Below are 56,027 nucleotides of genomic sequence, written 5' to 3'. Positions count from 1 at the left end.
CTGGTGGGCCTGTGGGTCAAGCTCTTGAAGATCCCCAAGCCGCAGCTGTACGCCGGCATCCTGATCTTCTCGACCGTGGGCGCCTACGGCATGCGGCAAAGCGCGTTCGACCTGTTCCTGCTGTTCGGCATCGGCCTCTTGGGCGTGGTGATGCGGCGCTATGCCTTCCCGACCGCGCCGGTGGTGGTCGGCATGATCCTGGGCCCGCTGGCCGAGGCGCAGCTGCGCAACGCCGTGTCCATCGGCGAAGGCAGCGCCATGGTGTTCCTGCAGCGGCCCATGTCGCTGGCGCTGCTGGTCGTCGTGCTGGCCGTGCTGGTGCTGCCGCGCGCGGTGCAGTGGATGGGGCGGCGCAAGGCGGGCTGAATCCCCGCCACCGCTGCGGGAAAGCCGGCACGGAGCCCCCTCGCGGGCGTACGCTGCCGGCTTTTCCTTTTGCCAAGGAGCATGCGATGGAGACCAACGAACTGCACCGGGGCCGGCTGATCGACCACATCCAGCTGGTGGTGCGCGATCTCGAAGCCAGCCGCGCGTTCTACACCGCCGTGTTCGCGACGCTGGAGATCCCGCTGGGCGGCGCGGGCGACGACTACTTCTGGGCCGACGAGCTGTTCATCTCGACCGCCAGCAGCGAAGCCGCGCAGGGCCAGCTGACGGGCCGCCACCACCTGGCCTTCCAGGCCAAGGACCGCGCCACCGTGGACGCGTTCCACCAGACCGCGCTGGCCCATGGCGGCCGCGACAACGGCGCACCGGGCGAGCGGCCCTACCACCCGGGCTACTACGGGGCCTTCGTGATCGACCCGGACGGCAACAACATCGAGGCCGTGTTCCACGGCGAGGCGACGCGCAGCGCGCCCTCGGTGCGCGTCACGTTCTAGACAGCCGGCGCGGGTTCACACCTACTTGCATACCGTACCTCAGCGCTGACACTCGCAGGCCGCTGGCGCCGTGCCAGTGCACTGCCGAGGTTTCATGATCCACATCCCTGGGGCGCCCGCGCGGCGCCATCTGCTGCTCGGCCTGGCCTGCAGCGCCGGCCTTTGCCTCGCCATCCCGGCCCTGGCGCAGGACTACCCGAACAAGCCCGTCGAACTCGTGGTCTCGGCCGCCGCCGGGGGCGGCACCGACGCCGTGGCGCGCACCTTCGGCGAGGCCGCACGCACGCACTTCGCGCAGCCCATCGTCGTCGTCAACAAGCCCGGCGCGGCCAGCTCCATCGGCTTCACCGACGTGGCCCAGGCCAAGAAGGACGGCTACAAGATGGGCGTGGTCAGCGTGAACCTGGCGATCCTGCCCGCGCTGAACCTGACCAAGGTGGTTGTGGAGGACTACACCTTCATCGCACGGCTCAACAACGATCCCTCGGCCGTCACGGTCGCGGCCGACGCGCCCTGGAAGAGCATCGAGGAGTTCCTCGCCGCGGCGAAGCAGGCGCCCGAGAAAATCCGCGTGGGCAATGCCGGCACCGGCGACGCCTGGCACGTGGCGGCGCTGGCCCTCGAGGAGAAGACCGGCGCGCGCTTCACGCACATCCCCTACCAGGGCGGCAATCCGGCCGTGCTGAGCCTGCTGGGCGGCCACCTCGACGCGGTGACCGTGAGCCCCGGCGAGGTGGCGCAGCACGTGGCGGCCGGCAAGCTGCGCGTGCTGGCCGTGATGGCCGATGCGCGCATGCCAGGCCTGTTCGCCAACACACCCACGCTCAAGGAGCGCGGCGTGGACCTCACGGTCGGCGCCTGGCGCGGCCTGGCCGTGCCCAAGGGCACGCCCGACGAGGTGGTGGGCAAGCTGCGCACCATGGCGCGGCAGGCGGCCGCCGAGCCGGCCTTCCGCGAGACGTTGGAGCGCAGCAACCTGGGCTATTCGTATGCCGAGGGCGACGTGTTCCTCAAGCAGATCCTGGCCGACCGCGAGATGTTCAAGGGCATCCTGGCCAAGATCGACGTGAAGAAGTAAGGCCCGTCACAACAGCGCCGGGTTGCGTTGCCACAGGTCCCAGTTCAACGCGGCCGCGAACGTGACCCAGGCCAGGTAAGGCACCAGCAGCAGGCCGGCGCTGCGGCGGATGCGCCAGAAGCCGGCCAGCGTGGCGGCCAGCAGCGCCCACAGCAGCAGCACGTCGGCAAACGCCGGCCCGCCCAGGTGCCAGCCGAAGAAGAGCCAGCTCCACAGGCTGTTGGCGGCGAGCTGCGCGAGGAACAGGGCCAGCGGCGCAGACCAGCCGCGCAGGCGCCAGACCTGCCAGGCCGCCACCGCCATCAGGACGAACAGCACGGTCCAGACCGGCCCGAACACGCTGGCGGGCGGCGCCCAGGCCGGCTGGTCGAGCTGCGCATAGAACGATGGCGCGCCGCGCGAGGCGAAAGAACCCAGGGCGGCCACGGCAAAGCACAGCAGCAGCCAGCCCAGCAGTCCCAGCCAGGGGTGCCGGGTGCGCGTCAAGGGAATGAAGGTCGGGGGTGGGGGCAGGGGCATGCCCACATGCTGCCCTGCGCGCACGTGTGCGTCTGTAGGCCGCGCGCGCACGAGGGCGCATGCCGCCGACGCGACAGCGCCTGCCCCGCCGGGTAGCCAAGGTGACACGGCCGCCGAGAAGCGCTGCGCTAGGCTCGCGCCTCACTGTCCAACCCCCGAACGCCCCCATGGATTTCAGCCTCTCCCCCGCCCAGCAGGACCTGCAGGAGCGCACCCGCCGCTTCATCGCCGAAGAGGTCATCCCGCTGGAGAAGGATCCGCGCCAGGACCACCACGGCCCGCACGAGGCGCTGCGCGACGAGCTGGTCGCGCGCGCCAAGCGCGCCGGCCTGCTGACGCCGCATGCGTCGAAAGAGCACGGCGGCCTGGGCCTGTCGCACGTGGACAAGGCCATCGTGTTCGAGGAAGCCGGCTACTCGCCGCTGGGCCCGGTGGCGCTCAACATCCACGCGCCCGACGAAGGCAACGTGCACCTGATGGAAGTGGTGGCCACCGACGCACAGAAGAAGCGCTGGCTGCAGCCGCTGATCGACGGCCACGTGCGCTCGTGCTTCTGCATGACCGAGCCGCCCCCGGGCGCGGGCTCCGACCCGTCGATGATGCAGACCCTGGCCGTGCGCGACGGCGACGACTACGTGATCACCGGCACCAAGTGGTTCATCACGGGCGCCACGGGCGCGGGCTTCGCCATCGTCATGGCGCGCATGGAAGACGGCAGCGCCACCATGTTCCTGGCCGACATGGCCCAGAAAGAGATCGTCATCGAGCGCCAGATCGACGCGCTGGACAGCTGCTTCACGGGCGGCCACGGCGTGGTGCGCTTCGACGGCCTGCGCGTGCCGGCCACCGACGTGCTGGGCGAGCTGGGCCAGGGCTTCCGCTATGCCCAGATCCGCCTGGCGCCCGCACGCCTCACGCACTGCATGCGCTGGCTGGGCCAGGCGCGCCGCGCGCACGATGTGGCCAGCGACTACGCCAAGACGCGCAAGGCCTTCGGCCAGCCGCTCGTGGAGCACGAGGGCGTGGGCTTCATGCTGGCCGACAACGAGATGGACCTGCACAGCGCGCGCCTGGCCATCTGGCACTGCGCCTGGGTGCTGGACCAGGGCCAGAAAGGCCGCCACGAATCCAGCGTGGCCAAGGTGCTGTGCTCGGAGGCCGAGTGGCGCGTGGTCGACCGTTCGGTGCAGATCCTGGGCGCCAGCGGCGTCAGCGACGAGACCATCGTCGCCCGCATCTTCCGCGACATGCGCGCCTTCCGCGTCTACGACGGCCCGAGCGAGGTGCACCGCTGGAGCATGGCCAAGACCATCGCGCGGCGCGGCATCGAGCGGCACTGAGCCGTCAAGGCTGGCGGAACGGCTCGCCCAGCGTCAGCATGAGCCGGTTGGCCCAGGAGAAGAAAGCTACAGCCCCCACCAGGTCCAGCAGCTCCAGCGTGGTCAGGCCGAGCGCCTGCAAGGGCGCCAGTTCGGCGACGCCCAGGCGCGACGGCGTGGCCGCCAGCTGCGCCGCGAAGCGGATCTGCGCCTGCCAGCGCGGCGACTGACCAGCCGCCAGGTCACCGCCCGGCGCCACGGCCAGCAGGGCATCGGCGGCAGCCACCTCGCCCGACAGCTGCGCCGCCTTGCGCGCGTGCACCGAGGCGCAGTAGATGCAGCCATTGACCTTGCTCGTGACGGTGGCCGCCAGCTCGCGCTCAGCGCGCGACAGGCCGCCGTGCGTGTAGAAGATGCCTTTGTCGGTGCGCGTCCGGTGGTCCAGCACCGGCGTGTCCCGCGCCAGCAGCATGAAGTAGTCCGACTGCAGGTGGCCGGCCTTTTGCAACTGTTCGGTCTCGGCCGGCGACAGCGTGGCCGCCGCACGCGGTGCAAGCCAGGGTTCCCAGCCGAGTTCGTCGCGTGTGAATGCGGTGGGCGCGGGCCGGCCGCTCAGCGCGGTCGGCTGTGTGTGCCACACGCCGGCCGGCACAGGCGGCTCGCCGCCGGCCGCGGCGGCCGTATCGGCCAACAGCGCCAAGCCCGCCACGAAACGGCTCTGGAAGCTCACGTACGCGACCACCTGCGACAGCGTCAGGATGGCATCGGCCGACCAGCCGGCCGTCTCGAGTGCGCGCAAGTCGGTGGCCGCGGCGCGCACGGGCTCCACGACCAGCAGGCGCACGTGGCGCAGCGCGGCTGTCCAGCGCGCGTCCTCGGGCGGCGGGCCGCCGGCCTGCGCCAGGCGCTCGCCATAGTGCGCAGACAGCCGGATGTCCGCATGCAGGTCGGCCGTGGCCAGCGCGATGCCAAAGCGTTCCGCATGCGACAGGCGCTGCGTGTCGACACGCTCGAACAGAACCTGCGCGCTGGCCTCGGCGTGCAGGTTCGCGTCGGCGCGCATGGCCAGGGCCTCGGCCAGCGGGCTGCCGGCCGCCACGCCGGCCAGGCGCGCAGCCAGGGTTTCGTGGCTTGGCACGGTGGGATCGGGCATGCTGTTTCTCCTCAAATCGGCGGGGCCGGATGGTCCACGCGGATGCGCGCCCATTCGTCGCCCTGCACTTCCAGTTCGCCATAGGCCTGCACGGCCTGCAGTTGCCGGTCGAAATCGGCCGCGTAGAGCCGCGCCGCGATGCCGCGCGCGAGCCGCTCCGCACCATGGCCGATGCCCGGGATGTCGCCCGTGAGCTTGCCCTGGCTCATGAGCGCGGCGCCCGTGAACAGGTGCACGCGCGCGAGCACGGGGCAGGCCGCCGGATCGCGCGCGACGAGCGAGAAGTCGGCCGCGGTCTCGGGGAAACCGTCGAGCGCAAAGCTGGAGGCATGCACGGGCTGCCGCTCGCTCCACCAGCGCAGGTGCGGCGCGAGCGCGGCCAACTCGGGCCGCAGCGCCAGATCCGTGCGGTAGCCGGTGGCGAACACGAGGTGGTCGAGCGCGTAGGCCGCATGCGGCGTGCGCAGTGCGATGCTGCCGTCGGCCGCCACCGCCAGCGCGCGCACCGGGCTGTTGAAGTGCAGGCGCACGTTGTCGAAACCGGCCACGCGCCGCACCGTGCCCTGGGCCGGCGGCACCTTCTGCGCCTTGAGGAAATCCAGCATGGGCTGGCGCGACGCGGGCGCCAGCGCCGCGAAGCCGTGGTAGTGGCCGGCGTGCGCGAACGCCTTCCAGTAGTTGATGCGGGCGAAGTCCGCGCCGCGCACGAAGACATCCACCGCGGCCGCGCCGGCTTCGAGCGCAGTGGCCGCGGCGTCGAGCGCCGAATCGCCGCCGCCCACGATACCCACGCGCCGGCCGCGCCAGGCACGGAAGTCGATGCGCTCCGAACTGTGCTGCCAACGCGCGCGCGGCAGCGCATCGGCCAGGGCCGGCACGGCCGCGCCGCCCAGGCCGTCCATGCCGGTGGCCAGCACGAGGTGGCGGGCCAGCCGCGGGCGGCGCTCGCTGCCCGACACGGCCGCGAACGCCACGCCGTCGGTCCCGTCGGCTAGCACGGCGCCTTCGATGCCCTCCACCTGCACCCGGTTGGCCACGGGCAAGGCCAGCGCGGCGCGGAACCAATTCAGGTAGTCCTGCCACTGCGCGCGCGGAATGCGGCCCAGTGCCTCCCAGGCGCTTTGGCCGAACGCGGCCTCGTACCAGGCGCGGAAGGTCAGCGAGGGCAGGCCCAGCGCGGGGCCGACCAGGTGCTTGGGCGAGCGGAGCGTCTCCATGCGCGCATGCGCGACCCAGGGGCCTTCCTCGCCGGCCGGGTTGCGGTCGAACACCTGCACGCGCTGGATGCCCAGCAGGCGCAGCGCGGCCGCCGCGGCCAGGCCCGACATGCCGCCGCCGACGATGGCGACGTCGAGCACGGCATCGTCCTCGGCGCGGTGCAGCCAGTCCGGGGCCGGCAGGCAAAGCCGCTCCAGGTCTTCGTGCAGGCGTTGTTCCAGCGCGGCCAGGCCGTCCAGGCTGCGCGCGTTCATGCCGCAGCTCCCAAGGTTCCAACGGAAGGCCAGCCGAATGCAGGCACCGCGGCGCGCCCCGGCACCGCGTCGATCAGGCTGCGCGTGTAGGGGTGCTGCGGCGCGTCCCACAGCGCGTCGTGGCGGCCGCTCTCGACGATGCTGCCTTCGTTCAGCACCATCACGCGGTCGGCGATGTAGCGCACCACCGAGAGGTCGTGCGAGATGAACAGGTACGACAGCCCGAAGGCCTGGCGCAGGTCCACCAGCAGGTTCAGCACCTGGGCCTGCACCGACACGTCGAGCGCGGAGACCGGCTCGTCGCAGACCAGCAGCGCAGGCCGCAGCACCAGCGCGCGGGCGATGCCGATGCGCTGGCGCTGGCCGCCCGAGAACTCGTGCGGGTAACGCTGCAGGCTGTCGGCCGGCAGGCCCACCGCGTCGAGCATGGCCAGCGCGGCCTTGTGGCGTGCGGCGCGGTCCAGGTCGAGGTGCAGGCGCTGCACGGCGTCCAGCATCTCGCCCACAGTCTGGCGCGGGTTCAGCGAGCCATAGGGGTCCTGGAACACCATCTGCGCCTGGCGCCGGAAGGCCTTGAGCCGGCGCTCGGGCAATGCCGTGATGTCTTCGCCCCGGAAGCGCAGCGTGCCGGCGTCCTCGCGCAGCAGGCGCAGCACGATCTTGCCCAGCGTGGACTTGCCCGAACCCGACTGGCCGACCAGGCCCAGCGTCTCGCCCGCGTGCAGGTCGAAGCCCACGCCGCTCAGCGCTGCCACGGGCGCATCGCCGCGGTGGAAGCGCTTGTGCAGCTCGCGCACTTCGAGCAGCGGCGCACCCGTGGCCGCGGGCGGCGGTGCGGGCTGCGGTGCGCGCGCGGTACCGGTCAGCGCGAAGTCGTTGCCGCCGTCGGCGCGTGGCGTCACGCGGATCTCGGCCAGCCGCTCGCGGCTGTAATGGCGCGGCTGGTCCTTGCGCAGGGAGGCGCCCAGCAGGCCGCGCGTGTAGGCGTGCTGCGGCGTGGCGAACAGCGCATCGGCCGTGGCCGACTCCAGCACGCGGCCACCGTGCATGACCAGCACGCGGTCGGCGCGCTCGGCCACCACGCCCAGGTCGTGCGTGATCAGCAAGAGGCCCATGTCCAGCCCGCGCCGCAGCTCGTCGAGCAGCGACAGGATGGTGGCCTGCGTGGTCACGTCCAGCGCCGTGGTCGGCTCGTCGGCGATCAGCAGGCGCGGCCCGCAGGCGATCGCGATCGCGATCATCACGCGCTGGCGCTGGCCGCCCGACAGGTGGTGCGGGTAGTCGTCGAGCACGCGCGCCGTGCCGGGCAGGCGCACCTGGTCCAGCAGTTTCAGTGCGCGGGCGCGGGCCGCGCGGGCGCCCAGCGTCTGGTGTTCACGCAGCACCTCGGTGATCTGCTCGGCGATGGTCAGCACCGGGTTCAGGCTGGTCAGCGGCTCCTGGAACACCATGCCGATGCGGTTGCCCTGCAGGTGGCGCCGTGCGCGCGGCGCCATGGCCACGAGGTCCTGGCCCTCGAAGGTGATGCGGCCCGCGGCGCGTGCGTTCTCGGGCAGCAGCCCGGCCACGGCCAGTGCCGTGGTCGATTTGCCGCAGCCCGATTCGCCGACCAAGGCGACGGTCTCGCCGGCGGCGACCTCGAAGCCCACGCCGTGCAGCAGCGGCTGACCGTCGTAGCGCACCACGAGGTCCTGCACCGAAAGAATGGCGGTCATGCGGAACGCCTCCGCAGACGGGGGTTCAGCGCGTCGTTGAGCCCATCCCCCAGCAGGTTGAACGCCAGCACCACGGTGGCAATCGCCGCCCCCGGCAACGCCGTCAGGAACCAGGCCGAGCCGATGTGTTCGCGGTTGCCGCCAATCATGCCGCCCCAGCTCACGACGTTGGGGTCGCTCATGCCCAGGAAGGACAGGCCGGATTCGGCCAGGATCGCGCTGGCGATCAGGATGGAGGTGGTCACGATCAGCGGCGGCAGCGCGTTGGGCAACACCTCGTGCCAGATGATGTGCAGCGGGCCGAAGCCGCTGGCGCGCGCGGCGAGCACGAAGTCGCTGTCGCGCAGCACGCGGAACTCGGCGCGCACCAGCCGCGCGATCTCGGGCCAGGAGGCCAGGCCGATGGCGGCCTGGATCACGGGCAGCGTGGGCTGGTGGATGGCCACCAGCACGATCACGAGCAGGAAGGCCGGCACGGTCTGGAACAGCTCGGTCACGCGCACCAGAACGTTGTCGGTGCGCCCGCCGAAGTAGCCGCCGACGGCGCCCACCACCACGCCGATGGCCAGGCTGATGCTGGCGGCCGACAGGCCGACCATGAGCGAGGCGCGCGTGCCGTGCACCAGGCCGCTGAACACATCGCGGCCCAGCGAATCGGTGCCGAGCCGGTGCGCGGCGTCGTCGCCGGGCCACTGGAGCGGGATGCCGGCCATGTCGAGCGGGTCGCCGGGCGCGATCACGCCGGCCAGGGCCGCCACCACGGCCGTCAGCACGAGGATGGCGATGCCGGCCAGCGCCAGCGGGTTGCGCAGCAGCGCGGCGAACGCGCGTGCGCCGGGCGAGCGGCCATGCGGGCGCGACGGCACGGCCGCGTGCGGCGAAGAAGCAAGGGAGGACATGCGGGGATGGGAAAAGGGTTACGGTTTCAGCGCGCCTCGATGCGCGGGTCCAGCCACAGCTGCAGCAGGTCCACCAGCACGTTGACCAGCACCACCAGCAGCGAGGACAGCAGGAGGATGCCCAGCAACAGGTTGAAGTCGCGCGTCATCACGGCCTCCAGCGTGAGCCTGCCCAGGCCCGGCCAGCCGAACACGGTCTCGGTCACGGCCGCGCCGCCAAACAGCGCCGCGAAGTGCAGTCCGGCCACGGTGGTGATGGGCATCAGCGCGTTGCGCAGCACGTGGCGGAACACCACGCGCGCGGGCGACAGGCCCTTGGACCGCGCCGTGCGCACGAAGTCCTGCTGGCGCACTTCCAGCATGGCCGCGCGCGTGAGCCGGCCGTACACGGCGATGAAGAAGGTCGACAGCGTGGCCACGGGCAGCACCGCGTAGTGCAGCCGGTCCGCCAGCCAGGCCCAGCCGTGCAGTTCGACGCCGATGGTGGCGAAGCCGTTGGCCGGCAACCAGCCCAGCTTGACCGAGAACAGCAGGATCAGCATGAGGCCGATCCAGAAGCCCGGCGTGGAGTACAGCAGCAGGTTGGCCAGCGACAGCAGCCGGTCCGGCAGCCGCCCGGCCCAGGTGGCCATGGCCGCGCCGACCAGCACGCCCAGCGTGATCGCCAGCAGCAGGCCCGAGATGACGAGGAACAGCGTGTTGGGCAGCCGGCCCAGGATCAGCTCGGTCACGGGCACGTTGTAGCGCGGCGAGACGCCGAGGTTCAGCGTGAGCAGGTGGTGCAGGTGGGCCACGAGGCGCTCGCCGACCGAGCCGACCAGGCCGAACTGCTCGCGCAGCGCCGCCATGCTCTCCAGCGTGGCGCCGCCCGATTCGCCGGCCATCACGTCGACCACGTCGCCCGGCACCATCTGCAGCAGCACGAAGTTCAGCACCAGGATGCCGACCACGGTCGGCAACGCCTGCCACAGCGTGCGGCGCAGCGCGGGCCCGAAGCGGCCCGGCGGCGCCAGGGCGGCCGTGTGCTCAGACATCCTTGAACTGCACGTCGGCGATGTTGCCGCGCAGCCCGGCGGCCGTGAGGTTGAAGCCGTCCACGCGCTTGTTGTAGACCGTCACGTTCTGCGTCTGCACCAGCGCGATGCTCGGGATCTCCTTGACCACGATGGCCTGGAACTGCTTGAACAGATCGGCCCGGCGCGCCGCGTCGGTCTCGATGGCGGCAGCCTCCAGCAGCCGGTCCACCTCGGGGTTCTGGTACTTGTTGGCGTTGGACCATGGCACCTTGGTGTTGAAGCTCTTGGACCAGTAGATGCGCTGCAGGCCCACCGTGGGGTCGAACATGGTGGAGACGCCGCTGACCGTGAAGTCGAACTCGCGGTCGGTGTAGACGCTGCGCACGTAGCTGCCCGGGTCCTGCTCGCGCACGATCACGTTGATGCCCACGCGCGCCAGCGCAGAGCGCACGTAGTGGGCGGTGCGCTTGAAGCCCTCGCCGAAGGGGTTGGCGTGGATGGTCAGCTCGAAGCGGTGGGCACTGCCCTTGCGCGGGTAGCCGGCGGCGTCGAGCAGGCGGTTGGCCTTCTCCACGTCGTAGGGATAGGGGTCGGCCACGTCCAGGTGGAAGCGCGGAAAGCTCGACTTGGACACCGGCGCCACCGTCGGCACGGCATAGCCGTAGAAGGCGATGTTCCTGATCTGCTCGCGGCTGATGGCGTGGGCGATGGCCTGGCGCACCTCGGGCTTCTGGAACACCGGGCGTTCCAGGTTGAACTCGAGCATGGTGATGGTGGCGTTGTCCTCGTAGCCCACGGTGCTGGTGGCCAGGTGCGGGTAGGCACCGAGCTTGGGCACCTCGGACAGCGGGATGGGGCTGGATTCGCCCAGGTCGATGGACTTGTTCTGGAAGCCGTTCAGCCGCGCCGCGATGTCCGGGATGATGCGGAACACCAGCTGCTGCACCTTGGGCTTACCCGGCTGCCAGTAGTCGGGGTTGCGCTCGTAGATGATGTGGCTGCCGCGCTCCCACTGCTTGAAGCGGAACGGGCCGGTGCCGATGGGCGCGGCGTTGAGCGGGTTCTGCACGGCGGTCTCGGCGTCGTAGCGGTGCGAAGGCAGGATCGGCGTCTCGCCGGCCGACAGCGCCAGCAGCAGGTAGGGCGCGGGCTTGGACAGCTTGAGCCGCAGCGTGCGCGCATCCACGGCCTCGGCCGCGGCCAGGTTGGCGAAGGTGGCCGTGCCGCGCGGGTGGTAGCGCTTGGACAGCAGGATGGAGAACGCTGCATCGGCCGCCACGAAGGGCTTGCCGTCGTGCCATTTCACGCCCTCGCGCAGCTTGAACAGGTACTCCAGGCCGTCGGGGCTGACCGTCCAAGAGGTGGCCAGCTGCGGCCGTGGCGTGAGGTCGTGGCTGTATTCCAGCAGGCCTTCGAGCACCTTGGAGCTGACCGTCACGCTGGTGCCCGCGGTGTTGGAGAACGAGACCAGCACGGGCGGTTCGGGGTTCAGCACGGCGGTCAGCGTGCCGTCGGCGGTGCTGGTCTGGGCCATGGCAGAGGAAGCCTCGAGCAGGGCCCAGGCGGGCACGCCGGCCAGCACGGTGGCGGCGGAAGAGGAGCGCAGGAACGCGCGGCGGTTGGGTCTGGTCATGTTGTGGTTCCTGGAAAGGTGTTCTGGACGACCGGCAAAAAGGGTCGGAAAGGATGGCACCGGCGCTGGCTGCGCCCAAGTGCGGAAATCGGATATCGGTATGCGGCGGCCGTTGGTCGCGGCCCGCCTCGGTCACAGCTCAGTCGGGCCGGATGCCCGCCGTGCGCACCACGCCCTGGTAGCGTTCGACGTCGGCCGCCAGCAGGCGGCGCAGGCGCGGGCCCGTGACGGCGGACACCGTGATGCCCTGCGCCGCGAGCACGCTGTGCAGGCCGGGGTCGGCCAGCACGCGGCCGGTGTCGGCAGCTAGGCGTTCGGCCACCGCCGCCGGCGTGCCGGCTGGCGCGAACAGCACCAGGCCGGTGCCCGCGGCGAAGTCCTTGTAGCGGCTCGCCACCGTGGGCACGCCGGGCAGCAGCGGATGCTCGGCCTGGCCGCCCACGGCCAGCGCCACCAGGCGCCCGGCCTGGATCTGCGGGCGTGCCACGCCGATGGCGATGAACATCAGGTCTACATCGCCGGCCACCACGCCGGCCAAGCCGGCCGGCCCGCCGCCGTAGGGAATGTGCGTGAGGTGGATGCCGGCCTTCTGCTTGAGCAGCTCGGCGGCGAAATGCTGCGGGCTGCCGTTGCCGGCCGAGGCGTAGTTGTACCTGCCAGGGCTCTTGCGGGCGGCCTCGACCAGATCGGCCAGGGTCTTGAATCCGGTGCGCGGATGGGCGACGAGCACGAACTCGAGTTCGGCCAGCGCGGCGATCGGCAGCAGGTCGCGCTGCGGCGCGTAGGGCAGCGCCACGCCCAACGCCGGCAGGATGGAGATGGGGCCTTCGCCCGCAGCCAGCAGCGTGTAGCCGTCCGCAGGCGCGCGCGCCACCTGGTCGGCGCCGACGATGCCGCCGCCGCCGGGGCGGTTGTCGATCACGACGGGCTGCTTCCACGCGTCGGACAGACGCTGCGCCACCTGCCGCGCGATCACGTCCAGCGCGCTGCCCGGGTTGTTGTGCACCACCAGATGGACCGGCTTGGCCGGAAATCCCTGCGCAGCGGCGGCGACGGCGCCGGTGGCCAGGGCGATGGCGCACAGCGCGCGCGTCAGGACAGAAAACGACATGGAAGGGTGGGCGAAGACGAAGCGGACGCGCATTCTGGGCGCCCGGCCTCGCCGAACCAACGAACCAATCGCAGTTAGCTTATGCGGGGCCGCCAGCACGCGAAGCCGCCACCGCGCCGCACATGCGCCTGCGCCGGCGGCCGCATGGCCGGCCCTGCGCCCAGTCGGACAGCCGGGCCCGCCAACGTCGCGCCGCACAGCGCGCCCCGTCCTACAGCCGGAGCCTGCGCGATCGCCAGAATGAATCCATGGCGCGACAGCCCGCCGCGCACCACTGGAGGACACCATGCGAACCAACGCTTTTTTCCCCGTGCTGTTCGCGGCCATGGCCGGCCTGGGTGGCGCCGCGGTCCAGGCGCAGGATCTCGTCGTCAACGAAGGCCGCGATTCGATCCGCTTCACCGATGCCGCCTGCAACAGCGAGGCAGTGCTCCGGCGCATCGAGCCGGGCGAGCGCTCGCTGTTCCGCACCGCTTCGGCCACGCTGCAGGGCCAGCGCTACACCGCCTGCTGGAGCGTGGTGTCCACCGCCGTCTACCTGGTCTACGAAGACGGCGACCAGGGCCTGGTGCCGGTGGCCAAGCTCAAGGTGCCGGTCGACATCTGATGCCCGCCAGCGGAGGAAACATCCGCTTGCAAATAGGCTGCCCCGCCGTTCACGGCGTTGTCATGATGGCTGCGGAGACTCGCCCCCGCCCGACAACAAGGAACAACGATGCAGCCTGTGAACGCCCCTTTCATCCTGCGGCCGGTGGCGGCCATGCTGGCCGCCTGTGCGCTGCTCGCCGCATGCGGCGGCGACGGTGACGACTACCCCACCCTGAACGGCGAGCGGCCGCTGGTGGTGGGCCACCGCGGCGCCAGCGGCTACCGGCCCGAACACACGCTGGCCTCCTACCAGCTGGCCATCGACATGGGCGCGGACTTCATCGAGCCCGACCTCGTGGCCACCAAGGACGGCGTTCTCGTCGCGCGCCACGAGCCCAACATCACCAACACCACCGACGTTTCCACGCGCGCCGAGTTCGCCAACCGCAAGACCACCAAGGTGGTGGACGGCGTGTCCGAGGAAGGCTGGTTCGCCTCCGACTTCACGCTGGCAGAACTCAAGACCCTGTTCGCCAAGCAGGCCAACGCCGCGCGCGACCAGAGCTACAACCAGCAGTTCCGCATCCCGACGCTGCAGGAGGTGCTGGACCTCGCCAAGTCGGAAAGCACGCGGCTCGGCCGCACCATCGGCGTGATCCCCGAGACCAAGCACCCGACCTTCCACGTGAACCTGGGCCTGAAGCTGGAAGACCGCCTGCTCGACATCCTGGCCGGCTACGGCTACACGCAGAAGAGTTCGCCCGTGGTGGTGCAGTCCTTCGAGGTCTCCAACCTCAAGTACCTGCGCAGCAAGAGCCAGATCCGCCTGGTGCAGCTGATCGACGGCGACTCCGTGAACAAGGACGGCGTGATGCAGCTGGTCGCGCCCTACGACAAGCCCTATGACTTCGCCGTGGCCGGCGACCCGCGCACGTTCGCCAGCCTGCTGACGCCAGAGGGCCTGCGCGAGATCAAGACCTACGCCGACATCATCGGCCCCTGGAAGCCCTACCTGATCCCCACGAAGCAGGTCGACGCCAACAACGACGGGCAGCCCGACGACCTCAACGGCGACGGCAAGATCGACGAGCGCGACCGCGTGGTGATGCCGGCCACCAGCGTCATCAAGGACGCCCACGCGGCCGGCCTGATGGTGGTGCCCTACACCTTCCGCAACGAGCTGGCCGGCCTGCCCTCGGACGACAAGGGCGACCCCGTCAACGAGTACAAGCGCTTCTACGCCGCCGGCGTGGACGGCCTGTTCAGCGACTTCCCGGACACGGCCGTCAAGGCCCGCTGAGCGCGCGGCTTCAGCTTCGCCTCATCCGCAGGGTGTAGCCTCGCGCCTGTGCGCATCCTGCTCCTCGAAGACGACCCCTCGCTCGGCAGTTCGCTGCAGTCCTGGTTGCAGCTGGACGGCTACGCCGTGGACTGGCTGCAGCGCGGCGACCAGGCCGCCGCCGCGCTGGCCACGCACGACTACCAGTGCGTGCTGCTCGACCGCGGCCTGCCCGGCCTGGATGGCGACGCCGTGCTGGCCGCGCTGCGCCAGCGTGGCGCGCTGGTGCCGGTGATCGTGATCACCGCGCGCGACACCTTGCCGGACCGCGTGCAGGGCCTGGACCTGGGCGCCGACGACTACCTGGTCAAGCCCTTCGACCTGGAGGAACTCTCGGCGCGCATCCGCGCGCTGCTGCGCCGCGAGGCACGCCAGGGATCGACGGAACTGCGCCACGGCGCCGTGGTGCTGGACACCGCGGCCAAGCGCGTGCTGCTGGACGGCGCGCCGCTGGCGCTGACCGCACGCGAGTTCGCCGTGCTGCGCGCGCTGATGCGCCGGCCCGGCCAGATCCTCTCGCGCGCACAACTCGAAGAGGCGCTGTACGGCTGGGGCGAGGAGGTGGAGAGCAACACCATCGAGGTGCACATCTACAACCTGCGCAAGAAGCTGGGCAGCGGCTTCATCGCCACCGTGCGCAACCAGGGCTACGGGCTGGCCGCGCCGTGAGCGCCGCCCGGCCGCCCGCAGGCGCAGGCGGAGACACAACAGTGGCCACAGGCTACTCGCTGCGGCGCCGGCTGCTGGCCTGGGTGCTGGGCGCCAGCGTCGCGGCCTGGCTGGTCGGGCTGGCCATCGTGGTCGGCGTGGCCTGGCACGAGTCCAGCGAGGTGTTCGACGAAGCCATGGAGGAAACCGCCCGCCTGGCCCTGGCGCTGGGCGCCGACACGCAGGGCGCGGGCACGACCGCGCGCGCCGGTGCCGCGCTCGCGGGCGAGAGCCGGCTCAAGCTCTACCACCAGCTCGTCGGCGCCGACGGCCGCGTGCGCAGCCGCGCCGAAGACGCCCCCGCCCAGCCCTTCGTGCGCGGCGACGCGCGCCGCGATTTCCACGACAACGTCTGGATCGACGGGGCCTACTGGCGCGTCTACGTCGAGCGCGACGCGCGCAGCGGCCTCACGGCCCAGGTCGGCCAGCCCTGGAAGGAACGGCTGGACCTGCTGGAGGAAATGGCCGAGAAGCTGGCCTGGCCGGCACTGGCGCTGCTGCTGCTGCTGGGCACTGTCTGCTGGCTGGCGATCCGGCGCCAGCTGGCGCCGCTGGAGCGCACGGCCGCCGGCATCGCAGCCAAGTCGCCGCACGACCTCTCGCCCGTGGCCGATGCAGGCCAGCCGCGCGAACTGCGGCCCATGCTCGACGCACTGAATGCGCTGCTGGGCCGGCTGGGCACGGCCATGGAATCGGAGCGCCGCTTCACGGCCGACGCCGCGCACGAACTGCGCACGCCGCTGGCCGCGCTGCGCATGCGGGTGCAGTTGCTCGAACGCCAGCAGGCCGCCCCCGCAGAGCCGCTGCGCGCGCTGCGCGAGGACGTGGACCGCTGCACGGCGCTGGTGGAAAGCCTGCTCGCGCTGGCCCGGCTCGACCCCGACAACGCCGCGCCGGCGCGCCAGGCCGTGGACCTGGCGGCGCTGTTCGACGGGCTGGACCGCGGCGCCGCGCAGGCCCGTGGCATCACCGTCACGCAGGCCGTGGAGGCCGCCGCGCTGCAGGCCGAGCCGGCCCTGCTGGCCAGCGCACTGCGCGGCCTGCTCGACAACGCCGTGCGCTATGGCCGCCCTGGCGGGCGCGTGCACCTGAGCGCCGCACCACGGCCGGACGGCGGCGTGCGCCTGGGGGTGCAGGACGATGGCCCCGGCGTGGCCCCGGCCGACCGCGCACGCCTGGGCGAGCGCTTCTTCCGCGTGCTGGGCACGGGCCAGCAAGGCAACGGCCTGGGCCTGTCCATCGTCGCGCGCATCGCGGCGCTGCACGGCGCCAGGCTGCACTTCGGCGATGGGCTGGACGGACGCGGGCTCGGGGTGCTGCTGGACTTTCCGGCGGCTCAGGGCAACAACGCGTAGCGGTACCGCGCGGGTGCGTCCTCGGTCGCGGCGAAGCGGTAGGGCAGCACGAGATCCTGCGGCAGCGCCGGCAGGTCCGTCAGCTGCTCCACCCACAGCAGCGGACGCTCCGGCGGCAGGCCGGACACGCCGTCGTCGACCTCGACGTGCGCCCGCGGGAACTGCACCCGCAGCGCACCGGCCAGCGTGCGGTCGGCCGACAGGATGGTCCCGCCGCCCGCGTAGCCGCGCGAGCGCAGCGTCTGGGCCAGCTCGCGCACGGGCTGGTTCAGTTCGTCAGGCTTGTCGCGCAGCGCGTTGTAGGGCACGCGCGCCGTCAGCAGCACCAGCACCAGCACCGCCACCGTGGCCAGCACCCGGCGCAGGCGCGGCAGGCGGGCGTGCCGCGCCAGTTCCGGCGCGCAGCCGAAGAAGGCCACCGGCAGCAGGAACAGGAAGGGCATCATCCAGCGGTCCTTGAAGCGCGTGACCTCGCCCAAGACCATCATCGCCAGGAACAGCAGGCCCAGCACGGCGAAGTAGCGCCGCCACAGCGCCTGCAGGTGGATGCCGCCATCGGCCGGCGTGGCATCCGGCCGCCACCAGCGCGACCAGGCGCGCACGGCATCGCGGCCGAACAGCAGGCCCATCGCCAGGGCCCAGGGACCGGCGAAGGCCAGCACCGCCAGCACCAGGCTGGACAGGCCCAGCCACAGCCCGTGGACGAAGCCGACCGGCACCTTGCCCGTCAGCTTGCCGGCGGTGGATTCGACCGCCAGGCCCCAGTTCTGCAGCACCCACAGGCCGTGCGGCAGCACCATCAGCACCGCCAAGGCCACGGCCACCAGCGTCCAGCGGCTGAGCAGCACCGCACGCGTGTCGCGCCCGGCCAGCAGGGCCAGCAGCAGCACCGCCAGGAAGCCCGCATAGCTGTACTTGGACAGCAGGCCCAGGCCCGCGACCAGGCCCGTCAGCAGGTACAGCCCCGGCCGCGGTCGGCGCAGCAGCGCCAGCACCACCGCCAGCGTGGCCGCGGACATGGTGGTCAGCAGCACCGAGTGCGTGAGGTCGCGCGAGGCCTCCCAGCCGATCTGCGGCAGCAGCAGCATGGTGGCGGCGGCCAGCGCCGCCAGGCCCGCCGGCATCAGCATGCGGCCGGCCAGGAAGACGCAGACGTAGGCCGACGCCAGCAGCGCGTTCTTGAGCAGCGACAGCGTGAACACCGACACGCCCAGCAGCTGGAAGACCACCCATTGCAGCCAGGTGTACAGCGGGGGCTGGGCGCCGTAGCCCCACTGCAGGTGCTGCGTCCACAGCGCCTGCTCGGCCTCGTCGAGCTCGAGTGCCGGCGACACCAGCACGCGGCCCAGCACGTGCGCCGCGAAGTAAAGCAGCAGCCAGCCCCAGCCCGGCATGGCCGTTGCAGGGACAATGGGGGGGCGCGCAAGCGCAGTGGGTGTGGCGGCCATCGTGAGGGTTCGGATTCGCGCGCGATCATAGCGGCGATCCCCGGGCCCGCCGCTGCAGGTCCACGGTGCGGCCGGCCACGGCTTCGGCACCCGCCACGCCCTCCCCAGAATGCAGTCCCCCTCACCTATGCCCACCGCCATCCTTCCCGACCCCCTGCTCCTGCAACCGGCCGCCGCGCCACAGCCGCCGGAGGTCTCCGTCGTCGTGCCCATGTTCAACGAGGTCGAGAGCCTGGCGGACCTGGTGGCACGGGTGGGCGAGGCCATGCAGGCCAGCGGCCGCAGCTTCGAGCTGATCGCGGTCGACGACGGCTCGCGCGACGGCTCGCCCGCGCTGCTGCGCACGCTCGCGAAGGAGCGCCCCTGGCTGCGCCCCGTCTGCCTGGCACGCAACTACGGCCAGTCCTGCGCACTGCAGGCCGGCTTCGACCGCGTGCGTGGCCGCTATGTCGTGACCCTGGACGCAGACCTGCAGAACGACCCGCTCGACATTCCCGCGCTGCTGGACCGGCTGGACGCCGAGCCGGAGCTCGATGCGCTGTCCGGCTGGCGCCAGCAGCGCCAGGACAAGGCCCTGTCGCGCCGCCTGCCCTCCATGCTGGCCAACCGGCTGATCTCGCGCACCACCGGCCTGCAGCTGCACGACTACGGCTGCGCATTGAAGGCCTACCGCCGCCCCATCATCGACCGCATCCGGCTGTACGGCGAGCTGCACCGCTTCATGCCGCTGCTGGCGCACGACGCCGGCGCGCGCATCGCCGAAGTGCCGGTGCGCCACCATGCGCGCGCCAAGGGCCAGTCCAAGTACGGCATCGACCGCACCTTCCGCGTCGTGCTCGACCTCGTGCTGGTGCTGTTCTTCCTGCGATACCGCCAGCGTCCGCTGCACGCCTTCGGCGGCCTGGGCCTGTGGCTGGCCACGCCGGGCGTGCTGATCCTGGCCTGGCTGTTCGTGCAGAAGCTGGCCGGCGAAGCCATCGCCGGCCGGCCGCTGCTGCTGGCCGGCGTGATGCTGGTGCTGGTGGGCCTGCAGCTCATCGTGGCCGGGCTGATCGGCGAGGTCATGATGCGCATCTACTACGAAGGCGGGGGCGGCCGGCAGTACCACCTGCGCGAAGAACCCGAAGCGACCTGAGAAGCTGTGAACGGATCTCTCACGACCACGCGAGGCCCCATGAAGGCCCGCCTTGATGGCCAGCGTTGCGCCCAGGGCCTCGCCCTTCGGGCCGGGGTACGCCAGGCCAGACGCGGGCGTTGCAGTCCTTGCCCGGGCACCAGCCCGGGCGGCGGACTGCGCCTACGCCTGTGGCCCGGCGCACCCCGTCGTGGCCGCGATCGATTCATTCACAGCTTCTGAGCCGATGGCCTGGCTGCGCATTGCGCTCGCGCCCGTGCTGCTGCTGGGCGTGCTGTGGTTCGTGGACCTGAGCGACGTGCTGCGCCAGCTGCGCCAGGCCCACCCTGGCTGGCTGCTCGCGGCGCTGGCCAGCTCCGTGGCGTCCAACGCCGCTTCGGCCTGGCGCTGGCGTTCGCTGGTGCGCTGGCTCGGCCATGCGCTCGGCGTGGCGCGCGCCATGCGCCTGTACTTCCAGGGCATGGCGCTGGGCGCGCTGCTGCCGGGTGCCGTGGTTGGCGGCGACCTGTTCCGCGCCGTGGCGCTGCGCCGCGGGGGCATGGACACCTGGGCGGCCGGCCTGTCGGTGCTGCTCGACCGGCTCAGCGGCCTGTGGATGCTGTGGGTGCTGGCCGCCGGCGCGGCGGCCTGGGCCTGGCATGGCGGCGCGCAGGCGGCGCTGGCCACCTGGGGCATGCCGGCCGGCAGTGCGGCACTGCCCGCCGCTGCGGCTGTGCTGCTGCTGGCCCTGCCCGCCCTGGCGCTGTGGGCGGGCCTGCGCAGCCCGTGGCGCAGCCGCTTCGCCACGCTGGCCCAGCGCCCCGGCATCCGCCAGGAGTTCGGCCGGCAACTGCTGCAGTCGGCGCTGGTGCAGCTGCTGTCGGTCGGCGCGCTGGCCTGCGCTGGCCAGGCGCTGGGCCTGGCCATCCCGTTCTGGACCTACGCCATCGCCGCCGCGCCGACCTTCCTGATGGCCGCGCTGCCCGTCAGCTTCGGCGGCTGGGGCACGCGCGAGGCGGCCGCAGCACTGAGCCTGGCGCCCTTCGGCGTGGCGGCGCCGGCCGCGGTGGCGGTGTCGCTGCTGTACGGCCTCATCGCCTTGCCGCAGGCGCTGGCCGGGCTGTTGCTGCTGGTGGCGCAGCGCCGGCAGGCGACGGCCGCGTAGCCGAAGCTTTGCGCCGCGCGGGCTATGCGGCCCACTGCGCCACGATGCGCGTCGCCTGCGCGATCGGCGCGTCGAGCGCTGGCGCATCGGCGGCATGGCGCGTCGTGAACACCGCCAGCACCAGCGGTGCGCGCGCCGGCGGCCACACCACCGCCACGTCGATGGCCGAGCCATAGGAACCCTGGCCGCTGGTGCCGGTCTTGTTGCCCACGGCCCAGCCCGCCGGCATGCCGGCGCGGATGCGTTCGGCGCCGGTGGTCGTGCCGCGCAGCCAGGCCGCCAGCTGCGCGCGCTGCGCCGGTGCCAGCGCGTCGCCCACGGCGAGCCGGCGCAGGCTGGTCGCCATGGCGCGCGGCGTGGTGGTGTCGCGCGGATCGCCGGGCAGCGAACTGTTGAGCGCCAGCTCCCAGCGGTCCAGCCGGAACTGGTCGTCGCCGATGCTGCGCATGAACGCCGTCAGCCCGGCCGGGCCGCCGATGCGCTGCAGCAGCAGGTTGGCGGCGGCGTTGTCGCTGGTCTGCACGGTGGCCTCGCACAGCGCGGCCACGCTCATGCCGCGGTCCAGGTGCAGCGTGGTGACCGGCGAATGCGCCAGCAGGTCGCCGCGCCCATAGCGCACCTGCTGGGCCAGCAGGTCCGGTTCGGTGCTGCTGCGCGCCAGGATGGCGGCGGCCAGCATGGCCTTGAAGCTGCTGCACATCGGAAAGCGCTCGTCGGCGCGCTGGCCCAGCAGCGCGCCGTCGGCGGTGTCGAGCGCGCAGACGCCGATGCGGCCGGCAAAACCCTGCTCGAGCGCGGCGAGTGCAAGCTCGGCCTGCGCCTGTCCGGCGCGGCGCGGCGCGGCGGCGCAGGCGCCCAGGAGCGGCGTGGCGGCCGCGGCCAGCAGCAGCGCCCGGCGGCTGCGCGAGATGGAAGGATGCATGGGATGGGTCTCCGAATGGGGGTTGAAAGGCAGGAACGTGTCGCGACGCTGCGCATGCTAGGCAGGCCGGGCGCCGGCTCCAAGCGCCGGGCGTGGCCGCGGCGCCCGGGTGTAACCTGTGTCACATGACCGCCGCCACGATCGCCGTCGAACTGAGCACCCCGCAGGCCGTGGACGGCCGGCCCGCGACCTACCAATCGCTGTGGCTGCTGGTGCGCCTGCTGCATGCGCATGCCGTGGGCCAGCCGGTGCGCATCGACGACCTGCGCGGCCAGGTCTCGGCCGCGCGCACGCAGCGCATGCTGGTCAGCCGCGCCTTCCGCGATTTCAAGGCCTGGGGCCTGGCGGTCGGTTGGGGCGAGGACCGCTCGCGCGACCCGCGCTTCCTGAACGCCGAACGCCGCAGCCAGGGGCCGTTCTGGCTGCCCGACGCCACGGCGCGGCGGCTGCGCCTGGTGGTGGAGGGCCGCGCGGCCACACCGGCCGAGCACGCTGCCTTCCTGGGCCTGACGGCGCCGCTGGCCCGCGCCGGCGTGGGCACGGGCACGGACACATCGGCCCCCGACGCCGTGCACCTGCAGGATGCCGGTTTCTGGCAGCAGCTGGTCGCCGCGCAACAGGCCATGCGCCAGGGCCGCTGGGCCGCGCAGCTGACGGCCGGCGGCACGCCCGGCCCGGCCAGCGCGCTGCAGTCCATGCGCCGCGCCGCGCAGTTGGCCGGCAGCGACTTCCAGCGCGCGCTGGTCACGCTCAACGAGGCCTTGCTGTGGCGCCGCATCGGCGACGACGCCCAGGCTCGCCGCCGCGTGCAGGCGCTTGCGCGCCAGCGCCTGGCCCGCCACGTGGCCGGCCACGACTACCTGGGCGCCATGGCGGCCATCGTCTCGGCCTGGTGCGACTACACGGCGCGCGACCTGCCGGCCGCGCGTGCGCAGCTGCAGGCCATCGCACGCGACCCGGCCCAGGGCGCTCTGCTGGCGCACCACCCGCAGGTGCGCTTCGAATGGAGCAACCTGTGGGCGCTGGCCTGCCGCTCCCAGGCCTTGGGCAGCGCAGCCCTGGCGCCGGCCGCCGCGGCCGCGCAGGCCGAGGAATCGCTGCAGCATTTCGGCCGTGCGCTGGCCGCGGCCTTCGAGTCGCACTCCTTCGATGCGGCCCAGCACGTGGCCGCCAACATGGGCATGGCGGTCTGGCTGTTCGAGCGCGTGGGGTTGCACGCCGGCGTGGACGGCACCCGGCCGCGCGCCATCCAGTGGATCGCTTTCAGCGAGTGGCTCAGCGGCCAGGCCGAGCTGCAGGGCCGCTCGGCCTGGAACGCGATCTACCTGCTGCGCATCGCACGCGGCGGCTGCCAACCGCCGCCGCGCGCCACGCTGGCCCAGTTCCGTGCGCTGGAGCCGTTGACACCGGCCGCGCTGGCACGCGAGGCCGGCCCGCTGGCCGAGGTGTTCCGTGGCGCGGACTGGCCGGACGACTGGGTGCAGGTGGCCGGCCGGCGCCTGGCCGAACACCGCAGCGGCGCGCGGCGCTACCCAGGCCTGCAGTACTGCGGCCTGCTGCTGGAGCAGGCCTGGTTCGCCGCGCATGCGGGCGCGCTGGAACAGGCCGCGCAGGCGCTGGCCGCGCTGCGCGAGGCCATGCCCTCGCTGGTGGCCAGCGACCGGGCCTACTTCCGCGAGGTGTGGAACGACGGCCTGCCGGCCGAACTGCTGGCACTGGAACCACCACCGCGCCGTCCACGCGCGTCATGAGGGAGCGCTGAGGGCTGGACGACGGCCGGTGGCGGCTCGCTGTCAAGCGCGCAGCTGCGCATCTTCCGAACGGTCTCCACCCGTTGACGGAGATTGGCACGTGCAATGACGCGAGTCACTTGTATCCAAACGCGCGGTCTGTGACAAAACACGATAGCAACACAAGCGATGCACAGCACGCCTAAAGTTGCCGCCAACAAGGCGAACAAATGGGGCGGACACGCCCACAACGCGCGGGGATGAACAGGCATGCACGCAACCACCACGGCTTCTTCGCGACCCGACCCTGCGGCAATGCCGATGGCGATGGCAGACGCCGCGGCTGGCGCGGCCATCGGGATGGCGCAACCCCATGCGGCTGGCGACATGCCGCTGCTGCTCAGCGGCGTGCCCGGCCCAGGCCGCGACCTGGTGGCGCGGGCCGTGCATTACCTCGGTCCGCGCCGCCACCGGCCCTTCGTTCCCGTGCGCTGCGCCGCGCTGGACGGCACGCCGCTCGAGACCGCGCTGCCGGGCCTCGTGCGCCTGGCCGAGGGCGGCACGCTGTTCCTGGATGCCATCGAAAGCTTGTCGGCCCGCGGCCAGGAGATGCTGTGGAGCCTGGTGCAGGCGGGCAGCGAATCCAGGGTGCGCTGGATCGCCGCGACAGCCGTGGACCTGCATGCACGGGTCGCCGCCGGCGCGTTCCACGACGCGCTGCTGGACCGGTTCGCCAACGCCCGCATCCAGCTGCCACCGCGTCGGTGAGGCAGCGCCTGGCTCAGCCCAGATCGATGCGGTAGCCGGCCGCCAGCGCCGCGGTGTAGGCGGCGAACGGCCCTTCGCGCAGATGCCCGAGTGCCAGCTGCGCTGGCGGCTTAAGGTAGGCCTGCACGCGCAGCACGGCGGGCGGCGCGTCGACGGCCTCGATGGTGATCTGCGAGCGCACGTAGCCGCCAGGCAGGCCCACCTCTTCGAATGCGTCCATGGCGGCCAGCAGTGCGGCGTCCACCTCGAAGACTTCGCCCAGCACCTGGTGGCCCGCGCCGGGCTGGTCCATGAGCCAGGGCGCCCGGTCTTCGTTGGGCAGCTGCACCACGTACAGCGGGTAAGGCTGCTGCGTGCGGTAGGCGCCGCCGATGCGGCGGCCGGTGTTGCGCGCGAAGTTGGGAAAGCCCTGCTTGAGGGTGCCGTAGACGAAGCGCAGCGTGGTCATGGCGTCACGCGCCGCCGCGGCACACGCAGTGCGGTCGCGTGCGGCCCATCACGGCATCGTCGGAACAGGCGCGGCGGATCTGGAAACGGGCCATGCCGCAAGTGTGCCGCAGCGCCACCCGGGGTTCAGAACGGCGCGTCGGCGTCGTCGGCCGCCGCTGGCGCAGCGGCCTGGCCCGGCTTGCCCAGCAGCGCGAGCACCTGCTTGCGCAGCGCCGCGTTCTCCGACTCCAGCTCCTTGACGCGCTTGCGCAGCACGGCCACTTCGTCCTCGCCTTGCGCGGCGGCGGCGGCATCGGCCGGTTCGGCCTGCTCGTCCTTCTCCCGCGCGGGCTTGCGCTTGGCCTCGCGCACACGCTTGGCGGCCTGCTTGAGCTCGTCCTTGCCGGCGGCGGCGGCCGCGGCCTGCTCTTCCACGGGCAGGCTGGCCACGGCCGCGGCCGCGCTCAGCGTGATGTCGCCGGAGCGCACGGCCGCCACCACCTCGGGCGCGGCGCTCTGCTGGATCTTCTCGATCATCACCACCTGGTTGCTCTTCAGGCGCGCGGCGCGTGCCAGGGCCTCGCGGCTGTCCAGCGATTCGCCCGGCGGCAACGGCGTGGCGCCCGCTTCCGCCGCGGCGCTGCCAGAGGCTTCGGCCGGCACGGCCTTGGCGCGCTCGCGGCGCCCGGCCACGATCTCTCGCTTGCGCAGCGCCAGCACGCCGCGCTGGAAGTCCGATACGCTGCGCCGCCCCAGGTGCTGGTCGATCATCCACAGGTGCACGTCTTCCATGGATTGGAAGCGCGTGTTCTGCACGGTCTGGAACGGCAGGCCGTGCTTCTGGCAGATGCCATAGCGGTTGTGGCCGTCCACCAGCACGTCGCCCCACAGCACCAGCGCATCGCGGCAGCCCTCGGCCAGCAGGCTGCGCTCCAGCGCCTCGTATTCGTCCGGGGTCAGCGGATCGATGTAGGCCTTGAGTTCTTCGTTGACGACGATGTCCATGGGCGCTTGGGCAAAAAGCTGCGGATTCTAGAAGGCGTGGTCGTGTGTCCCTTGGAGTTCGATCGGCGCGGAATTCAAGCCATTGATTGTGAAGATTTACAAATTTCAGTAACGAAACATTGGGCACCATCGCCGGTCCGGCACGACGCGCCTGTGCACGCCGGCCGCCCACTTCGACACAACGACCAGAGAGCAAGGCCTTGACAACGACCGTTCATGGCTGGCCGCCACGCGCGCGGACCGCCAGCTTGTTTCCCCGCTTCCTCCAACTGTCTTTCTGCTGGCTACTGGCAGCGCTCATGGCCGCGTGCGGTGGGGGCGGTGGTGACGACAGCGCGGCAACAGAGATCGCGTTCACCGTGCAACCCGCCGATGTCCAGGCCGTCGACGGCAGCGCCGCGGTGTTCACCACAACGGTACGCGGCGAAGCCGACCTGCAGTGGCAGCGCATGGAGCCGGCCGGGTGGGTCAACATTGCAGGCGCGACGGGCGCCCGGTATTCACTGGTCGTGGTCAGCGCTGCCGACCAGGGGGCGCAGTTCCGGGTTCAGGCCACCAGCCGGGCAGATCGCGCCAACCAGGTGATGAGCTCGGTCGTGACGCTGACGGTCGCGACCGCCCCCGTGGCGCTGACCATCACCGTGCAGCCCAGCGACCAGTCGGTCATCGAAGGGCAGCAGGTCGCGCTGAACGTGACCGTCCTGGGCACCTCTCCCGCCTACCAGTGGCAGCGCAGCAACGACGGCGCGAACTGGGCCGATGTGGTCGGTGCGACAGCACCGACGCTGGTGTTTCCGTCCACGCCGGCTGACCACCAGCGGGCGTTCCGCGTCGTCGTCGTCAATGCCGTCGGTACAGTCACCAGCGCCACGGCACATGTCATGGTGACGGCTGCGGGTGCGCCGATCTTCGTCGCGAATCCGACGGCGATGTCCGCTTTCACGGGCCAGAGCGTCACGTTCAATGCCAGCGCGGCGGGCACACCGGCGCCGACGATCCGATGGCAGGTCAGCACGGATTCCGGGACCACCTGGGCGGACATCGCCGGCGCCAACGGCGACAGCGTCACCATCGCAGCGGCCACGGCGTCCGACGATGGCAGGTTGGTCCGCGCCGTGGCGACCAACACGCACGGCGATGTGTTCTCTGCAGCAGCACGGCTCTCTGTCCTGCCGGGCCTTACACCGGCGATACAGATCCAGCCCGAGGACCGCACGGTCGGCCAGGGCACGCAGGCCAGCTTCCATGTGTCCGCCCGCGGCGTCCCGACCCCCACTTACCAATGGCAGGTGAGCACCGACGGTGGCATCACGTTTGCCAACGTCAACGGCGCAACACAGGCATCGCTGTCCCTTGCCGCAGCGACTCCGGCTGACGATGGCAAGCGCTTGCGCGTCGTGGTCACCAACAGCGAAGGTTCTGTCACCAGCGCCGCAGCGCGGCTGCGCATCTACGACGCGCCCAGGATCACCCTGCAACCCATGTCGTCGACCTGGCGGCCTGGGCAGCGGGATGCACTGTTCACCACCGCGGCAAGCGGCAACAGCCCCCAGTACCAGTGGCAGCTCAGCTCCGACGCAGGCGTGTCCTGGGTTGACGCACCCGGCGCTACCGGCACGAGCTACGTCCACGGAGCGGCCGCATCGGCAGCCGTCAACTATGTCCGCGTGGTCGCCCGCAACGAACTCGGCGAGGCCATCAGCAATTCGGCGTACCTGGAGGCCTTGAAGTGGGAGACCGTTGCGCCGCGTCCCTTCGGAGGGACCTTGCTGGGCCTGGCCTGGCGTGACGCGACGACGGTCCTGGCCACCGGCACCCAGGGCAGCATTCTGCGCAGCACCGATGCCGGTGCGAGCTGGTCGATCGTCAGCGAAAGCAGCCCTGCATCCCGGTACCTGCCGGGCATCGCCTTCGACGGCAATGGCGTTGGCGTCACGGCAAGCTACGCCGGCAGCGGCAACGGCAACTATCCGATCAAGCGCAGCGTGGACGGCGGCCTGCATTGGGTGGAGGTGCTGATGCCGGTCACCACAGGGCTGAACACTGTGGCATTCAGCAACACCGGCGCATTCTGCGTGGCTGGCAACAACGGCACGATCCTGCGCAGCACCGACGCGGGCCAGACCTGGGTGGCCGCCGTCAGCGACGGCGGGCCGGTCGCACTGCACGGCATGGCCTTCAACGCCGACGGCGTCGGCCTGGCCGTCGGCGCCAGCGGCACGGTCCTGCGCACCATCAACGGCGGTGCCAACTGGACCCGTGTCGCCAGCGGCGCCGGCACGCTCGCGGCCGTGGCGTTCGCCACGCGCGACATCGCCTTCGCCGGCGGCAGCAACGGCACACTGCTGCGCAGCCGGGACGCGGGCCAGACCTGGCAAACCGTGGCGAGCGGAACGACGCAGGACATCAACAGCATCCATTTCGGCAGTGCGACCGCGGGCGCGTTGGGGCTGACCCAAGGCGGAGTGCGGATGACATTCGACGGCGGTACCAGTTGGGCCGCCGCCGCGCTCTCTCCGTCTGGCGTCACGGTCCATGCCGTGCGCTTCGGTGCCAATGGCCAGGCGGTGGCGGTCGGGGAGCTCGGCAGCATCTTTCGCAGCGCGGACAACGGGCAGGGCTGGAGCACGGTGTCGCCCGGTGGCAACTTCGGGCAGTCGCTGATGGGCGTGGCGTTCGCGACACCCACACATGGCGTCGCCGTCGGCATCGGGGGGCATCTGCTGCGCAGCACCGATGCCGGGCTGAACTGGACGGCCACCGCCAGCGGCACCACGGAGCAACTCAACGCGGTCGGTTTCTTCGACACCACGACCGGCGTGGCCATGGGCGCCAACGGAACGATCGTGCGCACGGCAGATGCTGGTGCCTCTTGGTCAGCAGTGTCCAGCGGCACCCCCAATACGTTCCAGGCGTTTGCGCCCGTGACTGGCACGACAGGCGTGGCGTCTTCCACATCCGGCCTGTGGCGCACGACAGACGCTGGCGCAAGCTGGACGCCGGCGGCCGGAGCTGCCTTCTCCGCGCGCAGCCTGGCCTTCAGTGCGCTGACCGGGCTGGCGGTCGGCGACGCTGGAGAGGTCCGGCGCAGCACGGACGGCGGACAGCTGTGGACGGCAGTGTCCAGCGGCACAACCGAATCCATCCGGGCCGTGACGTTCGTGACACCGAGCCGCGTGGTCGCCGTGGGGACCAATGGCATCGTGTTGCGCAGCGATGACGCCGGCGCCACTTGGCAGGTCGACCGGTTCCCAGTCTTTTGGGACTACGGGTTCTACGGCGTTTCCTTCACGTCGCCCACCACGGGCTTTGCGGTCGGCAACTACGGCACGGTCATGGCCACCCGCGATGGCGGCGCAAACTGGTTCGTCTCCTACTCTCCGCAGAGCGGCAATACGACCGCGATTGCACGCGCCGGCTCGCAGGCCGTCGTGACGGTGGGCGGAGGCGGCATCGTCATGCGCAACGACGCTCCCTGAGCGTCGCGACGGCCTGGCGCGCGCAGCGTGTGGCTCAGCCCGCTGTAGCGCAACAGCCCTGACGCGGACCTGGGTAGTTCAATCAATCGATTGATGTGCATGGTCTAATGCGCGCCGCATGCCGGACAAGACCGCCCCCACGCCGCCCGCCCGCCAGGCCGCCGTGCGCAGCGACGGCCAGGAGGCACGCGCGCAGCTGCTCTCCACCGCGCTCGCGCTGTTCGCCGAGCATGGCTTCGCCAAGACATCGACGCGCGCCATTGCCCAGGCTGCGGGCGTGAACCTGGCGGCCATCCGCTACTACTTCGGCGACAAGGCCGGGCTCTACGCGGCCTGCTTCGGCGAGCCGCTGGGCGGCAACGCGGGCGACCTGACCCACCTCTACGACGCGCCCGACCTGCCCGTGGACGAGGCGCTGCGGCGCTTCCTGACGGGCTACGTGGAGCCGCTCAAGCAGGGCGAGATCGTGCGCCAGTGCATGCGGCTGCACCTGCGCGAGATGCTGGAGCCCACGAGCCAATGGGCGCAAGAGGTCGAACGCGACATCAAGGGCCCGCACGGGGTGCTGGTGGCGATCCTCGCGCGCCACCTGGGCGTGCGCGCCGACGACGACCTGCACCGGCTGGCGTTCGCCATCAGCGGCCTGGCGATGCAGCTGTTTGTCATGCACGACATGGTCGACACGATCCAGCCCTCGCTGATGCGCGATGCCACGGCCATCGACCGTTGGGCCGAACGCCTGGTCGGCTATGCGCTGGCCCTGGTGGACGCCGAGCGACTGCGCCGCACGGCCCTGGCCGGCAAGACCCGCAAGAAAGCATGAACCTGCCTCCTTTCTCCTCCCCCATGCTGCGGCGCCTGGCCCTGGCCGGCATGCCCTTGCTGCTGGCCGCCTGTACGGTCACGCGGCCGCCGGCCGCCGTTTCGGCCCCCGCGCCAGCGCAGTGGCAGACCCCGCAGGCACCTCAGTCGGCCCTGCCGCACGCCGGCGCCGTGCCACAGCTGGCCGACTGGTGGCGCCAGTCCGGCGATGCGTTGCTGGTCGAGCTGATCGAGGCCGCGCAGGCCGCCAGCCCCGACCTGGCCAGCGCCGCCGCGCGCATCGCCGAGGCCCGCGCCACGCGCGTGCAGGCCGGCGCGGCGCTGGGGCCCACGCTTGACGGCAGCCTCTCGCTGAGCCGCGGCAACACGCTGTCCACGGGCAGCGGCGGCATCTCGGGCGGCACGGCCTCGTTGCCCAGCTTCACCAACGCGCAGGCCGGCCTGCAGGCGGGCTGGGAGATCGACCTGTTCGGTGGCCTGGCAGCCACGCGCGATGCCGCGGGCGCGCGCCTGTCGGCCAGCCAGGCGCAGTGGCACCAGGCACGCGTGGCGGTGGCGGCCGAGACCGCCAATGCCTACTTCGCCGAACGCGCCTGCGCGCGCCAGCTGGAGGTCAGCACGCTGGACGCCAACTCGCGCCGCGAGAGCGCGCGGCTGACGGAGCTGTCGGCGCAGGCCGGCTTCGCGGCGCCGGCCGATGCGGCGCTGACCCGCGCCAGCGCCGCGGACGCGTCGGCCCGGCTCACACAGCAGCGCACGCAATGCGCCCTGCAGCGCCAGGCCCTGGTGGCACTGACCGGCTGGGAATTGCCGGCGCTGGCGCAGCGGCTCGATGCCCGGCCCGCCGATCTCGCCCTGCCCGCACTGCAGGCCGTGGACAGCGTGCCCGCGCGCGCGCTGGCGCAGCGGCCCGATGTCTACGCGGCTGAACTGGGGGTGGCCGCGGCCAGCGCCGATGCCGGCGCGGCCCAGGCCCAGCGCTACCCGCGCTTGTCGCTGGCGGGCAGCATCTCGGCGCTGCACGTGCGCGGGGCCGGCGCCAGCGAGACGTTGAACAGCTGGAGCATCGGCCCGCTGCAGCTGACGCTGCCGATCTTCGACGGGGGCACGCGCGCGGCCAACGCGGAGTCCGCCCGCGCCCGCTACGACGAGGCCGTGGCGCTGTACCGCGCCAAGGTGCGCCAGGGCGTGCGCGAGGTCGAGGAGGCGCTGCTGCGGCTGCAGGACACCGACCGGCGCGCCGGCGACGCCGACACCGCCGTGGCCGGCTACCAGGCCTCGTTCGACGCCACGCAGGCGCGCTACGACGGCGGCCTGGCCAGCCTGTTCGAACTCGAGGATGCACGCCGCACGCTGTTCGCGGCGCAGACCGCACGCGTGGCGCTGCAGCGCGAACGCACCGAAGCCTGGGTCGCGCTGTACCGCGCGCTGGGCGGTGGCTGGACCCGGCCCGACGACGGCCAGGCCGTCGCTGAAACCTCTTCCCCCGCTCCCCAAGCGCAGACCCGTCGACCATGACCCGCACCCAACGCAACGTTCTCATCGCCACGTCCCTCGCGGTCGTGGTGGCCCTGGCTGGCTGGTGGTTCACGCGCCAACCCGCACCGGCCGCCGCGGCGTCGCCAGCCAAGGCCGAGGCCGCCTCGCCACGCCCCGCCCTGAGCGTGCGTGTGGCCACGCCCGAGCCGGCCGAACTGGCCATCACGCTGTCGGCCAACGGCAGCATCGCCGCCTGGCAGGAGGCCAGCGTGGGCTCCGAATCGGCCGGCCTGCGCCTGGCCGAAGTGCGCGTGAACGTGGGCGACGTGGTGCGCCGTGGCCAGGTGCTGGCGCGCTTCGCGCCCGAGACCATCGATGCCGACGTCGCCCAGGCCAAGGCGTCGCTGGCCGAGGCCCGTGCCACGGCCGCCGATGCGGCTGGCAACGCGGCCCGCGCCCGGACGCTGGAGAAGACCGGCGCGCTGAGCCAGCAGCAGATCACCCAGTACCAGACCACCGAGCAGACCGCCAGGGCCCGCGTGGAAGCGGCCGAGGCCGTGCTGGCCGCGCAGCAGGTGCGCGGGCGCAACACGCAGGTCCTGGCGCCGGACGACGGCATCATCTCCGCGCGCACCGCCACCGTGGGCAGCGTGGTCGGCTCGGGCACCGAGCTGTTCCGGCTGATCCGCCAGCGCCGGCTGGAATGGCGTGCCGAGGTCGGCGCGGCCGAGCTGGGCCGCCTGGCCGCGGGCATGCCCGTGCGCGTGACGGCGCCCGGCGGTGCCGAGGTGCAGGGCAAGGTGCGCAGCATCGCGCCGACCGTGGACGCGCAGACGCGCAACGGCCTGGTCTACGTGGACATCCCCTCCGTGCAGGCCAACAAGGGTACGAGCGCCGCACGGCGGCCCGAAGGCGCGAGCGCCCCCTCGGGCGGCAGCGCAGCACGCGGAGCGGCAAGCGTGGGGGCATTGCTTCCCGGCATGTTCGCGCGGGGCGAGTTCGCGCTGGGCAAGAGCGCCGCGCTGACCGTGCCGCAATCGGCCGTGGTGCCGCGCGATGGCTTCAACACCGTCATGGTGCTGCAGGCCGACAGCCGCGTGCAGATGCGCAAGGTGCAGGCCGGCCGGCGCATCGGCGAGCGCATCGAGATCACGGGCGAGTTGCCGGCCGGTGCGCGCGTCGTGACCGAGGGCGCGGGCTTCCTGAACGACGGCGACCTCGTGCGCGTGGTCGACGTGGCGCCGGCCACCACACCGGCCGAAACGCCGGCCGCGGCCAAGTGAGGCGGGACACCCCATGAACCTGTCCTCCTGGTCGATCAAGAACCCCATCCCGGCGGCGATGCTGTTCGTGCTGCTGACGCTGGGCGGGCTGTTCTCCTTCCATTCCATGAAGGTGCAGAACTTCCCGGACATGGACCTGCCGGTGGTCATCGTGACCGCCGTGCTGCCCGGGGCTTCGCCGGCGCAGCTGGAGAACGACGTGGCGCGCAAGATCGAGAACGCGATCGCCACGCTGCAGGGCCTGAAGCACGTCACGAGCACGCTGACCGACGGCTCAGCCACGATCGCGGCCGAGTTCGTGCTCGAGAAGCCGATCCAGGAAGCCGTGGACGATGTGCGCTCGGCCGTGAGCCGCGTGCGCTCGGACATGCCGACCGACCTGCGCGACCCCATCGTGACCAAGCTGGACCTGGCCTCGCAGCCGATCCTGGCGTTCGCGATCTCGTCCGACCGGCTCGACGACGAGGCGCTGTCATGGTTCGTCGACGACACCGTGGCGCGCCGCCTGCTGGCCGTGCGCGGCGTGGGCGCCGTGAACCGCGTGGGCGGCGTGAGCCGTGAGGTGCGCGTGGCACTCGATCCGGCCAAACTGCAGGCGCTGCGCGCCACCGCGGCCGACGTGTCGCGCCAGCTGCGCATGGTGCAGCAGGAAAGCGCGGGCGGCCGGGCCGACCTGGGCGGCAGCGAGCAGCCGGTGCGCACCATCGGCACCGTGCAGTCGGCCGACGAGTTGCGGCGCCTGCAGATCCCGCTGTCCGATGGGCGGCGCATCGTGCTGTCGGACGTGGCGACGGTGGAGGACACGGTGGCCGAGCAGCGCGCCACGGCCGTGCTCAACGGCAAGCAGGTGGTGGGCTTCGAGGTGGCGCGCTCGCGCGGCGCCAGCGAGGTGGAGGTGGGCGCGGGGGTCGAGCAGGCGCTGCGCAAGCTGCAGGCCGACCACCCGGACATCCACCTCACGCGCACACTGGACTTCGTGCAGATCGCCTCGGACGAGTACGACGCCTCGATGAAGCTGCTCTACGAGGGCGCCATCCTGGCGGTGCTGGTGGTCTGGCTGTTCCTGCGCGATTGGCGCGCCACCATCGTCTCGGCGGTGGCGCTGCCGCTGTCGGTCATCCCGGCCTTCATCGGCATGGCCCTGCTGGGCTTCTCGATCAACATCATCACGCTGCTGGCGCTGTCGCTGGTGGTCGGCATCCTGGTGGACGACGCCATCGTCGAGGTCGAGAACATCGTGCGCCATCTGCGCATGGGCAAGTCGCCCTACCAGGCCGCGATGGAGGCGGCCGAGGAGATCGGCCTGGCCGTGGTGGCCACCACCTTCTCGCTGATCGCGGTGTTCCTGCCCACGGCCTTCATGAGCGGCGTGGTGGGCAAGTTCTTCAAGCAGTTCGGCTGGACCGCCTCGCTCGCGGTGTTCGCCTCGCTGGTGGTGGCGCGGCTGCTCACGCCCATGATGGCGGCGTACATGCTCAAGCCACTGGTGGGGCAGGAGAAGGAGCCGGGCTGGCTGTCCTGGTACATGCGCGCCGCGCAGGCCTGCCTGCGGCACCGCTTCCTGACAATGGTGGGCGCCACGCTGTTCTTCATCGGCTCGCTGGCGCTGATCCCGCTGCTGCCCTCGGGCTTCATCCCGCCCGACGACAACACGCAGACCCAGGTGCGCGTGGAACTGCCGCCCGGCGCCAGGCTGGAGCAGACGCTGGCCATGGCCGAGCAGGTGCGCCAGCGCCTGATGAAGATCGACCATGTGGGCGACATCTACACCGCCATCGGGGCGGGCAGCGCGGGGGCCGATCCGTTCTCGGGCAACTTCGTCGAGGCGCGCAAGGCCACGCTCACGCTGCAGCTGGCGCCACGCGGCACGCGGCCCAGGAAGCAGGTGATCGAGCAGCAGATCCGCGAAGCGCTGGCCGACCTGCCCGGCGTGCGCACCGGCGTGGGCCTGGGCGGCTCCAACGACAAGTACGTGTTGGCGCTGTCCAGCCAGGACCCGCACGCGCTGCGGCAGGCGGCCACCGACGTGGAGCGCGAGCTGCGCACGATCCCCGGCATCGGCAACGTGACCTCGCTGGCCAGCCTGGTGCGGCCCGAGATCGTGGTGCGGCCCGACTTCGCGCGCGCCGCCGATCTGGGCGTCACCAGCGCCGCCATCGCCGACACGTTACGCGTGGCGACCATGGGCGACTACGACAACCAGCTCGCCAAGCTGAACCTGCCCGAGCGCCAGGTGCCCATCATGGTGAAGCTGCGCGACGACGCGCGGCAGGACCTGGCGCTGCTGGGGAGCCTGGCCGTGCCCGGCGCGCACGGGCCGGTGCGGCTGGGCGAGGTGGCCACGCTGGAGCTGGCCGGCGGGCCCGCGGTGATCAGCCGCTACGACCGCGCACGCAACATGAACTACGAGATCGAGCTGTCCACGCGCGGCCTGAACGACGTGACCGAGGCGGTCCGCCAGCTGCCGGCCGTGAAGAACCTGCCGGCCAGCGTGCACATCATCGACGTGGGCGACGCCGAGGCCATGGGCGAGCTGTTCACGGGCTTCGGCCTGGCGATGCTGACGGGCGTGGTCTGCATCTACATCGTGCTGGTGCTGCTGTTCAAGGACTTCCTGCAGCCGGCCACCATCCTGGCGGCCCTGCCGCTGTCGCTGGGCGGCGCCTTCGTGGCGCTGCTGATCGCCGGCAAGAGCTTCTCCATGCCCTCGCTGATCGGCCTCATCATGCTGATGGGCATCGCCACGAAGAACTCCATCCTGCTCGTGGAATACGCCATCGTGGCGCGGCGCGACCACGGAATGAACCGCTGGGAAGCCCTGCTGGACGCCTGCCACAAGCGCGCGCGGCCCATCATCATGACCACGCTGGCCATGGGCGCGGGCATGCTGCCGATCGCCATCGGCTGGGGCGCGGCCGACGCCAGCTTCCGCTCGCCCATGGCCACGGCCGTGATCGGCGGGCTGATCACCTCCACGGTGCTGAGCCTGCTGGTGGTGCCGGCGGTGTTCACCTACGTGGACGACTTCGAGCAGTGGCTGCGGCGCCGCGTGCGCCGGCTGCGCGGCCAGTCGGAGCCCGAAGCCCGGGCCGCACCCGTGCCACACTGATGGCGTGAACCGCAACGACGATTGGTCCTGGCCCGCGCTGTGTGTGCTGCTGGCCGCCGGCAGTGCGCTGGCGTGGTGGCTGGGCAGCCCGCTGGAATGGGAGTGGTGGCCCGACTTCTCGGGCGAAGCCATGACCTGGTGGGCCGCCGCACTCGTGCACCGCTCCGCCGCGCACTGGCTGGCCAACCTGCTCGCGCTGGCCGCCGTGGCCGTGCTGGGGCTGGCGCTGCAGGTGCCGCGCGCACAGGCCTGGGCCCTGTTCGCGGCCTGGCCCCTGTCGACCCTGGGCCTGCTGCTGTTTCCGCAGATCGAGCGCTACGCCGGCCTGTCCGGCGTACTGCACGCGGCCGTGGCGGTGCTGGTGGTGCATTGCGCCTTCACGCGTGGGCACCAGGCCTGGGCCGGCCTGCTGGGCGCAGGGCTGGCGGCCAAGCTGCTGGCCGAGGGCGCCTGGAGCCGGCCGCTGGTGTTCGAGCCGGAATGGGGTTTCGCGGTGGCCACGGGCGCCCACCTGACGGGCGCGCTGGCGGGCCTGCTCTGCGCGCTGGCCGCCTACGGCTTGTCGCGGATGCGGGCGACCAGCGCGGTCGTCGAGTAGCCGTCGACGAACGGGATCGCCAGCGCATCGCCGCCCCAGCTGCGCACCAGCGCGGTCTCGGGCAGCTTGTCCATGTCGTAGTCGCCGCCCTTGACGATGAGGTCGGGCCGCAGTTCGCCGATCAGGGCCTGCGGCGTGTCCTCGTCGAACCAGGTCACCAGGTCCACCGATGCCAGCGCGGCCAGCATGACGGCGCGGTCGGCCTCGGCATTTAGCGGGCGGTCCGGCCCCTTGCCCAAGCGGCGCGCAGACGCGTCGCTGTTGAGCCCCAGCACCAGGCTGCCGCCCTGCGCGCGGGCCTGCGCAAGGTAGCTGACATGGCCGCGGTGCAGGATGTCGAACACGCCGTTGGTGAAGACCCAGGGCTTGGGCAAGGCGGCCAGCAGTGCAGGCGCCTTCGCGCGCGCGCAGATCTTGGCCAGGAACTCCGGGGGGGCGAAAGCTGTCATGGGCGGCGATGCTAGCAGCGGAAATGCCGCGCCATCGGCCTGCATTTCCGGCCGTGCGGGCCACGACGCGGCTTCCATAATCGTGCAGACATGAACCTCGTCGAAGTCAACATCAGCTCGATCAAGCTCGGCCAGCCGCTTCCCTTCGAGCTGCGCACCGAGCGCGGCGTGCTGCTGGCGCACAAGGGCTACGTGATCCAGTCGCGCGGCGAGTTCATGCAATGGACGGCGCGCGGCATCACGGTCTGCGTCGACATGGACGCCAGCGACGACCGCCAGCGTGCCTACATGGGCAAGCTGCACGACATGGTGCGCTCGGAGCGCACGCTGGGTGAGATCCAGAACGTGAAGATCGCGCCCGATGACCTGTTCACCAGCAACGTGCGGCCCGAGAAGCCCGACCGGCCCGACTGGGTGGCACTGCAGTCGCGCGCCAACGGCCTGCTGCGCGATGTGCAGGGCGAGGACTTCCTGGGCCGGCTCGACAGGCTCTACCAGGAGCTGCGCGAGGCGCTGCAGCACCACCCGGACGCCACGCTGCTGGCGCTGAACCACCTGGCCGCCACCGAGACGCGCATGTACAGCGCCACGCATGCCATGGTGGTCTACGTGGTGTGCAGCCTGGCCGCCCGCGAGGTGCTGCAGTGGCCGCAGGAACTCGACGAGGCCCTGGGCAAGGCGGCGCTGACCATGAACATCAGCATGACGGCACTGCAGGACCAGCTGGCCCAGCAGACGCAGGCCCTGACGGCGGCGCAGATCGAGGCCATCGAGCTGCATGCGCAGCGCAGCTTCGCGCAGCTGCTGGCGCTGGGCGTGACCGACGAGAACTGGCTGCTGGCCGTGCGCCACCACCATGACCGCGCACCGGGGCCGCTGGCGGGCAAGACGCTGCCGCTGCGGCTGGCGCGCCTGCTCCAGCGCGCCGACATGTTCACGAGCCGGCTGGCGCCGCGCGTGTCGCGCGCGCCCATGTCCACCTCGGCCGCGATGCAGGGTTGCTACTTCGACGAGGAGCAGCAGGTGGACGAAGCCGGCGCGGCGCTCATCAAGGCCGTGGGCGTGTATTCGCCGGGCCTGTACGTGCGGCTGATCAGCAACGAGCTCGCGGTGGTGATCCAGCGGGGCAAGAACACCAGCACGCCGCGCGTGGCGGTGCTGGTCAACCGCGATGGGCTGCCGGCCGGCACGATGATGCTGCGCGACACGGCCCTGCCGCAATACAAGATCGCGGCCAGCGTGCCGCAGCGCGATGTGAAGGTCCAGGTTCCGCTGGACCGCCTGCTCACCCTCGTCTGACCCCGGAGGGATCAGGCAGCGCCGGGCGCCACCGCCGCAGCCTGCTCGCGCGTGATTTCCTTGCGGTAGCGGTTCAGCTCCTGCACGGTCTTGAAGCTGCGGTCCATCAGCAGGCTCAGGTTGTGCAGGATGCGGTCGACGACCTTGCCTTCCCAGACGGCGTCGAACTTGATCTGCTGGTCCAGCCAATGCTCCAGCCACTCGGGATTGGGCAGGCGCGACTGCACCGTGTCGCGCGGGAACAGGCTCTGGTTCACATGCAGGTTGGTCGGGTGCAGGGCCTGGGCCGTGCGCCGTGCGCTGGCCATGAGCACGCCGACCTTGGTGAAGGCCGCGCGCGCCTCGTTGCCCACGTTCTGGATGGCGCGCTTCATGTAGCGCAGGTAGGCGCCGCCGTGGCGGGCCTCGTCCTTGCTCAGCGTGTCGTAGATCTTCTTGATCACGGGCTCGGTGTGCCATTCGCTGGCGCGCCGGTACCAGTGGTTCAGGCGGATCTCGCCGCAGAAATGCAGCATGAGGGTTTCGAGCGCGGGCGCGGGGTCGAACTGGAAGCGCACCTCGTGCAGTTCGGCCTCGGTGGGCGCCAGTTCGGGCTTGAAGCGCCGCAGGTATTCCATGAGCACGAGCGAGTGCTTCTGCTCCTCGAAGAACCAGACGGACATGAAGGCCGAGAAATCGCTGTCGCCCTGGTTGTCACGCAGGAACATCTCGGTGGCCGGCAGTGCCGACCACTCGGTGATGGCGTTCATCTTGATGGTCTGCGCCTGCTCGTCCGTGAGCTTGGAGGCGTCGAACTGGTCCCAGGGGATGTCCTTCTCCATGTTCCAGCGCACGGCTTCGAGTTGTTTGAACAGTTCCGGGTAGAGCATGGCGGTCTTCATCACAGGCGGGGATTGTAGGCAGTTCGGCACAGATCACGACAATTACCAAGCAAGCGCTAGGGCCAGGGCCGGGACACTGCCTGCGCGAGCCCGTGCGTGTGAACATTTTTTTACGGACACGTGCGCTTGGCATGGGAACTTCCCCCCGGCACCGTGCCTCCATGCCAGGGTGACGTGCAGGGCAGCGCTTCCCGCCAGCCGCCCGCCACACCCTTTTTCGCTGCGAAGCCTTCCCTGCGCCTTGCGCTGGAAGCAATCCCGGAGTGGTTCTCCTCCTCCTCCCTCCCCCTCGTTCGCTCCGGGGCGCTTCGCAGCCTTTCGTACACCGCCAATGACGACAGGGCCCCAGGGGCCCTGTTCTGTATGTGCGCCGTGCTGTTCAGCGCGGCGTGGTGTCGGCGAAGCTGGCGCGCTGCATGAGCTTGTCCTGCAGCCGCGCCAGGTTGGGGTGGTTGTTGCGCCAGGCGATGTCGGGGAAGCGGAACTCCAGCCAGCCGAGCGCACAGCCCACCGCGATGTCGGACAGGCTCAGGTGGATGCCGCTGCAATAAGGCTTGTCGCCCAGGCCCTGGCTGATGGCCTTGAGGCCGGCGTTGACCTTGCCGAGTTGGCGGTCGATCCAGGCCTGGCTGCGTTCGCCCTCGGCGCGGTGCGCCCAGCCGGCTTCCAGCCGGGCCAGCACGCCGGCGTCCATGACGCCGTCGGCCAGGGCCTCCCAGGTCTTGACCTCGGCGCGTTCGCGGCCTTGGGTGGGGATCAGCCGGCCGACCGGCGACAGCGTGTCCAGGTATTCGACGATCACGCGCGAATCGAACACCGCCTCGCCGCCCTCCATGACCAGGCAGGGCACCTTGCCCAGCGGGTTGGAGCGCGCGATCGTGGTGGCGTCGGCCCACACATCCTCGTCCACGAACTGGTAGTCCAGCTTTTTCTCCGCCATGACGATGCGTACCTTGCGTACGTAGGGGCTGGCGAGGGAACCGATCAGTTTCATGGGCATGGGGTCTTGAGGGCCGGCCCGGGCACACCCCAGGCTGGCGGATTCTAGGCGGGCGCCAGAGGGCGGGCGTGGTGCGCAACCTACAATTCGCGCCCATGAGCCTGTCGACGATCTCCGCCCTTTCCCCGCTGGACGGCCGCTATGCCGCCAAACTCGCGCCGCTGCGCCCCCTGATGAGCGAACACGGCTTCATGCACCGGCGCGTGCAGGTCGAAATCGCCTGGTTCATCGCGCTGAGCGACGCCGGCTTCGCCGAATTCAACCCGCTGACGCCCGGCGCGCGCACCTACCTGCTGGGCCTGGTCAAGAACTTCAGCGAGGCCGATGCGCTGGCCATCAAGGACATCGAGAAGACCACCAACCACGACGTGAAGGCCGTGGAGTACTGGATCAAGTCCAAGTTCGAGGCCCGGCCCGAACTGCTGGCCGCGGCCGAGTTCGTGCACTTCGCCTGCACCAGCGAGGACATCAACAACACCAGCCATGCGCTGCAACTGAAGGCCGCACGCGAGACCGTGCTGCTGCCCGCGCTGGACGCCATCCTGGCCAAGCTGCGCGAGATGGCCCAGGCGTTCGCCGACGTGCCCATGCTGTCGCGCACGCACGGCCAGACCGCCAGCCCCACGACCGTGGGCAAGGAAGTGGCCAACGTGTTCCGCCGCCTGGAGAAGGCGCGCGCGCAGATCGCCCAGGTGGAGCTGCTGGCCAAGATGAACGGCGCCGTGGGCAACTACAACGCCCACCTGTCGGCCTGGCCCGAGTTCGACTGGGAGGCCTTCAGCCGCCGCGTGATCGAGACGCCAGAGCCGCTGGGCCTGGGCGTGACCTTCCAGCCCTATAGCATCCAGATCGAGCCGCACGACTACATGGCCGAGCTGTTCGACGCGGTGGCGCGCGCCAACACCATCCTGGTGGACTGGTCGCGCGACGTCTGGGGCTACATCAGCCTGGGCTATTTCAAGCAGCGCCTGAAGGCGGGCGAGATCGGCTCGTCGACCATGCCGCACAAGGTCAACCCGATCGACTTCGAGAACGCCGAGGGCAACCTGGGCCTGGCCAATGCGCTCTTGCGCCACCTGTCCGAGAAGCTGCCCGTGAGCCGCTGGCAGCGCGACCTGACCGATTCCACGGTGCTGCGCAACATGGGCGTGGCGCTGGGCTACGCATCGCTGGCCTACCAGTCGCTGCTGACCGGCATGAACAAGCTCGAACTGAACCGCGAGGCGCTGGACGCCGACCTGGACAGCTCCTGGGAGGTGCTGGCCGAGCCGATCCAGACCGTGATGCGCCGCTTCGGCGTGCAGGGCGCCTACGAGAAGCTCAAGGAAGTGACGCGCGGCAAGACGGTGGAGGCCGCCGACCTGCACGGATTGATCCAGTCGCTGGAGATTCCCCAGGCCGAGAAAGACCGCCTGCTGGCCATGACGCCGGGCAGCTACATCGGCAAGGCCGTCGAACTCGCCAGGCGCGTCTGATGGCTGTGGCCCCCACGCTCCGCACTTCGTGTCGTCGCTGCCTCCCGAGGGGGCTGATCCGCCTTGGGGCGGCCGGGCGGCGGATCTGATGGCCCTCAAGTCCACGGTCTTCAAGGCCGCGCTGTCGATCGCCGACATCGACCACGGCTACTACGCCGACCACCAGTTCACGCTGGCCCGCCACCCGAGCGAGACCGACGAACGCATGATGGTGCGGCTGGCCGCGCTGGCGCTCAATGCGCACGCGCTGCAGACGGTCTGCCACGGCGACGGCACCCTGGGCTTCGGCGCCGGCCTGTCCGACCCCGACGATCCGGACGTGATCCTGCGCGATTTCACGGGCCAGGCCCGGCTGTGGATCGAGGTCGGCCTGCCCGAGGAACGCGCGCTGGCCAAGGCCTGCGGCAAGTCCGACGCGGTGGCGGTCTACGCCTACCAGAGCTCCGCCGAGATCTGGTGGCAGGGCATCCGCGGCAAGCTCGCGCGGCAGGACAAGCTGACCGTCTGGCGCATCCCCACGGCCACCAGCCAGGCCCTGGCCGCGATGGCCGAGCGCAGCATGCAGCTGCAGGCCACCGTGCAGGACGGGCAACTGCTGCTGTCCGATGCGACGCGCAGCCTCGAGCTGGCCTGCGAACGGCTGGTGCCCTGATCAGGCGTCGTCGGGCTCGGCGTCCGTCTTCTCGGTCGCCCGCTCGGCATAGCGGTTGAAGCGCCAGGCCTGGCCGTGCAGCGTGATGCGGCGCCAGGTGGCGCGCTTCTCGGCAGGCGACATCTCGGGCCACAGCTGCACTTCCTCGAAAGTCCGGCCGCAGCCCTTGCAGTCGTCGTCGCCCTGGCTCGTGGAGCAGATCGCGATGCAGGGCGTATCGGGCTGCGTGGCATACCAGTCGAGCCAGGCCTGCCGTGCCTTGGCGGGCATGGTGGCCTCGTCGGCCTCGTCCTCGTGGTAGTACACCATCAGCGCATAGACCTCGGCCAGGGCCCGCAGCTCCGGCCCCAGGGTCACGCCGTCGGGCGAGGGTGTGCGTTCGCGCCAGTGGTTGATGGCGGCTTCGATGTCGGTGATGTGGATGCCTGCCATGGGGCGCGGATGATAGCGCTGTGAGCGCCTTTCAGCCGCCTCGTCAAGCCCCTTTTGCGGCGCGGGGACTTGCAAGCAAATGCTGCAGCGGATGCTCTAATCCGCGCCGCGAAGGGGAGTAGCTCCCACCGGCCGCGACACACAGGGAGGCAATCCGTTGAGGAGAGCTGCCGCAGCCGTTTTCGACCGAGCCGTCATTACGAAGCATGACTTCCGGCAGGTCGGGCAGACATCGGACAACCACATGCCGAGCAAGACCTTCGATCCAAGCCCGAAACGGGTGGGTCGAGGTGCGCTTGTGGTGGCATTGCATTCACCAACTCCGCCAGGCTCGCCTGTTTCTGGTTGTACTTGATCTACAACACGGAGAGTTTTGTTCATGGAGTTCATGTCTACCGCCTGGTGGTCGGCGTTGCTGGCCATCATCCTCATCGACCTGGTGCTGGCTGGCGACAACGCCATCGTCATCGCGCTGGCCGCCCGCAACCTGCCGCCGCACCTGCAGAGGAAGGCGGTGATCTGGGGCACCGTCGGCGCCATCACCGTGCGCGCCGTCATGACGGTCGGCGTGGTCTGGCTGCTCAAGGTCCCCGGCCTGATGCTGGTCGGCGGCATCGGCCTGGTGTGGATCGCCTACAAGCTGCTGGCGGACAACCAGGGCGGCGACGCGGACCACGGCCCCATGGCCACCACCTTCTGGGGCGCCATGAAGACCATCATGATCGCCGACGCGCTGATGGGCGTGGACAACGTGCTGGGCGTGGCCGGCGCGGCGCACGGTGCCATGGACCTGGTGGTCATCGGCCTCCTGATCAGCGTGCCCATCGTGGTGTTCGGCAGCACCATGGTGCTCAAGCTGGTCGAGCGATTCCCCATGATCATCAAGGTTGGTGCTGCGGTGCTGGCCTTCACGGCTGCGAAGATGATCGTCAACGAACCGGTGCTGGGCGCGACGTTCACGGACAATCCCGCGCTGCGCTGGGGCCTGACGGCCGCTGTGATCCTGGGCGTGCTCGGCGCTGGTTGGCTCAAGGAGCGCAGCAGCGCGGCCAAGCAACAGGCCGCCTGAGCCAGGCCTAGAACGGGCATGGGGCTGCGGCGGCAGCCTCATGTTCTTGTACGAACCGCCGAACCAGGAGGCCCCCATGGAAACGGTCATTGTTTACATCGACGACGCGGCCTACGCCAGGCAGCAACTGGCCTCTGTGCTCGATGCCGGCGCCACCGACACGCAACTGCCCCCGGTCCACTGGGTGCTGGTGGCCTGCGCTCCGCGCATGACCCACCGCATCAGCAAATGGGTCAGCCACAGCGCGCGCGAGAACTGGCGCGCCAAATGGTCGGACAAGCTGTTCAACGAGGTCTCGCCCTGGCTGCGCCAGCGCGGCGACCGCATCACCGAAGTGCTGGCCAAGGGGCCGCTGACAGAGCTGCAGGCCCAGCTGGCCGGTGAGCACCGCACGCAGCACCTGCTGGACGCGCGCCGGCCCAAGCTCGGCCACGACATGCAGCCGGTGGTGGCACCGGCGGAGGCGCCCGCCCCCAGCAAGAAGCAGCCGCCCTGGTCCTTGCCCGGCGCGATTGCCGGCATCTTTGGGCTGGTGCTGGTGCTCGCGGAGTAGCCAGCGCGCCCTGCGCAGGCCGGCCGCGGGCCGTCAACGTTCGGCCAGCCGCTCTTTCTCCTGCTCCTTCACGATGGCTTCGATCTGCCGCGCCCGGGTGTCGATGATCGAGGCCTCGATGTGGTCGCCCGGCGCATTGCCCTGGCGCGGCCCGCGCGCGTAGTTCTGCGCGGCCTTGAAGCGGTCGAGCGCGCCAGCGTAGTCCAGCCGCGCGACCTGCTGCTCGGCCTCGGCCCGGATGGCGCGCAGCGTCTGCCCCTGCTGCGCATAGGCACTGGCCAGCTGCTGCCAGGCGGCCGCGTCGCGCGCATCCAGCACCACGCGGGCCTGCAGGCGTTGCGCCACCTCGGCCGCGCCGCCGCTGCGGATCTGCAGGGGGGCGGCGAGCAGCAGTTCGGGCCGGCCCGCCAGATTCGCAGGAATGGCGGCCAGCGCCGCCAGCGCGCCGGCCACATCGCCGGATGCTGCCCGCACCTCGGCATCCAGCAGCGCAGCCTGGCGCAGCGCCTTGGGGTCGGCCTGCACCGCCGCGCGCAGCCGCGTGACGAGGCCGCGTGCCGCCTCGTCGTCGCGCAGGCGGCTGGCCGAGAGCGCCCCCGCATACAGCACCGGCGCAGCCTGGGCCGCGGGCACGTTGCCCAGCGTGCCGGCCTCGCCGACCCACGAGCGCAGCCGGTCCGGCCCCGGATTGGACAGCACGCGCGCGCGCGCGGCCATCATGCCGTGCACGAGGTCGGGTTGCGCCGCAGCGGGCCGCCGTTCCAGCAGGGCCTGGCGCGCCTGCATGTCGGCCATCCGCTCGGTGGTCAACGGGTGGCTGCGCAGGTAGGGGAACGCGCCGTTGTCGTTGAGCTTGCTGGCCTGCTGCAGCTTGTCGAACATGCTCACGAAGCCCGCCGGGTCGAAGCCGGCCTGCGTGGCCACGCCGTAGCCGATGCGGTCGGCCTCGCGCTCCATGTCGCGCGAGAAGTTCAGCTGGCTCTGCACCGCCGCTGCCTGGCTGCCCATGATCATGGCGCCGGCTGCGTCCGGGCTCCTGCTGGCCGCCAGTGCGCCCAGGATCATGGCGCCGATGGCCCACGGCGTGACGCGCGAGGACTGCTCCATGAGGCGAGAAATGTGGCGCTGCGTCACGTGGGTCAGCTCGTGTGCCAGCACCGAGGCCAGCTCGTCGCGCGAACTGACGGCGCCGATCAGGCCCAGGTGCAGCCCCAGGTAGCCTCCCGGCAATGCGAAGGCGTTGATGGTGCGGTCGCGGCCCATGAGGATTTCCCAGGCATAGCGCTCGTCCTGCTCGGAGGTCAGCTCGCCGCGCTGCCGCGCCGCCGCCAGCAACGGCTGCCAGATGCTCTGCACATAGTCTTCGAGCACGGCGTCGTCGATGAAGTCCGGGTCGCGGTAGAGCTCGCGCGCGATGCGTTCGCCCAGCCGGCGCTCGGCCGACGTCGTCATCGAGCTGCCATCGCCCAGGCTGGGCAGGCCCTGGGCCGAGGCCAGGGTCATGGAGCAGGCCAGCGCCACGCAGGCCAGGCGCTGCGCACCGCGCAGGAATGTGGAAACCATGCCCTCTATGATGCGCGATCCGGCGCCGGGTTCAGTCCACCGGCGCATCGCCCTTGCCGTTTTCCGCCCCTCCAGCCCATGAGCACGCTGACACATTTCGACACCCACGGCCAGGCCCACATGGTGGACGTGGCCGACAAGCCGGCCACGCGCCGCGTGGCCGTGGCCACCGGCCGCATCGGCATGCTGCCCGCCACGCTGGCGCTGATCCGGCAAGGCAGCGCGAAGAAGGGCGACGTGCTGGGCATCGCGCGCATCGCCGCGATCCAGGCCGCCAAGAAGACCAGCGAGCTGATCCCGCTGTGCCACCCGTTGGCGCTGACGCGCGTGGCCGTCGAATTCGCATGGCCTGGCGATGGCGATGCCGCAGCCTGGATCGATTGCATGGTGACGGCCGAGACCATCGGGCCGACCGGCGTGGAGATGGAGGCGCTGACGGCCGTGCAGGTCGGCCTCTTGACCATCTACGACATGTGCAAGGCGGCCGACCGCGGCATGGTGATGACGGACGTGCGGCTGCTGGAGAAGCGCGGCGGCAAGTCGGGGGACTATTTGGCTGGTGGATCGGCGGGCTGAGCCGCCTGCCAGCGCGCGTACGCGGTCGGAAACGCGGCGGCGAAGCGCGGCAGGTGGAACGCCACCTCGCCCTGCAGGCCCAGCAGCTGCGCGCTTTCCAGCAGCTTCTCGATGACGCGCGGCTCCGGCGAGAAGTGCAGCAGCTCGGTCGCCAGCGCGTGCATAGACGCGGCGTTGTCAGGGGTCACCTCCGCCACGCTGAGCGCCGCGAAACGCACCTGGCGCTGGTAGAGCCAGCTCTGCTGCGCCTTGGCCAGCGTGTCGTCGCGGTAGGCGGGCGCACGCTGCGCGGGGGGCAGGTAGATCTGGCTGATGCGCCGGTAGTCCCAGGCGGCGTAGGCCACGAGGGCGAGCGCCAGCACAGCCAGCAACGTGGGCGCTTGGCGCATGGCCGCCGGGGCGGGCGCGCCGGCGGGATCGTCGCGCCACAGCAGGCCAAGGCACAGACCCAGGGCCAGCTGGAACGGGCCATACCAGAGCGGGTATTCGAGCAGGCTGTGCACCCCGATCACGGCCAGAACCATCCAGGCGGCGCGGCGCACGGCATCGGTCTCGCGCCAGGGCCTGGCCCGCACGATCCAGACCAGCACGCCGCCACACACCAGCAGCGCGGCCGGGATGCCCAGTTCGACGGCGAGGTGCAGCGGCAGGTTGTGCGCGTTGTCGAGGATGTCGCAGAAGCGCGGGCCGTCGTACAGCGTCATGTAGTGCGCGTAGTCGAGTTCGCCCCAGCCCCAGCCCAGCCAGGGCTTCTGCGCGATCAGGTGCAGCACGTTGCGCCACAGGGTGATGCGGCTGGAGCACAGGGCGTCGCCTTCGCGCAGGCGGGAGAACATGCCGTGGGTGGAGGGGTCGAGGCCGGCGAGCCAGGGGAGTGCGAGGGTGGCGATGGCGTAGCACACGAGCATGCCGCCCAGCCAGGCCAGCGTGCGCCCGTCGCGCCGCCAGAGCAGCGCCGCGCTGGCCAGCACCCCAAGTTGCAGCAGCCCGGTGCGCGAGGCCGTGGCGGCGTTGGCGACCACCAGCAGGGCCATGGCGGCGGCCAACCATGCGGCCCGCCCTGGCGCGCAGCGCCGCTTCGACAGGACGCAGGTCGCCAGCAGGGCAGCCAGTGCGATGTTGGTCAGTGAGGCGAACTGGTTGCGCTGGCGCAGGTTGGCGAAGGCCTCGCCGGCAGGGGCCCAGTTGAGCCAGGGGGCGAACTGTTCAGCCTGGCCGAAGTACTGCAGCAACGCCATGACACCGCTCACTAGCGCGGCGGTGATCCACGGTAGCAGCGCGCACCACCAGGGCCAGGGCAGGGAGGCGATCTGGGCAAACGGAGGAAGGCGTCGCGCCAAGGCAGCGCCGATGGCGACCAAGAACAGGGCCCCGAGCAATGCAAGCGCCTCATAGGGGGGAAGCGCTGCGTCGCGCGGCCAAAGCGCGAGCACAAGCAGCCCCGCCACGCCTGACAGGCAACACCATGCCCCTTGGGTGCAATCTCGACGAAGTTCCCATGGTGCGGCCATTGCAAGGGCGCTCCCGGCAGCAAATGCTGCGAAAAGCCAAGGGGGGACAGAAGAGACAGGCCCGTAGGTGAATGGGTTGAGCCATACAAGCGTACACACAGCTAGAGCAGTCACGGCCAACTTGACTCGAAGCGCTGCGCAAGCGCGCCGCTGGGCAGCCTGCAACTTCACGGTACTCGTGCGACGTTGAGCCGGGTGCCCGTCAAAACGCATCCAGCGGGATGAAGCCCACCACGTCGGCGCTGGCGCGGTCGAGGAGCACGGTCCAAAACGACCTTCGGCCGGCCAAGGGTAAATAGGCCAGGCCATCGATTGGCCGGCCGCTTTCGGCAACAGCCCTGTCGATGCGGGACGCATCCTCGCTACGGCGGCCTCTGAGGTCCGGTAAAGACCGGGCCACGGCCAGCACCGCAGGCCGAGCCTGGTCATAGGACTGCCAGAGGTCGGGCCGCGCACTCAATGGAACGCCCTGTAACGCCACCAAAGTGGCCTGCACCTTTTCCTGCTCGCTGCGAAAAGGACGCAACGCTAGCAGCGTCGGTCCGGTCCATGGAAGCACATCCACTCCGGCAGGCGCACGCGACCGCAATTCGTGCGGGACATCCACTGCGTGGACTACGCGGAAGCGGTCAATCTCGAAGACGAGATGCACCGGACGCGCAGAGAAGACAGTCCATACGCCGTAAACCAGCGCTGCGAGTTGGAGGACTCCGATCACCGCGAGGTCACGTCGCAACTCAAGCCTGGGCTTGGCGTGGTCGAATACAGCCAGAGTAAGCAAAGGACCCATCATCACGTCGACGCAGACGAGCAGGACGAAAAGCTCACGCCCGCCAGATATCTCTCGGTACGGGTAGGGATACCAAACGCCAAACACCAGGGCTGCCGCCAACGCGGCCACCAACAGACTGATTCCCAAATGGACGCCGGCAGCGTGCAGGCGTGATTGCAACGAGATCATGGGCTCATCATGCCGTCGGCACGTAGCAGCACTTGCTCACAGCTGTACCAATACGGCAGCAACTTCGGGATGCCCTTGCTGAAGCTCGCGCAACTCCTGTCGCGCTGCCTCGTAGTAGAGCTCGCCGAACATGCCGCGCACCACACGCAATTGCTGCACTGCACCGGCTGGATCCCCGTTCAACGCCAGGGCGTAGGCGTAACGCAGGTGCAGCGCACCCCACGGAAACCTCAACGCTACCTTGTGCAGCTGTTCGATCTCTTGCGATGTCATCCCCGGTCGGGGATGAGCACGTGACGCGCGGAGCATTTCGCCCAGGTGCGAAAGCAAATGGATCTTCGGCGCCTCATATTCAGCCGGGGTTTGCCCGATTCGCAGATTCTCGAAGCGTACGACGCGGAAATCCTCTTCAATCTGCAGGTACTCGTAGCAAATCCAGGCGCCGGCCACTGCCCAGGGCAAGATCATCGCCATCACCCATCGCCGCTTCAACACGGCGATACGTGTGTTGGGATGAAAAGCTTCGACGACCCCCACTAGCAGCCCTGCTAATACCAGGAAGTAGGCGTAAGCGAAGGGGAACTCCACTTGGCTATGCACAGCCAGCGGCAGCAAACCGGCGAGTGCGGCCACCGCTACGGGCGAGCGCACCGCAATAATCCGAGAAACTAACCACCAGCCCACAACGCCCGCAAATATCAGGCCGATGGGAACACCTGTCCAAGCCATTAGGTCAAGGACAACGTTATGCGCAAAGCTGTAAGTCATGGACCCTGGCACAAAAAGCGCGCCCGCCGCATGCGCCGTCGGAGTTTGGTTCCAACCGTAGCCCCACCATGGGGATTGGCCGATCCCAGCCAACACCTGACGCCAGATCTCAATCCTTTCCTGCGTGCGCGACATTGCTTCTACATCGCGGCCAGAGCCCAGTAGCAAGAACTCCGAGATGGTCGGTATTGCCACGGCAAGCAAGAGCACGGATGAAGCCCAAGCCATCACTGGCAAGCGTTGCAGACGCTGTCCTTTCACGAGCAAGAACACGGCGATTACCACCACGCTCAGCAGCGCCGCGCGGGACTGGGTTAAAACCAAGGGCAGAGTGAGGAACGCGATATACACACTGAACACGCTGCGGCCGAGCCGGCGCGTCTCGAACAAGTGCAACATGGCGGCCATGCCCATTAATAACAGCGTGCCCAACTGGTTTGGCTGGCCCATGTTGCCCAGGGCACGGTCGCCGATGTCGGATTGGACCACGTACATGCCGAAGGGCAGAGTCATCTGCAGCCATTGCAGTAGACCGATCAGGCCGGACATGCCAGCGGCGAGGGCCACAGTCCATGACAACGCGTCCAACCATGGACCCGTCGAACGTCCCCACATAAAGCCAACCAAGACCATGGCCGCGAGCGTCAGCAAATAGATGGACACCATCAGAGCATCGCTGGCGAACAAGCCAATCCCAAGGGCCCACCATACCCAGGCCAAACAGGCTGCCAGCAATGCACATCGTCCGATCCGGGGCCAAGCTAGGGCAATGTCATGGACGAGCAATTGCCCTGCAAGTAAAAGCAAGGCGCCGGCACAAGCCAGTGCCTCGGAATGGAAATTTACCCAGGGGCGATAGTGGTCATATGCGAGCCATGACAGGCCGAAAAGCAATAGGCCCAGAATGCGAAAGCGATCAGCACACATGAAAAAAGCGACCGAAGTCGCTTCTCTCTTAGGTAATCCGATCAAACTCAAGTCGCGCGGCACGAGCCGGGGAGGTACTTTGCCTGCACAGTGCCTGGACCACACACCCAGCTATTGACCGTCGTACCAAGAGCCGGCTGTGCGCATGCGGCAAAAGTAGTGGAAGCTGCGGCACAAGGCTTCATGAGAATGGTGCCATCTGCCCCCGTGGCAATGCCCTGCGATGTAATCGTGATCACAACGCCACTGGCTGTCCCAGTTCCGCCCGGGGTCGATGCGCTGGTAGCAACCGACGCGACATACTTCGTCCCGGAGCCGGTGCTGACCTCGCAGCCCCAACCGTTGGCGTTAATTGTCGTCCCAGAAGCAGCCGATTGGATCGTCTCTGTGATGCTAGTCCTGCATGACGAACCCGCCAAGATCGCCTCCGACACCTTCGCTCGCGCCGTGTAATCCTGATACGCCGGCAACGCCACCGCCGCCAGGATGCCGATGATCGCGACCACGATCATCAGTTCGATCAGGGTGAAACCCTTCTGCAGGGTGCGCATGGAACGCTTCATTCGGAACTCCTCAAAACTGGTGGTGAGACAACCGGCACCTCTGTGCAGGTTGCGTGCCAGCTTCGAATCGTGTCCTTTGGAGCCTGGATCGCGACATTTCGCTCGCTTTTCCAGCGCCGCCGGGGGTCAGAGCCGCGCGCTGCCGCCATTTATGGAAGACGGCCCCGACGTTTTTGTCACATCGGTCAGCGCGATCCCGGCCGCGGAGTCGGCGCGGGGCCGCGCGATTCCAGGTGCCGGAACGTGATGCGGCCCTTGGTCAGGTCGTAGGGCGACAGCTCCAGCGAGACGTTGTCGCCGGCCAGGATGCGGATGCGGTGCTTGCGCATCTTGCCGCCGGTGTAGGCCACGAGCTGGTGGCCGTTGTCCAGCGTCACGCGGAAACGCGAGTCGGGCAGCACCTCGTCGACCTTGCCGCGCATCTCGATCAGTTCTTCCTTGCTCATTCAAAATTCCTCACAGGGGCCGTGCTGCAGGCGCACGCACAGCGCTAGGGTTCAACACAGTGCCCGGCCGCGGACGGCCGCGGACGGCCGGGTACGCACACGCCAGGCAACGGCATGCCGCCTGGCAACAGTGGGACGGGAAAGGGAGAAGCGCCGACCCGGGCGTTCGTGGCCCGCAAGAACCGACGAACTGGCGATCGGCGCAGCCAGCCGGTCAGAGGCAGGTCGGGGCGGCGCGACGCGCCGGACGACTGCACCGCATCGGCAAGCTGCCGGGCGGCGAGGGCAGCAAGTGTAGCCGGCATGGCCCATCGGCGTATGGCAGTGGCGTGGCAACGGCCTGCTGGGCCGCGCGCGAACCATGGCGGCGCAGGGCCGCGCCAGCCGGCCCCGTCGCGTAGACTGCGGCGCCGCCCGCACCGTTGCGGCGGGCCCTTTTGCATGAACGCCCCCACGCCACCCGCTCCCCCGGCCATCCGCCGCATTCCCAAGGCCGCCGTGCCGGCGCCGGCCGGCGCCACCGAGTCCGTGCGCCTGAACAAGCGCATGGCCGACATGGGCCTGTGCTCGCGCCGTGAGGCCGACGACTGGATCGAGCGCGGCTGGGTGCGTGTGAACGACCAGCCGGCCACCATGGGCCAGAAGGTTGGCGCCGCGGACCGCATCACCGTGGAACGCGCAGCCCAGGGCCAGCAGGCGCGCCAGGTCACGATCCTGCTGCACAAGCCGATGGGCTATGTCAGCGGCCAGGCCGAGGACGGCCACGCCCCGGCGGTGACGCTGGTGACGGCCCAGAACCGCTGGGCCGAAGACCGCGCGCCGACGCGCTTTGCGCCCACGCAGCTGCGCGGGCTGGCGCCGGCCGGGCGGCTGGACATCGACTCCGTGGGCCTCCTGGTGCTGACGCAGGATGGCCGCATCGCGCGCCAGCTGATCGGCGAAGACGCGCACATGGAGAAGGAATACCTGGTGCGCGTGCAATGGGGCGATCTGGCCCAGGATGTGCGCGCCGCCTTCCCGGCGCCGCAGCTGGCGCGGCTGCGGCACGGGCTGTCGCTGGACGGCAAGCCGCTCAAGCCGGCCGTGGTGGAGTGGGAGAACGCCGAGCAGCTGCGCTTCGTGCTGACCGAGGGCAAGAAGCGGCAGATCCGCCGCATGTGCGAGCAGGTCGGCCTGAAGGTGGTGGGCCTCAAGCGCATCCGCATGGGGCGGGTGGTGCTCGGCCGGTTGCCGCCGGGGCAGTGGCGCTACCTGGCCCCCGGCGAGAGCTTCTGATTCAGTCGTCGCTGAGCACGGCCTGGTAGATCAGCGCGCCGAGCACGGCGCCGACGATGGGCGCGGCCCAGAACACCCACAGCTGGCCGATGGCGCCGGTGCTGGCGAACAGCGCCGGGCCGGTGCTGCGCGCGGGGTTGACCGAGGTGTTGGACACCGGGATCGACACCAGGTGGATCAGCGTCAGGCACAACCCGATCGACAGCCCTGCGAACCCGCCCTGCGCGCGCTTGGCCGTGCTGCCCAGGATCACGAGCAGGAACACTGCCGTCAGCACCACCTCGGCGACCAGCACGGCCGTGAGCCCGTACTTGCCGGGCGACAGCTCGCCGAAGCCGTTGCTGGCGAAGCCGCCGACCTCGAAGCCCGGCTTGCCGCTGGCGATCAGGTACAGCACGCCGGCGGCGGCGACGGCACCCAGCACCTGGGCGACCACGTAGCCCGGCAGCTCGGCCCAGCGAAAGCGCCCGCCCACGGCCAGCCCCACCGACACGGCCGGGTTGAAGTGCCCGCCCGAGATCGGCCCGAAGGCATAGGCGCCGGTCAGCACCGTCAGGCCGAAGGCGAGCGACACGCCCAGCAGGCCGATGCCGACGCCAGGAAACGCGGCGGCCAGCACGGCACTGCCGCAGCCTCCGAAGGTGAGCCAGAACGTGCCGAGGAATTCGGCTGTCCACTTCTTGATGTTGCTGTCCATTTGTTGGTCTTTCTTGAGGAGGATGAAGTGCACACGCACGGGAGCCCAAAATTGTCAGCACGGCATTGCATGCAACCCGTTACGGGAAATGCGCACTTTGTAACCAGTTGGCCGGCCGCGACGGATTAGTTCACGGACTTGAAGACTTTCGCGCCGCCCATAATTGCGCCCCTGCCCGGCGCGCCGTCCGGGCGCCGACCCGACACCACCACAAGACATGACCAAGCAAACCCTGTCCTTCCAGGCCGAAGTGGCCCAGCTGCTGCACCTCGTCACGCACGCGCTCTATTCCAACCCCGAGATCTTCCTGCGCGAGCTGATCTCCAACGCCTCGGACGCCTGCGACAAGCTGCGCTTCGAGGCGCTGAACGACGGCAAGCTGTACGAGGACGCGCCCGACCTGCAGGTGCGCGTGAGCTTCGACAAGGCCGCCAAGACCGTGACGATCACCGACAACGGCATCGGCCTGTCGGAGGCCGAGGCGATTGCCAACCTGGGGACCATCGCCAAGAGCGGCACCAAGGAATTCATGGGCAAGCTGTCGGGCGACCAGAAGGTCGATGCGCAGCTGATCGGCCAGTTCGGCGTGGGCTTCTACTCGGGCTTCATCGTTGCAGACAAGATCACCGTGGAATCGCGCCGCGCCGGCCTGCCGGCCGACCAGGGCGTGCGCTGGGTCTCCGGCGGCACGGGCGACTTCGAGGTCGAGACCATCGACCGCCCGCTGCGCGGCACCAGCGTCACGCTGCACCTGCGCCCGGAGGCCGAGGAATACCTCAACACCTGGAAGCTCAAGTCCATCATCGGCAAATACTCCGACCACATCTCGCTGCCCATCCTGATGCGCAAGGAAGAGTGGAAGGAAGGCGAGGAGGGCAAGGGCGGCGACATGGTCCTGCTTGACGAGTGGGAGACCGTCAACAAGGCCACGGCGCTGTGGTCGCGCCCCAAGAAGGACATCACGGCCGAGGAATACGCCGAGTTCTACAAGCAGATCAGCTACGACCACGAGGCCCCGCTGGCCCACTCGCACAACCGCGTCGAAGGCGGCACCGAGTACACGCAGCTGCTCTACATCCCGGCCAAGGCGCCGATGGACATGTGGAACCGCGACAAGAAGGGCGGGCTCAAGCTCTACGTCAAGCGCGTGTTCATCATGGACGAGGCCGAGGCGCTGCTGCCCAGCTACCTGCGCTTCGTCAAGGGCGTGGTCGACTCGGCCGACCTGCCGCTCAACGTGAGCCGCGAGCTGCTGCAGGAAAGCCGCGACGTGCGCGCCATCCGCGACGGCAACACGCGCCGCGTGCTGTCGATGCTGGAAGACCTGGCCAAGAAGCAGAAGACCGCACCCGAGAGCCAGGAAGGCAAGATCGACGTGGGTTCGGGCGATGCCGTGCCGGCACCCGAGCCGACCGAGGCGCTGAACAGCGATGTCACCGACGTGCAGGACAAGACCGCCACCGCCGCCGATGCCGCCGCGCAGTTCGCCGACGAATCGGAGAAGTACGCGCGCTTCTACGCCGAGTTCGGCTCGGTGCTCAAGGAGGGCCTGGGCGAGGACTTCGCCAACCGCGAACGCCTGGCCAAGCTGCTGCGCTTCGCGAGCACGCAGTCCGACGCGGTCAACGTGTCCTTCGCCGACTACAAGAGCCGCATGAAGGAAGGCCAGGAGGCGATCTACTACATCACCGCCGACACGCTGGCCGCTGCCAAGAACAGCCCGCAACTCGAGGTCTTCAAGAAGAAGGGCATCGAGGTGCTCCTGATGACCGACCGCGTGGACGAGTGGGCGCTGAACTACCTCAACGAGTTCGACGGCACGCCGCTGCAATCGGTGGCCAAGGGCGCCGTCGACCTGGGCAAGCTGCAGGACGACGACGAGAAGAAGGCCGCCGAGGAAGCCGCCGAGACCTTCAAGCCGCTGCTGGCCAAGCTCAAGGAAGCGCTCAAGGACAAGGCCGAGGACGTGCGCGTCACCACGCGCCTGGTCGATTCCCCTGCCTGCCTGGTGGTGCAGGACCATGGCATGAGCACGCAGCTGGCGCGCATGCTCAAGCAGGCCGGCCAGAGCGCGCCGGAGGTCAAGCCCGTGCTCGAAGTCAACGCCGAGCACCCGCTCGTGAAGAAGCTGGAGGGCTCCGTGCACTTCCACGACCTGGCGCACATCCTGTTCGACCAGGCGCTGCTGGCCGAAGGCGGACTGCCGGACGATCCCGCGGCCTACGTGCGGCGTGTGAACGCTTTGCTCGCCTGACGGTGCAACCGTAAATGCACCACCTTGCCGCCCGCATGGGCTCCACCCTCGCCCTGCTGGCCTGCGCCGGCGTTCTGGTCGGCTGCGCGGCGGGCGTGGGCATCAGCGTGCCCGTGTTTCCGGGCGTCTCGGTGGGGCTGGGCGTGGGGTCGGGCGGCAACGTCAACGTCGGCGTCGGCACGGGCGTGGGGCCGGTCGGCGTGGGCGTGGGCGTGAACCAGCGCGGCCAGGTCTCCGCGGGTGCCGGGGTGGGCGTCAGCACCGGCGTGGGCGACGGCGGCGCACGTGTCGGGGCCGGCGTGGGCACCGGCACGGTGATCTACGACCCCGAAGACAAGAAGCCGGGCAAGACCGACCCGCGCTGACGGCTGCCCAGGTCTGCTGGCAGTTCAGCCGCCACGGCGACGGCGCGACCACAGTGCGCCGCCCAAACCCAGGCCCAGCAGGGCCAGCGTGCCGGGTTCGGGTATCTCGTTGATGCGCAGATCGTCCATCGCGAAGTAGGGTGCATCGACCCCGTAGCCTGCCGGCACGCCACC

Annotated in this window: 51 protein-coding genes (2 of these 51 running past the window's edge); 27 read left to right on the top strand and 24 right to left on the bottom strand. The window is 70.3% G+C overall.

Going from position 1 to position 56,027, the window contains the following annotated elements; translation table 11 throughout:
• From ASF44_RS08100 to ASF44_RS08090, 3 genes are all read left to right on the top strand, one after another.
• A protein-coding gene (locus ASF44_RS08100) for a tripartite tricarboxylate transporter permease (RefSeq protein WP_056898692.1) crosses the window boundary here: on the top strand, window positions 1-366 show its 3' end. 1,137 nt of this gene lie to the left of the window's left edge; only the last 366 of its 1,503 coding nucleotides appear in the window; its start codon lies off the left edge, out of view; its stop codon occupies window positions 364-366.
• Window positions 367-452: 86 nt separating this feature from the next.
• On the top strand, window positions 453-881 hold the full coding sequence (locus ASF44_RS08095; protein ID WP_056898691.1) for a VOC family protein: 429 nt from the start codon (window positions 453-455) through the stop codon (window positions 879-881).
• Window positions 882-975: 94 nt separating this feature from the next.
• A complete protein-coding gene (locus tag ASF44_RS08090) occupies window positions 976-1,959 on the top strand; it encodes a tripartite tricarboxylate transporter substrate binding protein (protein ID WP_056898690.1) in 984 nt (327 codons plus the stop codon).
• Between the two features lie 6 nt (window positions 1,960-1,965).
• On the opposite strand, the gene ASF44_RS08085 is transcribed toward ASF44_RS08090, so the two are convergent.
• Complete coding sequence (locus ASF44_RS08085; protein WP_056898746.1) at window positions 1,966-2,478, bottom strand: TspO/MBR family protein; 513 nt, start codon at window positions 2,476-2,478, stop codon at window positions 1,966-1,968.
• 167 nt (window positions 2,479-2,645) lie between these two features.
• Between ASF44_RS08085 and ASF44_RS08080 the strand changes: the two genes are divergently transcribed.
• Complete coding sequence (locus tag ASF44_RS08080; RefSeq protein WP_056898689.1) at window positions 2,646-3,818, top strand: acyl-CoA dehydrogenase family protein; 1,173 nt, start codon at window positions 2,646-2,648, stop codon at window positions 3,816-3,818.
• 4 nt (window positions 3,819-3,822) lie between these two features.
• Here ASF44_RS08080 and ASF44_RS08075 read toward each other — a convergent pair whose 3' ends face one another.
• The 7 genes from ASF44_RS08075 to ASF44_RS08045 form a co-directional block, all read right to left on the bottom strand.
• Window positions 3,823-4,950: an alkylhydroperoxidase domain protein gene (locus ASF44_RS08075; RefSeq protein WP_056898688.1), complete on the bottom strand. Its 1,128-nt coding sequence runs from the start codon at window positions 4,948-4,950 to the stop codon at window positions 3,823-3,825.
• An 11-nt stretch (window positions 4,951-4,961) separates the two neighbouring features.
• Complete coding sequence (locus ASF44_RS08070) at window positions 4,962-6,422, bottom strand: FAD/NAD(P)-binding protein (protein ID WP_056898687.1); 1,461 nt, start codon at window positions 6,420-6,422, stop codon at window positions 4,962-4,964.
• Window positions 6,419-8,137 (bottom strand): ABC transporter ATP-binding protein, encoded by a 1,719-nt coding sequence (locus tag ASF44_RS08065; protein WP_056898686.1) that lies wholly within the window; start codon window positions 8,135-8,137, stop codon window positions 6,419-6,421. Before ASF44_RS08065 ends, ASF44_RS08070 begins: the two co-directional genes overlap by 4 nt.
• Window positions 8,134-9,036, bottom strand: coding sequence for an ABC transporter permease (locus ASF44_RS08060; RefSeq protein ID WP_056898685.1), 903 nt, complete (start codon window positions 9,034-9,036; stop codon window positions 8,134-8,136). The genes ASF44_RS08065 and ASF44_RS08060 overlap by 4 nt, the downstream gene beginning before the upstream one ends.
• 26 nt (window positions 9,037-9,062) lie before the next feature.
• Window positions 9,063-10,070 (bottom strand): ABC transporter permease, encoded by a 1,008-nt coding sequence (locus ASF44_RS08055; RefSeq protein WP_056898684.1) that lies wholly within the window; start codon window positions 10,068-10,070, stop codon window positions 9,063-9,065.
• Window positions 10,063-11,685 (bottom strand): ABC transporter substrate-binding protein, encoded by a 1,623-nt coding sequence (locus ASF44_RS08050; RefSeq protein ID WP_056898683.1) that lies wholly within the window; start codon window positions 11,683-11,685, stop codon window positions 10,063-10,065. Before ASF44_RS08050 ends, ASF44_RS08055 begins: the two co-directional genes overlap by 8 nt.
• Before the next feature lie 139 nt (window positions 11,686-11,824).
• The gene (locus ASF44_RS08045; RefSeq protein WP_056898682.1) at window positions 11,825-12,796 is read right to left on the bottom strand and encodes a tripartite tricarboxylate transporter substrate binding protein; all 972 of its coding nucleotides are present in this window, start codon (window positions 12,794-12,796) and stop codon (window positions 11,825-11,827) included.
• 286 nt (window positions 12,797-13,082) lie between these two features.
• Here ASF44_RS08045 and ASF44_RS32310 point away from each other — a divergent pair, with 286 nt between their 5' ends.
• The 4 genes from ASF44_RS32310 to ASF44_RS08025 all read left to right on the top strand — a co-directional run bounded on the left by ASF44_RS32310 (window position 13,083) and on the right by ASF44_RS08025 (window position 16,786).
• Window positions 13,083-13,403: a hypothetical protein gene (locus ASF44_RS32310; protein ID WP_056898681.1), complete on the top strand. Its 321-nt coding sequence runs from the start codon at window positions 13,083-13,085 to the stop codon at window positions 13,401-13,403.
• Window positions 13,404-13,511: 108 nt separating this feature from the next.
• Window positions 13,512-14,684 carry a glycerophosphodiester phosphodiesterase gene (locus ASF44_RS08035; RefSeq protein WP_056898680.1) on the top strand — a complete coding sequence of 391 codons (1,173 nt, stop codon included), beginning with the start codon at window positions 13,512-13,514 and terminating at the stop codon, window positions 14,682-14,684.
• A gap of 48 nt (window positions 14,685-14,732) precedes the next feature.
• The gene (locus ASF44_RS08030; protein ID WP_056898679.1) at window positions 14,733-15,392 is read left to right on the top strand and encodes a response regulator transcription factor; all 660 of its coding nucleotides are present in this window, start codon (window positions 14,733-14,735) and stop codon (window positions 15,390-15,392) included.
• 41 nt (window positions 15,393-15,433) lie between these two features.
• Window positions 15,434-16,786, top strand: coding sequence for an ATP-binding protein (locus ASF44_RS08025; RefSeq protein WP_056898678.1), 1,353 nt, complete (start codon window positions 15,434-15,436; stop codon window positions 16,784-16,786).
• Here ASF44_RS08025 and ASF44_RS08020 read toward each other — a convergent pair.
• Window positions 16,768-18,180 carry a glycosyltransferase family 39 protein gene (locus ASF44_RS08020; RefSeq protein WP_056898677.1) on the bottom strand — a complete coding sequence of 471 codons (1,413 nt, stop codon included), beginning with the start codon at window positions 18,178-18,180 and terminating at the stop codon, window positions 16,768-16,770. The genes ASF44_RS08025 and ASF44_RS08020 overlap by 19 nt on opposite strands.
• Window positions 18,181-18,361: 181 nt before the next feature.
• Here ASF44_RS08020 and ASF44_RS08015 point away from each other — a divergent pair, with 181 nt between their 5' ends.
• Entirely contained in the window at window positions 18,362-19,369 is a 1,008-nt protein-coding gene (locus tag ASF44_RS08015) for a glycosyltransferase family 2 protein (protein ID WP_056898676.1), read from the top strand.
• A 226-nt stretch (window positions 19,370-19,595) separates the two neighbouring features.
• A complete protein-coding gene (locus ASF44_RS08010; protein WP_056898675.1) occupies window positions 19,596-20,513 on the top strand; it encodes a lysylphosphatidylglycerol synthase transmembrane domain-containing protein in 918 nt (305 codons plus the stop codon).
• A gap of 22 nt (window positions 20,514-20,535) precedes the next feature.
• On the opposite strand, the gene bla is transcribed toward ASF44_RS08010, so the two are convergent.
• On the bottom strand, window positions 20,536-21,435 hold the full coding sequence (gene bla / locus ASF44_RS08005) for a class A beta-lactamase (protein ID WP_056898674.1): 900 nt from the start codon (window positions 21,433-21,435) through the stop codon (window positions 20,536-20,538).
• A gap of 125 nt (window positions 21,436-21,560) precedes the next feature.
• Here bla and ASF44_RS08000 point away from each other — a divergent pair, with 125 nt between their 5' ends.
• Together ASF44_RS08000 and ASF44_RS07995 are read left to right on the top strand one after the other, a co-directional pair.
• Window positions 21,561-23,186, top strand: coding sequence for a hypothetical protein (locus ASF44_RS08000; RefSeq protein ID WP_056898673.1), 1,626 nt, complete (start codon window positions 21,561-21,563; stop codon window positions 23,184-23,186).
• A gap of 300 nt (window positions 23,187-23,486) precedes the next feature.
• Window positions 23,487-23,933, top strand: a complete 447-nt coding sequence (locus ASF44_RS07995; protein ID WP_162243789.1) for a sigma 54-interacting transcriptional regulator — start codon at window positions 23,487-23,489, stop codon at window positions 23,931-23,933.
• Window positions 23,934-23,946: 13 nt separating this feature from the next.
• On the opposite strand, the gene ASF44_RS07990 is transcribed toward ASF44_RS07995, so the two are convergent.
• Together ASF44_RS07990 and ASF44_RS07985 are read right to left on the bottom strand one after the other, a co-directional pair.
• On the bottom strand, window positions 23,947-24,381 hold the full coding sequence (locus ASF44_RS07990) for a gamma-glutamylcyclotransferase family protein (protein ID WP_056898671.1): 435 nt from the start codon (window positions 24,379-24,381) through the stop codon (window positions 23,947-23,949).
• A 125-nt stretch (window positions 24,382-24,506) separates the two neighbouring features.
• Window positions 24,507-25,367 (bottom strand): hypothetical protein, encoded by an 861-nt coding sequence (locus ASF44_RS07985; protein ID WP_056898670.1) that lies wholly within the window; start codon window positions 25,365-25,367, stop codon window positions 24,507-24,509.
• Between the two features lie 200 nt (window positions 25,368-25,567).
• On the opposite strand from ASF44_RS07985, the gene ASF44_RS07980 reads away from it, so the two are divergent.
• From ASF44_RS07980 to ASF44_RS07955, 6 genes are all read left to right on the top strand, one after another.
• Window positions 25,568-28,846, top strand: coding sequence for a YCF48-related protein (locus ASF44_RS07980; protein ID WP_156374390.1), 3,279 nt, complete (start codon window positions 25,568-25,570; stop codon window positions 28,844-28,846).
• Window positions 28,847-28,964: 118 nt separating this feature from the next.
• Complete coding sequence (locus ASF44_RS07975) at window positions 28,965-29,669, top strand: CerR family C-terminal domain-containing protein (protein ID WP_056898668.1); 705 nt, start codon at window positions 28,965-28,967, stop codon at window positions 29,667-29,669.
• Complete coding sequence (locus ASF44_RS07970) at window positions 29,666-31,186, top strand: efflux transporter outer membrane subunit (RefSeq protein WP_235579163.1); 1,521 nt, start codon at window positions 29,666-29,668, stop codon at window positions 31,184-31,186. The genes ASF44_RS07975 and ASF44_RS07970 overlap by 4 nt, the downstream gene beginning before the upstream one ends.
• Window positions 31,183-32,430: an efflux RND transporter periplasmic adaptor subunit gene (locus tag ASF44_RS07965; RefSeq protein WP_056898666.1), complete on the top strand. Its 1,248-nt coding sequence runs from the start codon at window positions 31,183-31,185 to the stop codon at window positions 32,428-32,430. Before ASF44_RS07970 ends, ASF44_RS07965 begins: the two co-directional genes overlap by 4 nt.
• Window positions 32,431-32,443: 13 nt before the next feature.
• Window positions 32,444-35,539: an efflux RND transporter permease subunit gene (locus ASF44_RS07960; RefSeq protein WP_056898665.1), complete on the top strand. Its 3,096-nt coding sequence runs from the start codon at window positions 32,444-32,446 to the stop codon at window positions 35,537-35,539.
• Between the two features lie 4 nt (window positions 35,540-35,543).
• Window positions 35,544-36,137: a hypothetical protein gene (locus ASF44_RS07955; protein ID WP_056898664.1), complete on the top strand. Its 594-nt coding sequence runs from the start codon at window positions 35,544-35,546 to the stop codon at window positions 36,135-36,137.
• On the opposite strand, the gene rfaE2 is transcribed toward ASF44_RS07955, so the two are convergent.
• Complete coding sequence (rfaE2, locus tag ASF44_RS07950; RefSeq protein WP_056898745.1) at window positions 36,092-36,586, bottom strand: D-glycero-beta-D-manno-heptose 1-phosphate adenylyltransferase; 495 nt, start codon at window positions 36,584-36,586, stop codon at window positions 36,092-36,094. The two genes, ASF44_RS07955 and rfaE2, sit on opposite strands and share 46 nt — an antisense overlap.
• 90 nt (window positions 36,587-36,676) lie before the next feature.
• Between rfaE2 and ASF44_RS07945 the strand changes: the two genes are divergently transcribed.
• A complete protein-coding gene (locus ASF44_RS07945; RefSeq protein WP_056898663.1) occupies window positions 36,677-37,885 on the top strand; it encodes an HD-GYP domain-containing protein in 1,209 nt (402 codons plus the stop codon).
• A gap of 11 nt (window positions 37,886-37,896) precedes the next feature.
• Here ASF44_RS07945 and ASF44_RS07940 read toward each other — a convergent pair whose 3' ends face one another.
• On the bottom strand, window positions 37,897-38,754 hold the full coding sequence (locus ASF44_RS07940; protein WP_082524606.1) for a ferritin: 858 nt from the start codon (window positions 38,752-38,754) through the stop codon (window positions 37,897-37,899).
• Between the two features lie 391 nt (window positions 38,755-39,145).
• On the bottom strand, window positions 39,146-39,760 hold the full coding sequence (locus ASF44_RS07935; protein WP_056898661.1) for a glutathione S-transferase N-terminal domain-containing protein: 615 nt from the start codon (window positions 39,758-39,760) through the stop codon (window positions 39,146-39,148).
• A gap of 101 nt (window positions 39,761-39,861) precedes the next feature.
• Between ASF44_RS07935 and purB the strand changes: the two genes are divergently transcribed.
• Together purB and ASF44_RS07925 are read left to right on the top strand one after the other, a co-directional pair.
• The gene (gene purB / locus ASF44_RS07930; protein WP_056898744.1) at window positions 39,862-41,241 is read left to right on the top strand and encodes an adenylosuccinate lyase; all 1,380 of its coding nucleotides are present in this window, start codon (window positions 39,862-39,864) and stop codon (window positions 41,239-41,241) included.
• An 88-nt stretch (window positions 41,242-41,329) separates the two neighbouring features.
• The gene (locus tag ASF44_RS07925; RefSeq protein ID WP_056898660.1) at window positions 41,330-41,893 is read left to right on the top strand and encodes a YaeQ family protein; all 564 of its coding nucleotides are present in this window, start codon (window positions 41,330-41,332) and stop codon (window positions 41,891-41,893) included.
• Here ASF44_RS07925 and ASF44_RS07920 read toward each other — a convergent pair whose 3' ends face one another.
• On the bottom strand, window positions 41,894-42,325 hold the full coding sequence (locus ASF44_RS07920; protein WP_056898659.1) for a DUF3717 domain-containing protein: 432 nt from the start codon (window positions 42,323-42,325) through the stop codon (window positions 41,894-41,896).
• A 379-nt stretch (window positions 42,326-42,704) separates the two neighbouring features.
• On the opposite strand from ASF44_RS07920, the gene ASF44_RS07915 reads away from it, so the two are divergent.
• Both ASF44_RS07915 and ASF44_RS07910 read left to right on the top strand, forming a co-directional pair.
• Window positions 42,705-43,394, top strand: a complete 690-nt coding sequence (locus ASF44_RS07915) for a TerC family protein (RefSeq protein WP_056898743.1) — start codon at window positions 42,705-42,707, stop codon at window positions 43,392-43,394.
• Window positions 43,395-43,470: 76 nt separating this feature from the next.
• Window positions 43,471-43,947 (top strand): hypothetical protein, encoded by a 477-nt coding sequence (locus ASF44_RS07910; RefSeq protein WP_056898742.1) that lies wholly within the window; start codon window positions 43,471-43,473, stop codon window positions 43,945-43,947.
• 33 nt (window positions 43,948-43,980) lie between these two features.
• On the opposite strand, the gene ASF44_RS07905 is transcribed toward ASF44_RS07910, so the two are convergent.
• Window positions 43,981-45,510: a M48 family metalloprotease gene (locus ASF44_RS07905; RefSeq protein WP_056898658.1), complete on the bottom strand. Its 1,530-nt coding sequence runs from the start codon at window positions 45,508-45,510 to the stop codon at window positions 43,981-43,983.
• Between the two features lie 78 nt (window positions 45,511-45,588).
• Here ASF44_RS07905 and moaC point away from each other — a divergent pair, with 78 nt between their 5' ends.
• A complete protein-coding gene (moaC, locus tag ASF44_RS07900; protein ID WP_056898657.1) occupies window positions 45,589-46,086 on the top strand; it encodes a cyclic pyranopterin monophosphate synthase MoaC in 498 nt (165 codons plus the stop codon).
• On the opposite strand, the gene ASF44_RS07895 is transcribed toward moaC, so the two are convergent.
• The 5 genes from ASF44_RS07895 to infA form a co-directional block, all read right to left on the bottom strand.
• Window positions 46,059-47,324, bottom strand: coding sequence for a PglL family O-oligosaccharyltransferase (locus ASF44_RS07895; protein ID WP_235579162.1), 1,266 nt, complete (start codon window positions 47,322-47,324; stop codon window positions 46,059-46,061). The genes moaC and ASF44_RS07895 overlap by 28 nt on opposite strands.
• A 475-nt stretch (window positions 47,325-47,799) precedes the next feature.
• Entirely contained in the window at window positions 47,800-48,558 is a 759-nt protein-coding gene (gene tfpZ / locus ASF44_RS07890) for a TfpX/TfpZ family type IV pilin accessory protein (RefSeq protein WP_056898655.1), read from the bottom strand.
• A gap of 36 nt (window positions 48,559-48,594) precedes the next feature.
• Window positions 48,595-50,253 (bottom strand): PglL family O-oligosaccharyltransferase, encoded by a 1,659-nt coding sequence (locus ASF44_RS07885; protein ID WP_056898654.1) that lies wholly within the window; start codon window positions 50,251-50,253, stop codon window positions 48,595-48,597.
• Between the two features lie 47 nt (window positions 50,254-50,300).
• Window positions 50,301-50,804 (bottom strand): pilin, encoded by a 504-nt coding sequence (locus ASF44_RS30865; RefSeq protein ID WP_156374398.1) that lies wholly within the window; start codon window positions 50,802-50,804, stop codon window positions 50,301-50,303.
• A gap of 197 nt (window positions 50,805-51,001) precedes the next feature.
• A complete protein-coding gene (gene infA / locus ASF44_RS07875) occupies window positions 51,002-51,262 on the bottom strand; it encodes a translation initiation factor IF-1 (protein WP_056898652.1) in 261 nt (86 codons plus the stop codon).
• A 441-nt stretch (window positions 51,263-51,703) separates the two neighbouring features.
• On the opposite strand from infA, the gene ASF44_RS07870 reads away from it, so the two are divergent.
• Window positions 51,704-52,537 carry a pseudouridine synthase gene (locus ASF44_RS07870; RefSeq protein ID WP_056898651.1) on the top strand — a complete coding sequence of 278 codons (834 nt, stop codon included), beginning with the start codon at window positions 51,704-51,706 and terminating at the stop codon, window positions 52,535-52,537.
• 1 nt (window position 52,538) lies between these two features.
• On the opposite strand, the gene aqpZ is transcribed toward ASF44_RS07870, so the two are convergent.
• Complete coding sequence (gene aqpZ / locus ASF44_RS07865; RefSeq protein ID WP_056898650.1) at window positions 52,539-53,234, bottom strand: aquaporin Z; 696 nt, start codon at window positions 53,232-53,234, stop codon at window positions 52,539-52,541.
• Between the two features lie 217 nt (window positions 53,235-53,451).
• Here aqpZ and htpG point away from each other — a divergent pair, with 217 nt between their 5' ends.
• Window positions 53,452-55,488, top strand: a complete 2,037-nt coding sequence (gene htpG, locus ASF44_RS07860; protein ID WP_056898649.1) for a molecular chaperone HtpG — start codon at window positions 53,452-53,454, stop codon at window positions 55,486-55,488.
• 14 nt (window positions 55,489-55,502) lie between these two features.
• Window positions 55,503-55,853, top strand: coding sequence for a hypothetical protein (locus ASF44_RS07855; RefSeq protein WP_056898648.1), 351 nt, complete (start codon window positions 55,503-55,505; stop codon window positions 55,851-55,853).
• 24 nt (window positions 55,854-55,877) lie between these two features.
• Here ASF44_RS07855 and ASF44_RS07850 read toward each other — a convergent pair whose 3' ends face one another.
• Window positions 55,878-56,027 carry the 3' end of a PEP-CTERM sorting domain-containing protein gene (locus tag ASF44_RS07850; protein WP_235579161.1) on the bottom strand. 375 nt of this gene lie beyond the right edge of the window, so 150 of the gene's 525 nt are visible here — the last part of the coding sequence; its start codon lies beyond the right edge, outside the window — the gene reads right to left on this strand; it ends in the stop codon at window positions 55,878-55,880.

Source organism: Pseudorhodoferax sp. Leaf274 (assembly GCF_001422445.1).
Lineage (GTDB): Bacteria > Pseudomonadota > Gammaproteobacteria > Burkholderiales > Burkholderiaceae_C > Pseudorhodoferax.
The sequence above is the reverse complement of the archived record's forward strand: the minus strand, read 5'-3'. Positions and strand labels throughout refer to the sequence as shown.

Bases quoted from the DNA above. Each gene is read 5' to 3' on its own strand.
- purB (WP_056898744.1), top strand. From the start codon at position 39,862: ATGAGCCTGTCGACGATCTCCGCCCTTTCCCCGCTGGACGGCCGCTAT.
- ASF44_RS07940 (WP_082524606.1), bottom strand. From the start codon at position 38,754: ATGCTCTACCCGGAACTGTTCAAACAACTCGAAGCCGTGCGCTGGAAC.
- ASF44_RS07910 (WP_056898742.1), top strand. From the start codon at position 43,471: ATGGAAACGGTCATTGTTTACATCGACGACGCGGCCTACGCCAGGCAG.
- moaC (WP_056898657.1), top strand. From the start codon at position 45,589: ATGAGCACGCTGACACATTTCGACACCCACGGCCAGGCCCACATGGTG.
- ASF44_RS08075 (WP_056898688.1), bottom strand. From the start codon at position 4,950: ATGCCCGATCCCACCGTGCCAAGCCACGAAACCCTGGCTGCGCGCCTG.
- ASF44_RS07935 (WP_056898661.1), bottom strand. From the start codon at position 39,760: ATGAAACTGATCGGTTCCCTCGCCAGCCCCTACGTACGCAAGGTACGC.
- ASF44_RS07990 (WP_056898671.1), bottom strand. From the start codon at position 24,381: ATGACCACGCTGCGCTTCGTCTACGGCACCCTCAAGCAGGGCTTTCCC.
- ASF44_RS07975 (WP_056898668.1), top strand. From the start codon at position 28,965: ATGCCGGACAAGACCGCCCCCACGCCGCCCGCCCGCCAGGCCGCCGTG.
- ASF44_RS08090 (WP_056898690.1), top strand. From the start codon at position 976: ATGATCCACATCCCTGGGGCGCCCGCGCGGCGCCATCTGCTGCTCGGC.
- ASF44_RS07870 (WP_056898651.1), top strand. From the start codon at position 51,704: ATGAACGCCCCCACGCCACCCGCTCCCCCGGCCATCCGCCGCATTCCC.
- ASF44_RS08020 (WP_056898677.1), bottom strand. From the start codon at position 18,180: ATGCCGGGCTGGGGCTGGCTGCTGCTTTACTTCGCGGCGCACGTGCTG.
- ASF44_RS07885 (WP_056898654.1), bottom strand. From the start codon at position 50,253: ATGTGTGCTGATCGCTTTCGCATTCTGGGCCTATTGCTTTTCGGCCTG.
- bla (WP_056898674.1), bottom strand. From the start codon at position 21,435: ATGCATCCTTCCATCTCGCGCAGCCGCCGGGCGCTGCTGCTGGCCGCG.
- ASF44_RS07985 (WP_056898670.1), bottom strand. From the start codon at position 25,367: ATGGACATCGTCGTCAACGAAGAACTCAAGGCCTACATCGATCCGCTG.
- ASF44_RS32310 (WP_056898681.1), top strand. From the start codon at position 13,083: ATGCGAACCAACGCTTTTTTCCCCGTGCTGTTCGCGGCCATGGCCGGC.
- ASF44_RS30865 (WP_156374398.1), bottom strand. From the start codon at position 50,804: ATGCGCACCCTGCAGAAGGGTTTCACCCTGATCGAACTGATGATCGTG.
- ASF44_RS08000 (WP_056898673.1), top strand. From the start codon at position 21,561: ATGACCGCCGCCACGATCGCCGTCGAACTGAGCACCCCGCAGGCCGTG.
- ASF44_RS08065 (WP_056898686.1), bottom strand. From the start codon at position 8,137: ATGACCGCCATTCTTTCGGTGCAGGACCTCGTGGTGCGCTACGACGGT.
- rfaE2 (WP_056898745.1), bottom strand. From the start codon at position 36,586: ATGACAGCTTTCGCCCCCCCGGAGTTCCTGGCCAAGATCTGCGCGCGC.
- ASF44_RS08015 (WP_056898676.1), top strand. From the start codon at position 18,362: ATGCCCACCGCCATCCTTCCCGACCCCCTGCTCCTGCAACCGGCCGCC.
- ASF44_RS07855 (WP_056898648.1), top strand. From the start codon at position 55,503: ATGCACCACCTTGCCGCCCGCATGGGCTCCACCCTCGCCCTGCTGGCC.
- ASF44_RS07970 (WP_235579163.1), top strand. From the start codon at position 29,666: ATGAACCTGCCTCCTTTCTCCTCCCCCATGCTGCGGCGCCTGGCCCTG.
- ASF44_RS08010 (WP_056898675.1), top strand. From the start codon at position 19,596: ATGGCCTGGCTGCGCATTGCGCTCGCGCCCGTGCTGCTGCTGGGCGTG.
- ASF44_RS08060 (WP_056898685.1), bottom strand. From the start codon at position 9,036: ATGTCCTCCCTTGCTTCTTCGCCGCACGCGGCCGTGCCGTCGCGCCCG.
- ASF44_RS07965 (WP_056898666.1), top strand. From the start codon at position 31,183: ATGACCCGCACCCAACGCAACGTTCTCATCGCCACGTCCCTCGCGGTC.
- ASF44_RS07995 (WP_162243789.1), top strand. From the start codon at position 23,487: ATGGCGATGGCAGACGCCGCGGCTGGCGCGGCCATCGGGATGGCGCAA.
- ASF44_RS07960 (WP_056898665.1), top strand. From the start codon at position 32,444: ATGAACCTGTCCTCCTGGTCGATCAAGAACCCCATCCCGGCGGCGATG.
- htpG (WP_056898649.1), top strand. From the start codon at position 53,452: ATGACCAAGCAAACCCTGTCCTTCCAGGCCGAAGTGGCCCAGCTGCTG.
- ASF44_RS07945 (WP_056898663.1), top strand. From the start codon at position 36,677: ATGAACCTCGTCGAAGTCAACATCAGCTCGATCAAGCTCGGCCAGCCG.
- ASF44_RS08070 (WP_056898687.1), bottom strand. From the start codon at position 6,422: ATGAACGCGCGCAGCCTGGACGGCCTGGCCGCGCTGGAACAACGCCTG.
- ASF44_RS08095 (WP_056898691.1), top strand. From the start codon at position 453: ATGGAGACCAACGAACTGCACCGGGGCCGGCTGATCGACCACATCCAG.
- aqpZ (WP_056898650.1), bottom strand. From the start codon at position 53,234: ATGGACAGCAACATCAAGAAGTGGACAGCCGAATTCCTCGGCACGTTC.
- ASF44_RS08080 (WP_056898689.1), top strand. From the start codon at position 2,646: ATGGATTTCAGCCTCTCCCCCGCCCAGCAGGACCTGCAGGAGCGCACC.
- ASF44_RS08035 (WP_056898680.1), top strand. From the start codon at position 13,512: ATGCAGCCTGTGAACGCCCCTTTCATCCTGCGGCCGGTGGCGGCCATG.
- infA (WP_056898652.1), bottom strand. From the start codon at position 51,262: ATGAGCAAGGAAGAACTGATCGAGATGCGCGGCAAGGTCGACGAGGTG.
- ASF44_RS07915 (WP_056898743.1), top strand. From the start codon at position 42,705: ATGGAGTTCATGTCTACCGCCTGGTGGTCGGCGTTGCTGGCCATCATC.
- ASF44_RS07905 (WP_056898658.1), bottom strand. From the start codon at position 45,510: ATGGTTTCCACATTCCTGCGCGGTGCGCAGCGCCTGGCCTGCGTGGCG.
- tfpZ (WP_056898655.1), bottom strand. From the start codon at position 48,558: ATGATCTCGTTGCAATCACGCCTGCACGCTGCCGGCGTCCATTTGGGA.
- ASF44_RS07925 (WP_056898660.1), top strand. From the start codon at position 41,330: ATGGCCCTCAAGTCCACGGTCTTCAAGGCCGCGCTGTCGATCGCCGAC.
- ASF44_RS07920 (WP_056898659.1), bottom strand. From the start codon at position 42,325: ATGGCAGGCATCCACATCACCGACATCGAAGCCGCCATCAACCACTGG.
- ASF44_RS07895 (WP_235579162.1), bottom strand. From the start codon at position 47,324: ATGGCGTTGCTGCAGTACTTCGGCCAGGCTGAACAGTTCGCCCCCTGG.
- ASF44_RS08050 (WP_056898683.1), bottom strand. From the start codon at position 11,685: ATGACCAGACCCAACCGCCGCGCGTTCCTGCGCTCCTCTTCCGCCGCC.
- ASF44_RS08055 (WP_056898684.1), bottom strand. From the start codon at position 10,070: ATGTCTGAGCACACGGCCGCCCTGGCGCCGCCGGGCCGCTTCGGGCCC.
- ASF44_RS08045 (WP_056898682.1), bottom strand. From the start codon at position 12,796: ATGTCGTTTTCTGTCCTGACGCGCGCGCTGTGCGCCATCGCCCTGGCC.
- ASF44_RS08085 (WP_056898746.1), bottom strand. From the start codon at position 2,478: ATGCCCCTGCCCCCACCCCCGACCTTCATTCCCTTGACGCGCACCCGG.